The following is a 57,671-nucleotide window of genomic DNA, read 5'->3' as shown; positions in this document are numbered from 1 at the left end:
TGTTTGAGTTCTAAAACCAGACGCACGGTATTTTTATCAAACTGCCCAACCCGCGCAGTCTTTAAATAGGGATCGCCCGACTGAACCTGACTACTGATCCCTTTAAGCACGCTGTTAAGGTGAACACCCTCGATATCAACGACGATTCGATTCGGGTTCGTTAACGCAAACTGCTTATATTTAAGGGGAATTTTCGATTCCAGCGTCACTCGAGTATAGGTCGACGCCGGCCATACCCTTACGGCAATCACCTGTGAAGACGCAGCAAAACCCACTCGGCTTACACTTAAAAACCAAGTAGCAGCGGCACCCTGCAACAAACGACGACGGGTCAGATTATGGTTCGAATTTGTCATGCAATCCCAAAATAAAAAGCCAAATACAGCGGAGAACAGCGCCTCAGCACAAATTTTAGGGCAAAACTTTATCGAATCGCGGCGGGGCTGTCATTAGAAAATGCTTAAAGGAGTTTTACAGATATCGCTATTCGTAGCAGATATGACTTGAATTTACATAAAATTCACACTTGCCTTTATTCGCAATAAAGAATAAAAATACAGTTTTAGCGAATAAAAATTCAGAGGGTCTCATGAAGGAGCGTAGCACCGAACTGGTTCAGGGTTTTCGTCACTCAGTACCCTACATCAATACTCACCGTGGCAAGACATTCGTTGTGATGCTTGGCGGAGAGGCCATTGAGCATGAAAACTTTGCCAATATCGTCAATGATATTGGGTTACTGCACAGCCTTGGCATCCGACTGGTTGTCGTCTACGGTGCACGCCCACAGATTGATAGCAATCTGAATGAACACCACTATGAGCCCGTATACCACAAGCATACGCGCGTCACAGATTCCAGAACCCTTGAATTGGTGAAACAGGCTGCGGGTCAGTTGCAACTAGATATTACAGCGCGCCTATCCATGAGCTTAAATAACACGCCGCTGCAGGGTGCCCATATCAACGTGGTGAGCGGGAACTTTATTATCGCGCAACCACTCGGCGTCGACGACGGAGTGGATTATTGCCACAGCGGGCGCATTCGCCGTATCGATGAAGAGGCCATTCACCGTCAGCTCGACAGCGGCGCCATTGTGTTGATGGGCCCAGTTGCCGTTTCCGTTACCGGTGAAAGTTTTAACCTCACGTCCGAAGAGGTCGCCACTCAGTTAGCGATTAAGCTGAAAGCCGAAAAGCTGATTGGTTTTTGCTCTTCGCAAGGTGTCACAAACGACGATGGCTCGATCGTTTCTGAGCTGCTACCCAACGAAGCGCAGACGCGCATTGAAACACTGGAAGCCTCTGGCGATTACAACTCTGGCACCGTGCGCTTTTTACGTGGCGCCGTAAAAGCCTGCCGAAGCGGCGTGGGACGTAGCCATCTGATTAGCTATCAGGACGATGGCGCTTTGGTGCAAGAGCTGTTCTCCCGCGACGGCATCGGCACGCAGATCGTGATGGAAAGTGCCGAACAAATACGTCGCGCCAACATCAATGATATCGGCGGTATTTTGGAGCTCATTCGCCCGCTAGAGCAGCAAGGTATTTTGGTTCGCCGTTCGCGTGAACAGCTCGAGCGTGAAATCGATCAATTCACTATTATTGAGCGAGATAACCTAACCATTGCCTGTGCAGCGCTCTATCCATTCCCTGAGGAACGCATTGGCGAAATGGCCTGCGTGGCGGTACATCCAGACTATCGCAGCTCTTCTCGCGGCGAAGCCCTGCTCAAACGCGTGGCAGCACAAGCCAGACAAATGGGGCTGGAAAAACTGTTTGTGCTCACCACGCGCAGCATCCATTGGTTCCAAGAGCGTGGTTTTACCCCCGCAGAAGTTGACGTGCTCCCGATGCAAAAACAGGAGCTGTACAACTACCAGCGCCGTTCCAAGATTTTGCTCGCCGACTTATCTTGAGGCTACCTCGCGCTGTCCGCTGGATGCGGACAGCCAGCTAGACGGGCAACATCATCCGTTCCATCAACCCGCTTCGACGCAGGGTTGGCGTGCGGATCGCCGTCTTTAAGATTTGCTCGCGGCTAAACAACGTTAACCGATTTTTCGCACGGGTGATGGCCGTATACAACAGCTCGCGCGTCACGATAGGTGAAAAATCGGCAGGCAGTACCAGCAGAGTATGTTCAAATTCAGAGCCCTGCGATTTGTGCACCGTCATCGCGTAGGCCGTTTCGGTTTGTGGTAAACGGCTAGGCTGGACAGATTTAATCGAACCATCGGGCAGTTGGAAATACACGCGAATGTTATTCTCAGCATCTGCCAACGCAATGCCGATATCGCCGTTAAACAATCCCAACGAGCTATCATTGCGCGTGACCATCACCGGCCGACCGCTGTACCAACGCTGATGAGCCTGCGTAGGCTTGTGAATAAGCCTTGCTTTGGCTAAGGCCAGCTCAATACGATCGTTCAGTCCAGACTGCCCAAATGGCCCTTCACGCAGCGCACACAGCAAACGAAAACGTGAAAAGCTCTCAAGAACTTCAGCCGCATCAGCCTGTTGCCGTACCCGCTGCAGCGTTGAACGATAGCCCTCAACGCAGGTTTGGATAAGCGTGGAATAGTCTTCATCCTGCGTCATCGGTGACCATGAGATATCCGAAAACTGCCCATCAAAACAGCGACGAGCCGCGGAAATATCTCCGCTATTAACCGCAGTAGCTAACTGCCCGATGCCTGAATTAGCATCAAAGCGATAGCTCTTCCTGAGTAAACAGATGCTGTCACGTACGGCAATATCTGGCTGTTCTGCACCCGCAGGAATCGCTGTCTGACACAGCTCAGAAAGTTGTTTAGCTCGCTCAGGACGATAGCCAAACTCACTAAAGCGGCAAAGGTCGCCTAAGACAGCCCCCGCCTCCACCGACGCTAACTGATCGCGATCGCCTAATAGAATCAACCGGGCTCTCTGAGGCAACGCGGCGATAAGTTTAGACATCATCGGCAGATCCACCATCGAGGCCTCATCCACCACCAGCACATCGACATGCAACGGGTTTTCACGGTGGTAACGCAAACGGATACTGTTCGGCTGTGCCCCGAGCAGGCGGTGCAACGTATAAGCTTCCTGAGGAATGACTTCGCGCTCTGTGGGGGTTAATCCTAATACTTCAATGGCTTTACCTAACGACTCCGTCAATCGCGCTGCCGCTTTGCCCGTCGGTGCGGCTAATTGAATACGCAGTTTACTCTGGGGATGCAAACGTACCAGCGCCGTCAACAGGCGCGCGACCGTGGTTGTTTTCCCCGTGCCGGGGCCACCAGAAATAACGGACACTCTACGCGTTGCAGCAACGGCGGCAGCGACCTGCTGCCAGTTAACCTCGGCCTCCTCAGACCTTGCGGGGAAAAGCTGGGACAAAATCGCCTGCAAAGCAGACCTTGATTCATCTTGTACAGCCTCATTGCCCGCAAAGAAAGTGGCGACAACGCCTTCATCCTGCCAAAGACGTTGCAGGTATAAGCGTTGGTTTTGCAACACCAGCGGTGCGGAATAGCTCCCATCGCTGACTTCTGCCTCCGCCAGCAAACATGCCTGCCATGCCGCTTCATCCATGCCACCAAACAGCTGGCTAAGCTCGAGGGCAAAGTCAGGGAATTGCTTGGTCAGCGTGGCAAGGCTGAGTTGGCTTAGCGGCAAACAAACATGACCCGAAGCCGTTTCCAAACTCACCAGCGCCGCCGCCAAAGCTAGATGCGGCTGCCCTTGGTTTGCCATTAAACGTGCAAACTGAACATCCAGAGAACGCAGGTATTTTTGTGCTCCCATGCTTAATAACAGATCAAAAATCAGCATGCTGCGCCCTCCGAGGCCGAACTAAAGAGCTTGTCCATTCCTTCAATAAGCGAACCATCTGGGCGACAATGGAAAACACCCTGCCCCGGTTTATCTGGTGACATCCCGCGTAGGAAGCAGTAAAAAACGCCGCCGAAATGCTGCTCGTATTGGTAATTCGGCAGCCGGTGACGCAAATACCGATGCAGCGCCAGTGAGTAAAGCTGGTACTGAAAATCATAACGATGTTCTGCCATCGCCCCCGCCATGGCCTCTGGCGTATAGGCATTTTCATCGGCACCTAGCCAGTTGGACTTATAATCCAACACGTAATAACGCCCTTGCCAGCAAAAGACTAAGTCAATAAAGCCTTTCAACATACCGCGAACCTGACGGAAATCTAACGGATCGCACTGGGCGGAAAGTGGATCATAACGTTTAATCAGAGCATCCAGCTCAGCGCTTTTTAGCAACTGTTCAATCGGCAGATAAAACTGTAGTTCGGCCTGAATTTGGCTTGGTGGAAGCTGTGCTAAACAGGGCCCGTTTTCAGCTAACGGGGCGCGTAAAATAGCCTCTAGCCAACGATCGAGTACAGGAACCCACCGATCATCTAATCCTTGCAGAGCCACCTGCTCGCTCAGCCATTCAAGATCGCGTGGCTGAGTGAAATCCAATGGTTCTAATAAACTATGTAAAAAAGTCCCCGGCGCTGCACCTTTAGGGAAGGTGTGCGGCGTGAGCTCTGGCGTCGTTTCAACATCAGATTCACCCACCGCATCAATATCAAGTTTAGGAAGCAGGTCGAAAAAAGGCGTGCTGCTGTGCTGCTGTAACCCCGAATAACTGGTGACACGCCAGTCATCTTGCATCCTGCGGGTAAACTGCTTGGCGTGAAGCTCCTGTGCTTCCGGTGCATTAGGCACCCACGGTGACGCATCCTCATTGGAGACAGACGTCACCACAATATCGTCATTTTGTAGGCGCTGGAGGCACTCCTGCAGCATCACGGCATCTCCTGGCTCCCCTTTTTGCAGCAGATATCCGATAGCGCTGTTATGCACATCGGTTTCACCCTGTTTTTTTCGACCACCTAAAAACAGAGGAGCCAACCCGAGGCTACAGTGATAAACAGAACGAGTGAGCGCAACGTAGAGCAGGCGCAAATCTTCTGCCAAGCGCTCTTCTTCCGCCAGCTTAACCGCATCATCGTTATAGTTCAGATCGAGCACCGCTTTGAAATTATCTCTGTCGTGATACAACGGCTGTTTTTGCAACCGGTAACTGCCGATAAATGGCAGCCAAACTATCGGAAACTCGAGCCCCTTCGATTTATGGATGGTCACCACCTGCACTAAATGGCGATCGCTTTCCAAGCGAAGCTGCTGATTTTCCGACTGCACTGCGGGGTTATCAATTTGCTGCGCGAGCCAACGCAGCAATGCCGGTTCGCTATCTAACGTAAGCGACGCTTCCTGCAACAGTTCGCCGATGTGTAGCACATCAGTCAGGCGTCGTTCACCGCCCTCACTGGCCAACAGATTCTCTGCCAGATTTCTGCTCACCATGATTTCACGCAGCATGGGCAATACGCCCTGCTTTTGCCAGCGTTGACGGTAACCATCAAACTCATCAACCAACGCATCCCACAAGCGCTCGTCCTGATTGAAATGGTTAATCTGCTGCGAGTTCAGCCCCATCAAACTGGTTGCCAAAGCGCTACGCAGCAGTCGTTCCTGTTCTGGAGCCAGCACGGCTTGCAGAAGCCACAGCAAATCACGCGCTTCCGGCGTTTCAAACACGTTGTCACGGTTAGATAAATAGACCGAAGGGATCGCCAGCGCGCTTAACGCATCACGAATTAATGCCGCTTCAGCGCGGCTACGCACCAGAATGGTGATATCTGATGCTTCTACAGGTTTCGGCTGGTTTTTATTGGAGTACAGCAACGCTTTGCCCTGCTGCCCCGCCGTCAGCCAATCGCGGATTTGCGCGGCACATTGTGTTGCCAATGACTGCTGATATTCAGCGGTGCCGCAGCCTTCACCGGATTGCAGCCAAATATGCATCGCTTGCTGACGCTGCCCTTCAATTTCAAAACGCAGGGCCTGATTATTCTTGGCCGCTTCAACGGACAAAAATGGAATATCTTCAAACAGAAAAGGAGATTCTATCGTGGAGAAAACCTGATTGACCGCAGCAACCATGCTCGGCGATGAGCGCCAGTTGGTGCCCAGCGTGTAGTGATGTTTTACTTCGCTACGCGCATACATGTAGGTAAAAATGTCTGCACCGCGAAAAGCATAAATCGCCTGTTTAGGATCGCCAATCAGCAGCAGCGCCGAGTCTGATTGTTGGGCGCGCTCTGTCTGGAAATAGATCGCTTGGAAGATGCCATATTGCTGGGGGTCGGTATCTTGGAATTCATCGATCATCGCCACGGGATAACGCTGGCGGATCGCCTGAGCCAGCATCTCACCACCGGGTTGCTGTAGCGCCTGTGAAAGGCGGCTGAGCAAATCATCGAAGCCTAACTGCGCATGTTGGCGCTTTTCCTGCTGAACGCTGGTACGTACTTCACTTAAGGCACGCGATAACAACAAGTCACGCAGAGACAGCGGTTCAACCAATAGCTGATCGATCGCGACAAACACCACATGCCGTGGAGGCGTACCTTTCTTGGTTTTTTCCAGCAGGATGTTCTGGCCAAAACGCTTAAGTTCATCAGGTAATTGATAATCCTGCGTCTCGGCGGCTGACCAGTCTCCAACCGCAGCCAGCCATTTAGGCAAATAACGGCTGCTGTAGCTGCGTTTGTCTACGCCGGAATCCGCGATCAGGCTTTCAATCTCGCCAGCGGCTGCGCGCCACTGGGATTTCACGGTATCAATGCGCTCAATAATTTGCTGGTGCCGCTGAGCCAATGTTTCATCATCAGCAATCACTTGGCGTAATTCAGGCAGTTCCCCATGCAGATAGGGTTGTAAATCACTCAGCAACTGTTCAGGGCCGCTCCACTCTTGGCTCACCGCTGTCGCAATATTCAGCGGCAACGGATAACAGTGGCGACGCCAAAAATCGGCGCAGGCTTGGCGGCGCAGCGGCAGTTCATCCTGAACCAAGGTTTGTTGAAACAGAATGCCTGACTCAAAGGCATTATTGCTGAGCATTCGCTGACAAAAACCGTGGATAGTATAAATAGCGGCTTCGTCCATTTGGCGCTCGGCTGCTAATAGTTGGCTTACCGCATCCGTTTTGTCGTCGATAAGATCGAGCAAATCAGACAACAGCGGATTGGTGCTACTGCCACGCACACAGGCCAGCCGTAAATCGTGGATATTACTCCGAATGCGCCCACGCAGTTCTTCCGTCGCCGCTTCGGTAAAGGTCACAACCAGAATTTCTTCTACGGACAAGGGGCGAGGATAGGCATTTTCGCCCCCCAGCCCCAACAGCAAACGCAGATACAGCGCAGCGATAGTGAATGTTTTACCTGTACCGGCTGAGGCCTCAATCAGGCGCTCACCGATCAGCGGTAGCGCCAAAGCATCTAACGTTTGTGCCTGAGTCATTATGGAGCAACCTTAACGGGCAGAGTTTGCTGCAGCGCAGAGGCGTTTTGGTAAGTAGTCCATCCTTTTGGTGCTGCATAATGCCCATTGGCGTGACCACCGAGCACCTGAGACAACAGCGCCATTCCCTGTGGTTTAATCACCGCCTGATGGTAGAACGTCACAATATTGTCGCGATGTAACGTATCAATTTGTTTGATCAACTTGGCGCGCGTATTGAACTCGAAGTTGCCACGGTCAAAATCATTCGCAAAGCGACCAGCTTCTTCATCCAACGTCTGTGGACGCTGGCGCAGCTGATTAACCAGCGCGAGTTTATACTGATTAAAATCAGCTTCTTTCAGCGCTTTCAAACGTTTATCTGCCTGACCATAAAACTCTAGGTAACGGTTATACAGATAGTCGGGCGCCTGATTATTACTTTGCAGCAAGAAGCCGATCCCCCACTGGTTACCAATGGATGATGGGAAAGCAAAGACCGCATACCCCAACTGCTCTTTGGTACGCAGCTGGTCGTAGAACCATGGCTGAATAATTTGGCTCAGCAGATTACTGTAGGCCATCCCCTGAATTTCATCATATCCGGTTGGGATATAAACGGCGCCTAACGCGGAATCGCTACTGCTACCGGCTCGTTGGATATTGGCAAGCTGCTTATGCTCAATCACTACATCCTTTCCATGCCACCAGAGCGTGCCGCCGCACTTAAGCCGATCGCGAATGTTCTGCGCCAAGGCCTTCACCTGAATGGCGGTCATATTGCCTACCACCAGCAACTCTGGCGTTGCGCCTTCAATTAACTGGCTACGGTAGTTTTTGATATCGCTTAGCGTAATGCCATCCAACAGCGCTCTTCGCTCGCTGCGTTCGGTATAAGGCACGCTTGATAGGGCCTGAATCGGCTGCATGGCCTGTTCAAACGCCTTGGCTTTATCCGCTGAATCAAGCTGTTCGCGATACCATGATTTAGCCTGTTCCAGATGCTCTTCGGTGGCGTCAAATCCGGCGTAGCCTTCCACTAACGTGGTCAACAGCTGCGGTAAACGCTGGGTAAAGCCGTTGGCGTTAATCGTTAAACCGTCATTGTAGGTGGTTGAGAAACTAATCCCGCCAATCGAGGCCTGATAAGCAAGCTGATCAAGTTCAACACCGGCTAGATAATCAGTCAGGGCAAACATCACCTGCTCTTTGGCTCCATCACGGCCGACTTTGTTACGCAGCGAAAGCGTGATATTGGCCTTTGGCTCGTCGGCAAAATAGCGGCTCGGCATATACAACGCTCGCAGCCCTGGCTGATCCAGCACAATCTCAGGTTTTGTCAGACGGGGTTGAACCGGTTTGATAAGTGAAAAATCATCAGGAATATAAGGGTTCAGCGCTGGCAGAGACAAAGATATACGCTGCTCTAAGGTGTTCCATGCGGCAAACTGTTGCGCGGTAATACGATCAACCTGATAAGGCGCGTCAACAAAATATGCTGTTTTGTTATGAGGCTCATTCGGGCTGATAAACCAAATACGGGCATTTTCCGGCGTCATGCTCGCCAAACGCGCATTAATGGCCTGTGGATCATATTTGTCTGCGAGATAAGAAGAATCGAGAACATTTTGCACTGGCACACGCAGCATGTTGTCGACCAACCATTCAATGTAATCCATGTCACGCGTGATAGACGGATAGCGGAAATCAAGATCGAGTACATGAGCAATTTCATCGAAATAGCTTGGCTTAACGCCCTGTTCACGCAACAATTTTAAATAATCATACACCGCGGCGATCACGCGATCGCGCTCGGCTAAGCCTTTATCGGTGAGCGAAACGCTGATGGAGAACACGCCACCATTACGATCGATCATCGGGTCTGCACCCGCACCGATAGACTCCGCCAAACCCTGCTTTTGTAACCAATCAGATAGTGTGTTTTTGCTCCGATTTCCGATTAGGTAAGCAATATAGGTATCGGTTTTACTGCGAAACGCCGCGCTATTATTTTCAATGCGGTACTCAATTTTCAGCATTTTACGCGGCTGCGCAGGGACGTAATGGATGATAATTCCCTGCTGTTCAGGCGTTACCGCCGGAACAGTAATGGGCGGTACGCTAGCATCACGGTTCGGAATACGGCCAAAAGAGGTCACGGCTAGCTTGGCAAGGTTAGGAAGCGGTTGATTACTGTAAATCACGCCAACCATCAGATTGGCGGAATAGTAGCGGTGATAAAACGAGACCAGCTCTTGGTGGAGCTTGCTGTTCGGCTTATCGCTCAGCGTTTCCAGATTACCACCGGAGAAACGAGCGCTTGGATGTTCTGGGTTGAGCGTTTCGGCTGAAACCTGAGCCATACGCATTCCATCGCGTGAACGCGCCATCGTTAGCTCAGCATTAACCGCATTACGTTCGCGGTTGGCATTCACCGGATCAAGCAAAGGTTCAGCAATAGCATCCGCCAAACGGTCAACGGCTGGCGACAAGGCATCATTTTCTACCTCAAGATAAAACGCAGTACGGTAAGACGCCGTACTCGCATTGTGGCTTCCGCCATGCTTTTTCAGAAACTCGGATAAGTTATCCGCCTGTGGATAGCGCTTCGACCCCATCAGAACCATATGTTCAAGATAATGAGCTAAACCCAGCTGTGAATTAGGATCTTCAAGGGAACCCACGGGCAGTGCCAGCGCGGCAAGGGATTTAGGCGCATCTTTGTCTGAAACCAAGATCACCTTCATGCCGTTATCAAGCTTAATGGCCTGATAGAGGCGCGGATCGCTGGCGCTTTTATCAATCTTTTCCGCCAATGCCTGCCAGCCAGCAGGTTCAATTTTTGCTGAACTCGCCGGTATCCACAACAGCGACACGCCCGTCAACAAAAATGCAAATACCGTCAGGATGGATAACTGCCTACGCATGAAAAACCTAACCATCATTTACCCCAAAATACTGTCAGCGACAGATAGTATAATGCTGAAAAATAGAGCGATTGAGATACCGTTTCAGCTTAAAAGTTAATACCACGTTAAGGCAGACTTAGCGTTCACGCAAATTCAACCTTACAAAATCACACCGGTTTGACCACCATCAGGCCAAATTACTCCGCGCTAATGGCAAATAATAGTATTCAGCCAGTTGCTGAATTTCGCGCAGTCTCTTCTCGTCCATGGTACGCATAACGCGTTGAATATAGGGATCGGAGCCTTCTCCTATCACCCGCTGGTCGCCTTGCCATGCCAGCAGTAGCTTCATTTGTGCCTTAGATTGAGTTTGTTCATCCCAGTTAACAGCGCCCGAATCTTTATCGAAACAGTTATTCAGCCACGCCCAACCCGTTTTGGGCAGCAGCAATAGCGGGCTGCTACGGCCTTGGCGATACCCTTCAATCAGGGGCAGCAACGCTTTTTCAGCCTCTTTTTTGCTCAACGCGGCAAAATGCCAGGCCGAGTCTTGACGTCCAAAGCAACGGCTTTCGCCTTCACCGCCGCTAACGCAGTAAAAAAGGTGTTCAATCCAAAGAGCCATGCCGTCTACCGCGCCCAATACCGCAGGCCGCCAGCGCACTAAACCATTATCCTGTACCTGTTGCAGCCAGCCGGTTAGCCGCACACCGTCCAGCACGTCATCAATTTCGATGCTGTGTCCCGAGGTGCGATATTCTCGAACCTTGGCAGCAACTTCTTGCATCTCTTCCTGCTGCTTTTCCCAGTAGATCTCGCCAAAAGCCCCGTACGGTAAGCCTCCCGCCGAGCGAACACGGCGAAATAGCGCGGTGGGATCTTCGCCATCAATGAGTTGGTTTAACAGTTGGCTATTAAGCTGATAGCGGCTGAGGTTATCGAGCGTAAACGGCTCTTCATCCGGCAATTCCGTCTCTTCTAAAATAAAGTTTACCCCGAGGCGCATTTGGAAAAAGGCACGCACGGGATGACGATAAAAGCGCATGAGATCGTCGAGTGTCACCATCGAAATATCTTCTAGCGGCAGCGTCTGAGCAAACGTCTGGTGAGCCTCACCGATGCGCTGCGCCGCAGGTAGCCACTCGGCAGCATAGCTCTGGCTTTCGCTATCATTAACATAGTTTTCAGCGGCAAAAGGCACGCGAGGATGTTCTATTTGTAGATAGCCCATCACTCGCTGGGCGCTGCTATCAACATCAAGTTTTTCATCACCCGGTAAATGATGGCTTTGCGCAATATATTCCATCAACTCGCTGACCAGCACCGAAGGATAACGCGGCGCATTATCCTGAATCGAGCGGCCTATATAGCTGATATACAGGCGTTCCTGCGCGGAAAGCAGCGCTTCAAGAAACAGATAACGGTCATCGTCTCGACGGCTTCGGTCACCGCGCTGCACTTTGTTTGCCATCAGGTCAAAACCAAGCGGTGCAATAGTGCGAGGATAGATGCCATCATTCATGCCAAGCAGACAAACCACTTTGAAAGGGATGGAGCGCATTGGCATTAACGTACAGAAGTTAATCGGTCCCGCCAGAAAACGCTGGCTAATGCGTTCATTGTCCAAGCGTGAAACCAACTCATCACGCAGTATGGAGAGCGGAATGGCCTGTGGATACTCGGCGCTGATGCCGTAGCCAATCACTTTTAGCCACTGTTGCTCAATCAATGCCTGAACGGTTTCTGTTTCGCTATCTTGAACGAAGAATTCATTGAGCATCTCACGGCATAACGGCTGCCACTCTTGTACTCGATATTCACCACTCAGGCGCGTGCGCCACTCGCTGAGCCTCATCAATAAGTCTGCTAGCTGGCCTGCCAGTTCGGCAATCAGGCCGCTCGATTCGTCGTAAGGGAGAACCCCGTTCCAGTCACCGCAGCGGCTATCCATGGCATAGCCCAACAGCATGCGGGTTAAACCAAATTGCCACGTGTGCTGGCCTGTTGCCGGAAGATCGAGCTCACGCACGTTGTCATCATCCAGACCCCAGCGAATACCGGATTCATCCACCCAGTGGCGTAAACGACGTAGCCCTTCCTCGCCAATACCAAAATGCTCGGCTAAGGCTGGAACCTCAAGCAGAGTTAAAACGTGCTCGGAGGTAAACCGGCTATTGGGTAGCTCTAGTAAGGTTAAAAATGCCTGAATTATCGGATGCGCCTGTCGCGCACTGCGGTCAGAAATGGCAAAGGGCAGATAACGCTCGCGCGGAGCATTGCCAAATACGGCTTGGATAAACGGCGTATAGCTGTCGATATCCGCGACCATAACAATCACATCGCGCGGGGTGAGCGAAGGATCTTCGGCAAACAAGTCCAGTAGCCGATCGTGCAACACCTCAACTTCACGCTGGGGGCTATGGCATAGATTAACGCTAATGCTGCGATCGCCCAGATCCAGCAGTCGCTTGCCGTTACTGCTTTCTAAACGATCGGGTCGATCGACAATTTGGGCATGATCTTCCAATTCCAACAGATCGTGCTGGATGCGCTTGAGTAGGTTATCGGGGGCTAAATCAACAAACGCGTGCACTTCCTGTGGTTCACGCTGCGCCAGCAGATACATGTGATCGCGCCCCAGTTTTCCCCATGATGCCAGCAGCGGATTACTTAGCTCCTGCTCACCGTCGGGATTAAATAACTCAGACGCGGTTTGCGGATCGCGGAAGAGTTCGATCTCTTGTTGCCGCTGAATATGATGACGCCGTTTACGGCTCTGTAACTTGGCAAGAAAGGCATAATCCTGAATATCACCCCAGTAATAGCGACACGGATTGGTGAACATCAGATGCACATCAATATGTTTGCCCAGCGCCTGTAGCGCATCGAGATATACCGGCGGCAGCGCCGCAATTCCACAGATAAAGACCCGTTTAGGTAGACCTGCGGGACACTCAGTTGATTGCTCTAGGGTATGAATAAAGCGTTCATATAAATTGGCGCGGTGCCATTCAGGCTGGTTGAGCTGCGCGGTGTACTCTTTAAGCGCAACCCAAAGCGGAGCCTGCCACTGCTGAGCTTCATCCAGCCCGTCAATACGCTCACCGCGCTCCCAAATCTGTAGCCATTCGGGACGATACACCAGATATTGGTCATACAGATCCGCCACACGAGCGGCCAGTTGAAAGTGTTTACGACGGTCTTCATCGTCAGAAAGGTAACGCGCCAGCGGTGCAAAGGCTTCCTGCTCTAGCATTTGTGGCAACAGCCACATCAGCTTCCAGGTCATTGCATCTTTGCTAAAGGCGCTTTCCTTGGGAATACCCGGCATCACCTGAGTAAAGAGATTCCAAATAAAGGTGGCGGGTAAGGGAAATTCAATATTCGCCGCAATACCAAACTGTTTGGCTAACTCCATCTGTAGCCACTGAGCCATACCGGGGCTTTGTACCAAAATCACTTCTTGCTCAAAAGGATTCTGCAAAGGTTGGCCTTCAATAAGCGCCGCGATCAGTTGCTTAAGCAGATCCAATTGATTCGAGTGATAAACAGTAAACATGCTTTCTCCGATAACTCAGTTTTTGGCGGGTAACAAACGTAGCCAACGCTGAAGCAGCTTCAAGTATGCAGGGTATACACACTTTAGCCTGTCACAGGTAAGGAGGAAATCATTAGCGCTCGCTCACTCGGTCAACTGTTCGCAGATTGTTCTTTCAAGCTTTGCTTGGATGTTCAGCGGCGCGGAGATCTTGGCGGTAATTATTTCACATTTCGCCTGTTGCTCAATGTTGACCTCCAACTGCCATGATTTAGGCAGAGACAACCGTGTCGAAATCTCCGCTACGGGAACGCCCATTCGATACAGCGTGATAGCCTGCTCACTGAACTGCCATGCGCGTTGCTGTTGCCACAATCTCATTTGTGCCTGCGTCATCCATTGTTGGTAGTGCAGCATGCCGAGAAAACCAACAGAGACCAAGAGGATACTCACCATGACCTCAATCAGGCCAAAACCAGACTGACTATGCCCTTTCTGTCCTGATGTGGTTAGCATAAATTTTCGCTACCGGCCGGAGGGTAATCAAGCCAGCCCCTAGCTAGTCTTAATATCCTTGGCGTTGCCGGTAAGGCCAACGGCATACCCACCGTATTTTCAATACTCACATAGCTAAATCGCTGTATTTTTAACCCGTGGGTTTTCGTTTTCGCGGCTGAACACAGTATGCCAATTTCTGCACCGATCGCTTTGAAACACACGGTAGCCTGTGCTGAGGTTTGGCAAACATCGGTCAGCGGCGTCGGCCATTTGTCTGATATTATTGCCAGCTCCAGCGCTGACTCCGCCTGTTGGCGAAGCATCTTGAACTGCTGCTGATAGCCTAGGTTCTGAACCTGTAACTCCAGGCGCCCCTGTTGCGCCCCAACAACCAGCAGTGACAAACTTAGCATCAGGAGTATCGAAGGCAATAGCATGCTGCCCGCCTGAGGGTTTTCATGGCTATACGCTAAATTCATTTGCTCATCACTCGGCCATTCTCAGGCAGAATAAAACGCGATTGCTGTTCAGCCATAAACGGGGGCTTTAGTCGCCTTAATCCCAGCAGTACTTCATATCCGCGATATAGCGGGATCACTTTAAACAGCGAAACGTTAAGATCCCTTTCATCGGATACCTTTTCCCAACCGTTTCCCGAGCATTGCTGAATACCGCGCGCCATTTCTAAGGCACCGTTGCGTAGGCGGTAGCCGAATGAGTCCGCGTTAGCTGGCGGGGCGAGTTCGATTCGCCCGTTGCCGTTCAGATCGTAAAACAGAATGAGACACGAGTTGGCGGCTTCTCCCTCCGCAGACGAAATTTTAGGCTCAGGCACCAAGCAACCTCGCGCACAAAAACCGGTGCGGGTGAGATCTTTATCCACACGGTCGAGCAACTGGGTCATATTTTCTTGTATTTGTTGCCAGCGTTGAGTTCGAACGCTGCTTGCTCTCAGCATGACCATAATTTGGCTACTTGATAGCAGGACAATACTCGATAGCAGCAAAGTAACCAGAACGTCTGGCAGCGTCATACCGCTCTGATGATTTAGTTGCATGACGGTATTCCTAACAGTCGTTGAGGCTGCGCGCACAGCCGCAGACGCCCCTGCGCAGACCAAATAATGCTAACCGTTCCAGCCAGATTGCTCAGATCGATATGTCCCGCTAAAGCATTATTACGTACGCCGTAAAACCCTGAGTTTTTAGTCAGTTGAGAGGCGACAGCAATATCCGGTGAGGAAGGTAAATATTTTCGTGACGTATTCTGTATCCCCACGCTACGCTGCTCGGCGTTAACCTCAATTTGCACCGTACTATTCTCAGCAAACGCACGCCGTTGCGCCTGTTGTAAAAAAGTCAGTAACGCCAGCCCCGCCTGCTCAAGCTGAAGCGCCATATGCTGCTGCCTGAATCCATGAAGACCATACAGCGCCATGCTTGAAACCAGCAGCATCACCACCATCATTTCCAGCAGTGTAAATCCACTCATCCGTGACCATTCCATCGTAAGCCCTTAATCTCTGCCTGATAGGAAGATGACTATAAAACCGATTTTAGAAAGGAAAAGCAGAACGAAAAGCTTTAGGAATACTCGCCGCAGTCAATTTGATAGCGCAGTGAAACGTGCATCGGAGTTTGCGATGGACCACGCAAAACCAAGCAGTAATAAGGACGAAAGTTACGGTAAAAAAGGATAAAAAAACGCCAGCACAATGGCTGGCGCTTTCAGAGCAAATAACGCGATATCAAATCGCAACAGGTGCTTTAATCCCTGGATGTGGGTCGTAGCCTTCGATGTCGAAATCTTCGAATTTATAATCGAAAATAGACTCGGGCTTACGCTTAATCACCAGCTTAGGCAACGCACGAGGCTCGCGGCTGAGCTGTAGCTGCGTTTGTTCCATGTGGTTGCTGTACAAGTGGGTATCACCACCGGTCCAGACAAAATCGCCCACTTCCAGATCCAACTGCTGCGCCATCATGTGTACCAGCAAGGCATAGCTGGCAATATTGAACGGTAGGCCAAGGAATACGTCACAAGAACGCTGATACAGCTGGCAGGAGAGTTTGCCGTCTGCCACATAAAACTGGAAGAACGCATGGCAAGGCGCCAACGCCATCTGGTCTAACTCACCCACGTTCCAAGCCGATACGATAATGCGGCGTGAATCTGGATCTTGTTTTAGCTGTTCCATAACTTTGCTGATTTGGTCAATTTGACGGCCATCAGCCGCGCCCCAAGCACGCCACTGTTTGCCATACACCGGGCCCAAATCGCCATTTTCGTCTGCCCACTCGTCCCAGATAGTGACGTTATTCTCGCGCAGGTAAGCCGTATTGGTATCACCATTCAGGAACCACAGCAGCTCATGAATGATGGAACGTAAATGACAACGTTTGGTGGTGACCAGCGGGAAGCCTTCTTGCAGGTTGAAACGCATCTGATGCCCAAAAATGGACACAGTGCCGGTTCCGGTGCGGTCGGCCTTTTGTGTTCCCTCTGCGAGCACTTTTTTCATTAAATCCAGATACTGTTTCATGTCACCTCACGACGTTTATGCTTTTGATACCTGCCGCGGCGTGATCGTCCGCAGCAGGCTATGGAACGTTATTTAAAGAGTTTGCTGTGGCTGAGGGCGACGGTACGCCCAAATCATCATGATCACACCCGCGATAATCATTGGGATAGAAAGGATCTGCCCCATGCTGATCACGCCATCAAACAGACCGAGCTGCGCGTCTGGCTGGCGGAAGAATTCAACGATGATACGGAATGCGCCATAGCCAATCAGGAACAATCCAGACACGCTGCCCATCGGGCGCGGTTTACGGATGAAGAGATTCAGAATGATAAACAGCACCACGCCTTCAAGCAGCAGTTCATACAGCTGAGACGGATGGCGCGGCAGCACGCCATACTGGTTGAGAATCTCTTGCCACTGTGGATTGGTAGCGGCCAAAGGAATATCTTCGCTACGAGAACTTGGGAACAGCATAGCCCACGGTGTATCGGTGCTCACACGGCCCCACAGTTCGCCGTTGATGAAGTTGCCTAAGCGACCAGCGCCCAAGCCGAACGGGATCAGCGGCGCAATAAAGTCTGATACTTGGAAGAAATTACGTTTGGTGCGGTGAGCAAATACCAGCATCACCACGATGACACCAATCAATCCGCCGTGGAACGACATGCCGCCATCCCAAACTTTGAAGAGATAAAGAGGGTTTTCAAGGAACAGCGAGAAATTATAAAACAGCACATAGCCAATACGACCACCGAGGAATACCCCCAAGAAGCCGGCGTACAGCAGGTTTTCAACTTCGTCTTTTGTCCAGCCACTTCCCGGCTTATTAGCACGGCGCACGGCCAACCACATAGCAAAGACAAAGCCCACCAGATACATCAGGCCATACCAATGTAAAGACACCGGCCCAATAGAGAAAATTACTGGGTCAAAACTAGGAAAATGCAGATAGCTCGTCATCTATCACCACGACAATATCGAATATTTATTCCCTATCACTCCCTAAACCAAAAGGCATTGGGATATCAGCGGGAAGGCAAGTTGCGCATGATAGCATAGGAAAGAAATAGAGCGGGCTTGAGGTTGCGGAAAAGTTATGTAAAACCGTTAATCATCTTGCAGCGGAAAACCCGTCATTTCATCAGCAGAGATGACAGGTTTGCCAAAAAATCAGATATAAACATCAATCTGATTTTCATCGGTTGGGCGGTTAACGCCGTCACCGGTTTTACCCACTTTATCCAACTGGCTTTGCTGCGCCTGCTCCGCCTCTTGCTGGCGAATACGTGCGATTTCGGCCTGTAACGCTTTGATTTGGTTTTGAATCAGCTCTTGCTGCTTTTTAATCTCTTCCGGTGAGCCGCCCGAACTCGCTAAATCGCGCAGCTGCTGCTGAAGATCCTGAATTTGTTTCATCAGCTGTTGGACACGGTCAGAACCGCCTCCCGACGTACTCGCCCCAACGGTGCTGCCGCTTCCGCTACCAACGCTTTCGCCGCTGCCGGTTAACGCGGGCGAAACACCCGCAGCGGGAACCGACATAGTGATAGATACATTTGCCATAGTAATTATCCTCTGTAACAACTAACCCAAAGATATTTTTAAAATATCTCTGAGTTATCGGCGTAAGAGGAAAAAACCTGAGTAGAGAATTTTGCCGTACTCGGCAGGAGTTACCAGCCTGTCAGCAACAAGAAGGTTTGCCAGAACAACATCACCACCAGCACCCCGCACAACGGCACGCTAATCAGCAGTCGCCCCGACACCAGCTTGTTGATACCAATGCCAAGCAGCACTGAAATGGGCATCAGAGCCAGAAAAAACGGCCACGTGTAGAGCAGGAAAAAAGGGGTATTCAGACCATAGACGATAAAGGGCAGAACAAAAGCCAACCAATAGAAAGAAAAGCCCAATACCCCGCCGGCAAAGGCGTAGGAAGGCTCTTCTTTCTCCAATGACTTTTTCTTGTCAGCGGGAATGTTGGCGGCGTTTATTAGCATATATCGACCCTGAATAATCATTACATTCACCAAAGGAATAAATGTAATGCAACAATAACTAGGGTTTGATAATAGCGTGATGGCGTAAAACGTCTAACATTTGTGCGACCAAATTTGTTACTAATTGTTCGCCATTTAGGTGAATTTCAGGCTGCTCAGGAGGCTCATAAATCGAGCTAATTCCAGTGAAATTTTTAATCTCACCCGCACGCGCTTTTTTGTATAGCCCTTTGGGATCGCGCAGTTCACACACGGCGAGTGGCGTATCCACAAAGACCTCGATAAAACGCCCTTCCGGTAACAGTTCGCGCACCATTTGGCGTTCATGGCGATGAGGAGAGATAAATGCAGTGAGCACTAACAAACCCGCATCCTGCATTAGTTTAGCGACCTCGCCCACGCGGCGAATATTCTCGATACGATCGTCGTCGCTAAAACCAAGGTCACGCGATAAGCCATGCCGCACATTGTCACCATCCAGTAAGTATGTACTCACCCCAAGCTGATGCAGTGCCTGCTCTAACGCTCCGGCAACCGATGATTTTCCCGAGCCCGAAAGCCCGGTAAACCAAATCACCGCGCCCTGATGTCCATGCAGATTTTCGCGATTCTCGCGACTGACCGCATGTTCATGCCAGACGATATCAGGGTTAGAGGCGTTACTTTCAGTAGCTGGTTGTAATAAATTGATATCAGTCACCGCTATTTTCCACCCAGCAAATCGCGCGCACCCCAGTGTGGGAAGTGGCGACGGACCAAAGCATTAAGCTCAATTTCAAAAGCGCTAAAATCAGCCGTATTGGTTTGTGATGATGTCAGCGCTTCACGGATAAGCCCCGCCCCTACGGTAACGTTGGTGAGCCTATCGATAAAAATAAAGCTGCCGGTGTCGTGGTTTTGCGCATAGCTATCGATAACCAGCGGTTCATCGAAGGTGAGTTCAACCAAGCCAATGCCATTGAGCGGCAAAGATTCTACCGCACGCTGCGTGAGCGTGTTGATATCCACCTGATAGTCAATTCGCTCCACGCGAGCGCGGGTTTTCTTGCCGCCGAGTTTGATATCAAAACTTTGCCCTTGGCTCAGCGGCTGCTCAGACATCCAGACAACATCGACCGTCGCGCCCTGCACGGCAGGAATTGACGCATCAGCGGCCACGATCAGATCGCCACGGCTGATATCAATTTCATCCTCCAGCACTAGCGTGATGGCCTCTCCGGGTACGGCGCTTTGCAGGTCACCATCAAAGGTAACAATCCGAGCAACGCGCGAAGTGACCCCTGACGGTAATACCTTCACCTGCTGCCCCACGCTGAGTACGCCTGCGGACAGCGTTCCCGCATAGCCGCGAAAATCCAGATTCGGACGGTTTACGTACTGCACGGGAAAACGCAGCGGCTGCTTTTCAGCGTCGTGTACCACATCAACGGTTTCCAAAATTTCTAATAAGGTTGGCCCGTGATACCAGCTCATGGCCTCACTTTGTGTCGCCACATTGTCGCCATCAAGCGCGGAAAGCGGCACAAACTTAATCGCTAAATCACCGGGCAGTTGCTCGGCAAAGCTGAGATAGTCCTGCTTGATTTGCTCAAACACATCCTGCTGGTAGTCACGCAGATCCATTTTATTCACCGCCACCACCAGATGGCGAATACCCAGCAGCGTAGCGATAAAGCTGTGGCGACGAGTTTGATCCAAAACGCCCTTGCGCGCGTCGATCAGTAAAATGGCTAAATCGCAGGTTGATGCGCCGGTCGCCATGTTACGGGTGTACTGCTCATGCCCTGGGGTATCGGCAATAATAAATTTGCGCTTTTCCGTCGAAAAGTAGCGGTAGGCAACATCAATGGTAATGCCTTGCTCACGCTCGGCCTGAAGACCGTCAACCAGCAGCGCCAGATCGAGTTTCTCGCCCTGCGTGCCAATGCGCTTGCTGTCGCTGTGCAGCGTCGTTAGCTGATCTTCATAAATTTGGCGCGTATCGTGCAGCAAGCGCCCAATCAGCGTGCTTTTACCATCGTCCACGCTGCCGCAGGTGAGAAAACGCAGCAGGCTTTTATCTTGTTGCAGCTGTAAATAAGCTTCCACCCCGCCTTGCTCAGCAATTTGGTCTGCAATGGAATGGTTAATCATCTGGCTCATGGTTCTCGTCCTCTACGAATTCTTAAAAGTACCCTTGGCGCTTTTTCAGCTCCATCGAGCCAGACTGATCGCGATCGATCATTCTTCCCTGACGCTCGCTGGTGGTGGAAACCAGCATCTCTTCGATGATTTCAGGCAGCGTTTGCGCCTGAGACTCCACCGCGCCGGTGAGCGGCCAGCAGCCTAAAGTACGGAATCGAACCATGCGTTGCTTGATCACTTCCCCCGGCTGGAGATCGATACGATCGTCATCCACCATCATCAGCATGCCGTCACGCTCTAAAACAGGGCGCGGCTTTGCCAGATAAAGCGGAACAATATCGATATTTTCCAAGTAGATATATTGCCAGATATCGAGTTCAGTCCAGTTTGACAGCGGAAAGACGCGGATGCTCTCCCCTTTGTTCACCTGACCGTTATAGTTGTGCCACAGCTCAGGTCGCTGGTTTTTTGGGTCCCAGCGATGGAAGCGGTCGCGGAATGAATAGATTCTCTCTTTGGCACGTGATTTTTCTTCATCACGACGCGCACCGCCAAAGGCGGCATCAAAACCATATTTATTCAGCGCCTGTTTTAAGCCTTCGGTTTTCATGATGTCAGTATGTTTGGCGCTGCCATGAACAAACGGGCTGATGCCCATCGCGACGCCTTCTGGGTTCTTATGCACCAAAAGTTCACATCCGTAGGCTTTGGCGGTGCGATCGCGAAATTCGTACATTTCGCGGAATTTCCAGCCGGTATCAACGTGCAGCAGCGGGAACGGTAGCGTCCCCGGATAGAATGCCTTACGCGCCAAATGCAGCATCACCGAAGAATCTTTGCCGATGGAGTACATCATGACAGGGTTAGAAAACTCGGCAGCGACTTCGCGGATGATGTGAATACTCTCCGCTTCGAGCTGTCGTAAGTGAGTCAGTCTTTGGTTATCCATGGACGATCCTTAAGCCAGAAATTCTCCCGAAGGCCACACTGGCACATCGGATATTTATCCAAGAGGGTTGGAGTTACAGCAAATCAAACGGAGTGAGCGCAGCGGTAACTTCAAAAACGCAGGATAGGGGCACTATAAGGTGTCAGCTTTGCCCAAATGAAATGACGAAAAGGTATTTGAAATAACCGAAAGAAATATGCAGCCAGCTGAGGCGGCGCAAGATTAAGGAAGTAAACATTTCCTTAAATTTTAGGAGCGCTAGAAATTGTGTAATAAGAGCGAAGACTCCATACTAGCCGCACTGATTTATCATCCCAATTATCACGCTGTTGAACACGTTTTTGGTTTTCAGCAGCGCTAAGGACGCTTTACCCATGTTTTCCTGCCGTTCACTTAAACTGGTTTGCGCAGCGCTATGTCTAAGCAGCAGTTTCGCGGTTTCAGCCGCAGGTATTACCCATCAGCCCGTCGGTAAAATAGCCGAACAAGAAGTACGACATATCTCGACCTACTTCCCCGGCCGCATGGCAGGTAGCCCCGCCGAGCTAATGATGGCGGACTATGTTAATCAGCGTTTCCAAAACATGGGCTATCAGAGCGACTTAAGAGATTTCAAAACCCGCTATGTGTATACCTCAAGCGAAGGTAAAAAAGATTGGCATAACGTGAACGCCACGTCAGTGATTGCGGTGAAACCCGGCAGCACCGACAAACAGATCTTAATCGTCGCGCATCTTGATACCTATACCCCAATGAGCGACAGCGATGTGAACCATAATCTTGGCGGATTAACGTTGCAGGGTGTAGATGACAATGCGTCTGGCGTTGGCGTGATGTTGGAGCTTGCCGAGCGTCTGCGCAGCGTAAAAACCAAGGCCACTATTCGCTTCCTTGCGCTCAGCGCCGAGGAGTTGGGGAGTAAAGGGGCTGAAAACTATCTCAGCAGAATGAGCAAAGCCGACAAAGACAATACGCTGTTAGTTATCAATCTCGATTCTTTGATTACCGGCGATAAACTCTACTTCCACAGCGGTGCTAACACGCCGAAATCCATCGCCGAGAAATCCCGCGACCGCGCCCTTAAGCTTGCTAAGCGCTTTGGTATTAGCGCCGCCATTAACAACGGTCATGGCGAACATAGCCCGAAAGGCACCGGTTGTTGCTCAGATCAAATGCCGTTCGATGCGGCCAATATTCCAGTGCTCGCGGTTGAAGCCAGCAATTGGTCTCTGGGCAAAAAAGACGGCTATCAACAAACCAGCAAAAATACGCATTTCCCAGAAGGCACCACGTGGCACCAGCCGCAATATGACAATCTTCAGTACTTAGATAAACACCTGCCCGGGCGTATCAAATCGCGTACCCGAGACAGCGTGAGAATTTTACTGCCTCTGGTGGAAGAGGTGGCTAAGTAGTTTTCAGTGATAACGTCATCTGTATAGAAACCGCAGCCTTTGTGACAAAGCGTTAAGCCATATTGATCTTTAATGAATGGGCATTACATTTATTCCAGATTGATCTGTTTTAGCGCCACTTTGGCATCAATATTTGTTGAGGTTTCTATGTCTGATGAACAATCCGTTGAGCAACGCGTTATCTCTGGCCTTTTCTCTCGCCTTCAACAGGCTGAAGCAGGCAGCGGGCCGAGGGATGCTCAGGCCGAGCGTTTGATTCAGGAATATATCGCCAAACAGCCTGCGGCGCCTTATTACATGGCTCAAGCGATGCTGGTACAAGAAGCGGCGATTAAGCGTTTAAACGATCAGGTGAATGCTCTGCAGCAACAGGTGACTCAGCTACAGAGCCAGCCGAAACAGAACAGCGGCGGCTTTTTAGCGGGCTTGTTCGGCGGTGGCAGCACCAATGCAACCGAGTCACGTCCTGCCGCCGTATCAAACAGCGGAAGCCTGCCCATTCCTGGCGCGGCAAACTATTCCAATAATCAATACGCCAACAATCAATACGCCAATAATCAGTATGCCAACAATGCGAATAGCGGTTATGCGCCTGCGGCCTCTCGTGGCGGCAGCAGCTTTTTAAGCGGCGCATTGCAAACGGCAGCTGGTGTTGCGGGTGGCGTAGTGATCGCGGATATGCTGACCGGCATGTTCCACAATAGCCGGCCGGAAGAGATCGTGAACGTGGTTGAGGAAAATACGATTGCTCAGCCTGATGCGGCACAAGCTGATGCAACTCAATCAGATATCATGCAGCCCGATCTGCAAAATGCGGATTGGCAGGATGATGCGTCAAATCAGAATGGGCAAGACAGCGGGTTCTTCGATTCAGGTTTTGGTAGCGATGACGACGGCTACAATAACAACGACGATGATTCGTTCTTCTAAAACTATCCGCTAGATATCATATCCGCCGCATGGCGCGGCGGATTGTATTCGCTTATTTCCCCTGCTTGCGCAGCAAGAAAATAAAGTACGGCGCGCCAATAAACGTTGCTAGCAAACCGGCAGGGATTTGATAAGGGAACATCACCATCCGTCCGCACCAATCCGCAAACATCATTAGAAAACCACCGATTAGCGCCGCAACCATCAACTGTGGCATCGCTCGTTTAAAACCTAACATTCGCGCCATATGAGGCGCCATCAGGCCAACAAAGCTGAGCGGCCCGGTCATTAACGTCGCGGCAGCGGTTAACGCCGATGCGATCAACAGAATGGCGACGCGCGAAGGCATCAGCGCGACGCCCACCGCTTTCGCCGTTACCGAGCCTAAAGGTAATAGCATGAGCCAACGGCGGCACAGCGGCGTTGCCGCAATCAGTACCACAGCAACGCCCACGGTACGTAACGCCTGCGCGCTGTCTACGCCATAGGTCGAGCCTGCCAACCATGTGAGCAACATGCCGGTACGCGGATCGCCGCTTGCCAACACCATCACCACCAGCGTACTAAACACCGTACTCACCGCAATCCCTGCCAACAACATACGCTGGGCGGAAAATCCGTTGCGGCTCGAGGTAATCATCACCAACAATAACGTCAGCGCAGCGCCGAGGCTCCCCGCCGGAAGTAGCCATACAAACGCATTGCCCGGAACCAACAGCAGCAACACCAATACGCCAAGGGCTGCACCCGACGTAATCCCCAACACTTCAGGGCTCGCCATCGGGTTACCGGTGAGCTTTTGGATCATGGTTCCTGCTACGGCTAGCATCATTCCCGCGGCCAAAGCAGCCACCACACGCGGCCAGCGCCAAGGCATCAGCGCGTCAATCTGAGCGCCGTGCGCCCAGTACCAACCTTCGCTGCCGCGGCCAAACAGCAAAGCCACGGCCAGAGCCAACGCCAGTAGAACCATGCCGATGACCATCCAACGCCACAGATGGTGACGTTCTGGCGTAATGCGGTCGCCTTGGTTCATATCCGGCATATTGCCGTTGGTGCGCAGCTTCGGTAATAACCACAGCAGTACCGGCGCGCCAATGAGCGCAGTGGCTGAGCCGGTTGGAATTTCGTGCCAAACCACGGCGAGCCATTGCACCACCTGATCGGTGAGCCACAGCAGCAAAGCGCCGATAAAAGGCGCCATCAACAAGCGTTGAGATAATCGACGCGCGCCACAAATGCGCGCCAACAGCGGCGAAAATAGGCCGATAAAACCAATCACGCCCACGGCATTCACCATCTGTGCGCTAATTAACACCGCCAGCGCGAGGGTAGCTAAACGAGCACTGCTTAAGCCGAGCCCCAGATTTTTAGCCACCCCGTCGTCTAATCCAAGCAGCGTTAAAGGGCGAATCAGCAAAGCGGAAAGCAGTAATGCCACCAGCAAACGAGGAGCGAGCTCAGTCACGTTATGCCAATCGTGTTGGTTTAGGGCCCCGCTCGCCCACACAAACATGCCCTGTAGGGATTCGTAATTAAACAGCGCCATCAGGGAATTCAGTGCACCGCAGTACAGCCCCATCACCAGCCCCGCCAGAATCAGCGTCACCGGAGACATGCGTTTACCCCACGACAGGCCAAATACAATAAGCGCTACCAGCACGGCGCCCAGCAGAGCCGCCAACTGCATCATCCAACTTTCGGGCGAAACGGCCAATAGCACCGCCGCCGTTACCCCAAACTGAGCACCAGCGGAAACCCCCAGCGTGGCAGGTTCCGCCAACGGGTTTTTTAATACCTGCTGGAACAGTAGCCCCGCAAGGCCAAGCCCAGCACCCACCAACAAAGAAACAACGTCGCGTGGCAGAATGCTGTAATGCATCACGACCTGCTGGATATTATCCATATCTGGCGCGGTCGCGGCCTGCCACCATTGATTAAACGGCAGCTGGTGATGCAGATTGAATAGGGTTAATCCCAGCGCAGGCAATGCCAGCAACAGCGGGATCAACCACAGGCTGAATTTAGCCTGAGATGCTTTTACGTTAGCGTTCATGATTTCGCTCCTAACGCAGACTCCAGCAAATCACAGAAACGCATCGCGGAGAGCGTGGCACCATAGAACCACACGCCCGGCTGGCTGATCACTTTTTGGCCTCGCACAAAAGGCAGCGCCTGCCACAGCGGAGTTTTCTGTACCTGAGCAAACAATGCGTCATTACCGTGGCTGAAGAAAATGGCCTGCGCCTGCGGGGAAACCGTCGCCAGTTGTTCAATGCCAACGATCGCGCTGCCCCAAAAGTTGGTAGCGCCCGTCCACGCATTTTTTAAATCCAGCTCATCCATCACTTCTTGGAACATGCTGCCTTTACCAAAGACCAAAGCATGTCCGGCGTCTAACAATGTAAACAGCAACAGTGGCGTATTGTCCCACGCGCTTAGGCGCTGTTTACTTTGTGCCAACCGCTGTTGGAATAGCGCGAGGTGCGCGCTAGCGCGTTCAGGCACACCCAGTTTTTCCGCCAGATTTTGCAGTGACTTTTTAGCCAGTTTCAGCGGCAGACCTGAGCCATCGTTAAAGGAAAAGCCCATCGCGGGTGCAATGGTTTGCATTTTCGCCACGGAGGGGCCAAATCCATCGGAATAGAGGATCAGCGATGGATCAATCTGTTGCAGCAGCTCCATATTCGGCTCTGTGCGGTTGCCGAGATCGATAACCGTCGGTGCCAATTCAGGCTCTTGCACCCAAAGGCGGTAATTGGCAATTTCGGCCACGGCAAGCGGCGTAATACCGAGCGTCAGCAGAAGCTCAATCGGCAGCCATTCGAGCGCCACAATTCGATTGAGATCGGGATAGGTCGTACTGGTCAGCGCAGAGGCCTGCACCGATAGCGGAAGCAAAAACGGCGACAACGCCAGCGCCGTAATCAGACGACGACGGCCAAAATCAGGAGAGTTGGGATCACGCATTAAATCTGACATCAGTAGACGAAGCTCACCGGCGCACCACCGCTTGGATGCGGCAGCGTCCCCATCGGTATACCGTAAATTTTTTCCAGTACGTCGCCCTGCATAATGTCAGCAGGCGTACCTTGAGCAATCAGTTCACCGCCGCGCAGCGCCATCAAATAATCGCAGTAGCGTGCGGCCATATTGATGTCATGCAAAACCGCAATCACGGTTAAACCACGCTCACGGCTGAGGCGTTGAATGAGGGCCAACACTTCAACCTGATGGGCGATATCTAGAGCCGATGTCGGTTCATCGAGTAATAAACAGCGGCTATTTTGTGCCACCGTCATCGCCAGCCATGCACGCTGACGCTCACCGCCGGATAAGCTGTCAACCAAACGCCCTGCCAACGGTTTAAGATCGACCAAGGCAATAGCCTCTTCCACTCGTTCACGATCTTCGCTGCGAAAGCGCCCTAGCGCACCATGCCAAGGATAGCGACCAATGGCCACCAGCTCACGCACCGTCATTCCCTCAGCCGCGGGCAGCTGTTGAGGAAGATAGGCCACTTCACGGGCAAACGCTTTGCTATCCCATTCAGCCAACGGTTTATCACCCAGCAAAATCTGGCCAACGCTTGCCGCCTGATGGCGACCGAGCATTTTTAGCAGCGTCGATTTACCCGAGCCATTGTGGCCAATCAGGCCACAAACCTGGCCTTCAGGAAAAGTGAGAGAAACGTTTTGCAGCAATGTGCGGCCAGGAACAGTGAAGCTGACCTGTTGCAAAGTGAAAGTTGACGAGGTGGAGATCGCGGTTTTACTCAATTCCGGTATAGCCTTTAGTCTTATGTTCTTTGCAGAAAAGAACGGGCGCGATAACCGCGCCCTTGAGTGTATATCTTACTAGAAACGGAAAGTCGCCGTTGCCACAACCTGACGCTCTGCGCCCCAGAAGCAGCCATAGGTATCGAAGCAGCTAGCTACGTATTCGCGGTCCAGCAGGTTATTCACGTTAACCGCAATGCTGGAGCCCGGCAGGTTGAAGCGCGCCAGATCATATTTGATCACCGCATCCATCACCGCTGCGCTGCCCACTTTGAAGGTGTTAGCCGGATCGCCATAGCTTGAACCAATGAATCGACCGCCGGTACCCAGCGTTAAACCACTTAAAGCACCTTCGTTAAAGGTGTAATCCCCCCACAGGGAAGCCATATGTTTTGGCACCTGCTCTGGGGTATTCCCTTTCAACGTAGAGTCTTTGGTGTACTCTGCTTCGGTGTAGGTGTAAGACGCAGTAACGTTAATGTTGGCATTAACCGCAGCCTTCGCTTCTAACTCAACGCCACGAGAACGAATTTCACCGCCCTGAATAGATGCAAATCCATGTGATGTATCAGGATCTTTCATCAGGTTGTTGGTTTTCGTCAGCTGATAAACGGCCCCCGTCACCACAATCGGCATGTCTTTTGGCACATACTTCACACCAGCCTCATACTGACGGCCTTTAGATGGTGTGAACGTTTTGCCACTGAAATCAGCACCAGAGTTAGGTTCGAAGGACTCGCTGTAGCTGATATATGGACTAATGCCATTATCAAACAGATAGTTTAAACCCGCGCGGCCTGTAAACTGGCTATCGTCACGCTCGGTATAGTTATTGGCTTGATAAGCGCGAGTTGACTGAGTCAGCCAGTCGTAACGGCCACCCAATGTCAGAACAAAGTTATTCCACTCGGCTTGATCCTGCGCGTAGATACCGGTTTGCTTTTGCTTATTCTGCTGATAAGGCGCTGCGCTGCCAAAATCATAATCAGAATAAACAGGGTTATACAGATCGAGCGGTGGAGCGGTGCCAAACGAAGCATTAATATCGTTGCGCATCTGCTGGAAATCTACGCCTGTCAGCAAGGTATGCTGAACGTCTGCGGTCGCAAACTTGCTTTGCAACTGAGTATCTACGGCAAAATTGTGCAGCTTTTCGTTATCAACAACGGTACCACGATTTAGCATATGCCCAGTCGCATCAACGCCAGTGCCATACACGTTTTTCTGTGAGGTCTTAGACTCAACGTAGCGCAAATTTTGGCGAACGGTGAAGGTGTCGTTAAACTCATGGTCGAAGCTATAGCCAACCAACTTATGCGACAGTGAGTAACTATTATTCGGTGCGCCTTCGTTGAAGTCAGTCGGTAGACGAGAACCATTTGGCAATGGTTGTACCGTCCCTTCTTTAGGCAGCCAGCCGTAGTAGCCCGTTTCAGGACTGTCCTGCAGATTTGCTAAGAAAGTAAAGTTGGTTTTGTCATCAGGACGCCATGAGAAAGACGGCGCAATGGCATAACGTTTTTCTTTCGACATTTCCTGCTGAGCATTGTTGGAGCGCGCAACACCGGTCAAACGGTATGAAAACACACCATCGTCATCTAAAGCATCACTGAAATCAAAACCAGTCTGCCAGAGATTATCAGTGCCCATTTTAAACTGTACTTCTTTAAGCGGCTCTGTGGTTGGGCGTTTACTCACCATAGAAATAATACCGCCTGGGCTGCTTTTCCCATATAACACTGACGTTGGCCCACGCATCAGCTCAACACGTTCCAGCATATACGGATCAATAATCACTTCGTTATAGAAGTCACCTTGTAGCTTTAAACCATCAAGGTAGTTGTTTTGGTTTACGGAACCAAAACCACGAATTTTTACCGCGTCATAAGTATTGGACGCACCACGTGTAGAAACAGTAACCCCGGGCGTATAGCCCAACGCTTCTTTAACAGACTGAGGCTGATGGGTATCCATTTCTTCACGCGTCACAACCGAGACAGACTGTGGCGTCTTCTCAATTGGCGTATCGGTTTTCGTTGCCGTTGCGCTGCGCTTAGCGGCGATAGTTGGCGCAGGCCCCCATGCGCTCTCCTGCTGAACACCACCGCCGGCAGTGACAACCAAGGTGTCATCATTTAGATTTTTTTGAGCTGTATCAGCCGCATTGGCGAAAGAGGCCCACATTCCTAAGCTAGCAGCAATAGAAACTGCAACCTTGGTTTGTGAATATTTGAACGATGGTAAAGTCATGTTGGTTTCTCTGGCGAAAGACAAATAATAAAGCAAACGAGAATGATTATTATAAAGATCGCATTTTATGCGTAACCAAATGTAAAGTTCAAGAGAAATTCATCCTTATAGGAGTCAAGGGAACAAAAAATAGCCTTTATTTTGATAAGGGTTAAATCAATAGGTTTTAACTATCTTAGGTGGGGATAAATAAACGAGGTAAATATGAATGAGACGTATTTCTGAGTTATCCGATTGTTATATTTGGTTTGCATAAATGATTTAATTAAAACCATATGAATAATAGATTTAAAAATCTTGCATAAGCACCATATTTTATTTATTCCGATTCATTCACCTCACCGTTGTTTTCATCTCAAGAATCCAAGCTACACCTACCTTGAAGACCTCCCCTGAAGCAAGTCTATGCACTCTGGTTTAAATTAAACGAAACTCCCAATTAAATATTACTTAGATAAATGAAAATTAATATCAAATTAAATAAGACATTCACTAATTGCTTATTAAAAATAATACATTTCAGTAAATCATAACTCACCAATATTGTAATTTATTATATTTATAACCCTCGTCACAAAATGAGTTATTTATTTTATGAACCATATTGTCTTTTAATAACCAGGCACATTATCCTGCTGATGTTTTAAAAGGAATCCTTATTAAACATAGGGAATAAGAATAATACAAAAGCGTCAATTCAAGGAAATGATAATGAAGCGTAAAATTCTAGCGGTGGTGATTCCTTCTTTATTAGTGGCTGGTATGGCAAATGCGGCTGAGGTTTATAATAAAGACGGTAATAAAGTAGATTTATATGGCAAGGTTGATGCCCGTCACGTGTTCTCTGAAGATAACGGCCAAGACGGCGACAACACCTACGTGCGTGTCGGCTTTAAGGGCGAAACCCAGATTACCGATCAGCTGACAGGCTTTGGCCAGTGGGAATATAACGTACAGGCTAACCATACTGAAAGCGGCGCAACTGGTGGAACCAGCGGTAACGCAACCCGTTTAGGCTTTGCTGGCCTGAAGTTCGGTGATTACGGCTCATTTGACTACGGTCGTAACTACGGCGTGGTGTACGACGTAGAAGCGTGGACCGATATGCTGCCAGTATTCGGTGGTGATACCTACACCTACACCGACAACTACATGGTAGGTCGTGCTAACGGCTTAGCGACCTACCGTAACAGCAACTTCTTTGGTTTGGTTGATGGCCTGAACTTTGCGCTGCAATATCAAGGCGCGAATGAGAGCTCTAGCAACAATCAGGAAGGCACCAATAATGGTCGCAGGCTCACAGCTGAAAACGGTGACGGCTTCGGCATGTCAACCACTTACGACATCGGCTATGGCGTTTCCTTCGGCGCAGCGTATAGCAACTCTGACCGTTCAAACGATCAGTCATTAGGCGGTGGAATTGCTAAAGGTGGTAAAGCACAGGCGTGGACTATTGGTACCAAGTATGATGCAAATAACATCTACTTAGCTGCCATGTATGCTGAAACGCTGAACATGACGCCTTGGGGCAACGACAATATTGCCAACAAAACACAAAACTTTGAAGTTGTAGCCCAGTACCAGTTCGATTTCGGCCTGCGCCCATCCATTGCTTACCTGCAATCAAAAGGCAAAGATCTTCAGGGCAATTCTGGACATAACGGAAAATGGGACAATGAAGATTTAGTGAAATATGTTGATATCGGTACTTACTACTACTTCAACAAAAATATGTCTGCCTATGTTGATTATAAAATCAACTTGCTAGACGGTGACAAAGATGGTTTTGCTAAAAACAACAACATCAACACCGACGACGTTGTTGGCGTTGGTTTGGTATACCAGTTCTAATTTAGCTTATTCATTGTTTGAATGAATATTGCGGGTGGCTTCGGCCACCCGTTTTTATTTGTCTATTAAATGATCATCAAGCAAATTTAATACCCAATTCACCACCTTGCTTATTATTCATTATTCATCTAATAAAAAAGACCTCTGACGAGAGGCCTTTTTTGTTCATGCAAGAATATTGTTAGTTACTGCCAAACATATCCTTAATCCAACCAGCTACGCCATCGCTACTTTGCTGCTGCTGTTGCTGCTGCGCGGGCTGTTGTCCTTCAGTTTGTGGTTGCTGAGTCTGAGCAGCCGGTTGCTGCGCTGCGGATGCTGCACATAAACCTTCCGGATTTTCCGTCCATACAGGGATACTACGCGAACCGCCACCGTTACACACAAAGTTGCCAGACTCATCGATATTCATCGTGGTGATCCCTTCCGGTGGCACTAAGTTCAGCGGTAACGGCGTCTGATTTTCCAGATAGCGACGATAAAGCGTCAGCGCGCCGTTTGCGCCGGTTAACTTAGCCGGGCCATTGTTGTCACGCCCAACCCACGCAATCGTCACTTCTTTGCCATCAACACCGGCAAACCAGCTATCACGCAGATCGTTAGTGGTACCCGTTTTCGCCGCCAGATGGTAATTGCCAAATTTAGCCGTCAGAGAACGCGATGTCCCTCGTGCAACAACCTGCTGCATACCATACAGCGTCAGATAGGCTGCCTGCGGCGGCACCACGCTTTGTGCCTGCGGTAAACTTTGATACAGCACGCTTCCATCTTCTGCAATCACGGAACGAACGGCTGACAGCGGCGCACGATTACCACCGCTGGCAATCGTTTGATACTCCTGCGCAACTTCCATTGGCGTGAGGCTAATCGCCCCCAGCAGCATGGAAGGAACCGGATTAATCACATCTTTAGGAATACCTAAACGCTGCAATGTCGCGCTGATTTGATCTAACCCTACCGCCATCCCCAGATTCACCGTCGGTACGTTCAGAGAGTTCGCCAACGCATCCACCAGCATCACCTGACCACGATACTGGCGATCGTAGTTTTTCGGCTGCCAGATGCTGCCGTTTGGCTGTTTCAACGAAAGCGGCTGATCCGCTAACCACGTATTCAGGCGATATTTGTCCGGCTCGCTCAGCGCGGTGAGATAAGTCGGTGGTTTTGCCAAAGAACCCACTGAACGGCGGGCGTCCATCGCACGGTTAAAGCCGGCAAACTGAGGCTGAGCACCGCCAACCATGGCACGAACTTCACCGCTGAAACGGTCTACAATCACCATCGCAGCTTCAAGATCGTTCACATGACGAGCCGCTTTCAGCGCAGGAACGCCATCTTCCACCGCTTTTTCCGCCGCGTCTTGCGATACCGGGTCAAGCGTGGTGAAGATTTTCACCCCAGACAAATCATTGATCTTGTTACCCAGTTTTTGCTGTAGCTCTTGGCGAACCATCTGCATAAACGCAGGCTGAGGTGAAATAACGCCGCCTTTTGGCTGCACGCCGAGCGGACGCGCACTCAGCATATCGTAAAGCTCTTGGTCGATGATCTGTTGGTTTTCCAGCAGTTTTAGCACCAGATTACGACGCTCTAACGCCAGTTTCGGGTTACGCCACGGGTTATACAGCGAAGCACCTTTCACCATCCCCACCAGCAATGCTTGCTGGTCGAGACTAAGCTCATCAACCGGACGCCCAAAGTAGTAGAGGCTCGCTAACGGGAAGCCACGGATCTGATCGCTTCCGCTCTGCCCCAGATACACTTCGTTCAGATACAGTTCCAAGATGCGATCTTTGCTATAGCGATAATCGACGATCAGCGCCATATACGCCTCGTTGATCTTACGCCACAGCGAACGCTCGTTGCTTAAGAACAGGTTTTTAACCAGCTGTTGCGTCAGCGTACTACCGCCCTGTACCGCACGTCCGGCGGTGAGGTTAGCCACCACGGCACGGCCAATCGAGTAGAAACTAATACCATCATGCTGATAAAAATGACGGTCTTCGGTCGCGATCAGCGTATCCACTAACAAATCAGGGAACCCGCTACGCGGTACAAATAAGCGCTGCTCACCGTTGGGGGACTGCAACATGGTGATTAAACGCGGATCCAAACGGAAGAAACCAAACTGGCGCTGGTTATCCATATTTTGAATCTGGCTTAAACGATCGTTGCTGAACACCAAACGTGCATGGATCTGCCCTTCTTTTCCATCCGGAAAATCAAACGGGCGGCGCAGCATATCAATATTGTTACCGTTCACCGAGAATTCACCCGGACGCGTAATACGGCTCACTTGACGGTACTGCATACCTTCCAGCAAATTCACCATCTCTTTTTTGCTGTAGGACATCCCCGGCTCTAGATCGACCATTCGGCCATAGACGGTCGCTGGCAACTGCCAGACCTTCCCGTCGATGCGGCCGCGGATCTGCTGATCCAAATAGAAACCGTAAATCGCCAGCAGCACAAAGACGATCAGCGCAAGCTTGATCAGCAAGCCTAACAGTTTGCGTTTACGCGATTTTTTTACCTTCTTACGCGCCACGTCGTCCTCTCTGTCTTCTTCATCATCATAATCATCATCTTCTTCGTATTCGTCATGATCGTTCGCGGTATCACGAAAATCATCGCGATAATCATCGTCCTCGTCGTCATAACGGCGACGGCGATTAGGTACCGCTTTACGGGATGGTGGATTGCCACCTTTTTTACCTTTACGTCCGATCGGCTCGCGATCGTCATCCCTAGACATTGTTCAGTTCTCCGGCAGTGGCGCCTAATCTGTTCCTCACCGCCTAAAGGGGGAAGAGGAAACCTCCGAAATTGGCACAGCATCATAGCTGCACCGTAGGAATTTCTTACTGATAGCGTTTCGTCCGACGCGTCGGCAGCGCATTTCCCGGATCGTCCGGCCATGCATGTTTTGGATAACGCCCTTTCATCTCTTTTTGCACTTCACGGTATGAGCCCTGCCAAAACGCAGCCAAATCCCGGGTAATTTGCAGCGGGCGATGGGCTGGCGAGAGTAATTCCAACACTAACGCCACTCGCCCTTCGGCAATTTTAGGGCTGTGCTGCTCGCCAAATACTTCCTGCAAGCGCACGGCTAATACCGGTGGTTTATCGCTAAAATACTGTAGCGGTAAACGCGATCCTGTCGGCACAGTGTAATGAGTCGGCAGCGCAGTATCTAGACGTTGTCGCATCGACCAATCCATTAAGGTCAGCAGAGCTTCGGTCAGATTGATATTCTGTAAACCGCGCAGATCGCGCACACCGTCTAGCGCAGGCAATAGCCAGCTTTCTAACGAATCCAGCAGACTATCATCATCTACCGCAGGCCAGTTAACTTCTGGTAACCACTGCGCTGCACACTGTAACCGTAAACGCAGCTGCTTGGCAGAGTCGCTCCAATTCAAAGCGCTAATTCCCTGATTGCGAACCCAATTTAGTAGCGCCTGCGACAATTCCTCAGCCGATGGTTTAGCCAGCGGCTGTGCTTTGATCACTAAGCGCCCTAGCTGCTGGCGTTTCCATGCGCGTAGTGTACCTTTCGCGTCATCCCATTCCACGCTGGTTTGCTCGCTGATCAGGTGCGGCAGGCGCGTCGCCAACAGCTCAATATCACAAGGCAACGCCAGCAAAATACGCGCTTCGCTGTTATTCACGCCCTGCAAAAGATTCGCCACAATCAACCATGGCGTACGTGCCAGCGCATCATCGGCTGCCATTGCCGCACCCAGACCATTCGCCAACAAATAACGCCCATCTTGTCCACGTAGATTGGCAATACGATCGGGAAAGGCATGAGCAAGCCAAAACGCGGCATCGTCAAGCGCTACGCGGCCCTGACCGTTCCCCAAACGCTTAGTCAGCTGATTAGCGCGGCGTTGCCAATGACTCTGCGGGTGATAAAGCGCATTGCGTAGATCAACACCACCGTTGCGCGGTGGCTCTTCGATGATGGCGGCCAGCAGCGCCGCCGTGGCGAGCGCATCCTCACCGGCACTTTGTGCGGCACACAGCATTGCAGCCAAACGCGGATCGCTACCGGCATCGCTCATAGCGCGGCCTGTAGGGGTTAAGCCGCCCTGTTCATTAATGGCGCCTAGCTGAAATAGCAGCCGCTGCGCCGCAGAAATCGCCGCAGACGGCGGCGTATCCAGCCATTTTAACTGAGAGACATCGTGACATCCCCACTGCAAAAGATTCAGCCATAGGCCGCTCAGATCGCTATGGAGAATTTCGGCTTCGCTATATTCTGCGGTACGTTCGGCCTGTTCTGCCGCCATTAAGTGCCAACAGATCCCCGGCTCTAAGCGCCCTGCGCGTCCGGCACGCTGCGTCATGGAAGCCTGACTGGTTCTTTGCGTGACCAGCTTAGTGAGCCCACTTCGCACATCAAATTGGCTGACACGCTCAAGCGTGCTGTCGATGACCAAACGAATGCCGTCGATGGTTAAACTCGTTTCCGCAATATTGGTAGCCAGCACCACTTTGCGCCGCCCCGCCGGTGACGGATCAATTGCCTTCTGCTGTTCAGCCAGCGGCAATGCCCCATAAAGCGGGCAAATATCGGTATTGGCATCCACGCGCTGTTCGAGCAGTTCGGCAGTGCGCTTGATTTCTCCCACGCCGGGCAAAAACAGCAGCAGCGAGCCTAATTCTTGGCGTAACAAATTCAATGCGGCATGCGAGGCGCTTTGATCTAGCCGCTCATGCGCTGACACCGGCATGTAACTGCGCACTACGGGAAAGCTCCGCCCTTCGGAACGGATCACCGGCACATCGGGCAGCAAATGTGTAAGACGCGCGTCGTCTAGCGTGGCAGACATAATCAGCAAACGCAGATCGTCACGCAATCCCTCCTGCACATCCAACAACAGCGCCAACGCTAAATCAGCCTGCAAGCTGCGTTCATGAAATTCATCAAGAATAACTAGCGATACGCCTGATAGCTCGGGATCTTGCTGAAGCATTCGGGTCAAAATACCTTCGGTAACCACTTCCAGCCGCGTTTGCGCGCTGACTTTGGTTTCGGCACGCATGCGGTAACCCACGGTTTGACCCACATTTTCACCCAGCTGTTGCGCTAAGCGATGAGCCACGCTGCGAGCGGCCAACCGGCGAGGCTCAAGCATGATGATTTTACCGTTCAGCCAGCCAGCCTTGAGCAATTGCAACGGCAGCCACGTAGACTTACCCGCACCGGTTGGTGCATTCAGTAGCACCTGAGCTGAAGATTGCAGCGCGGCCAATAATGATTCAAGAACCGCAGCAACAGGGAGTAAAGACACGAGGGCTCCAAACTAATTAGGATTAAATGCTTTAACATCGACTAGACGGCATTGTAGCATTCAGCGGTGAAACTAAGAGAAACCAGAAAGCATGTCTGATACCCGCCGCCTATTTTTTGCCTTACCGATACCGCCCAAAACCCAACGCGCGTTGGTTAAATGGCGTGCAGAACAGTTCTCTGCCGAAGCAGGCCGTCCTGTCGTCGCCGCCAATCTACACATTACGTTGGCATTTTTAGGTGACATCAGCGAACAAAAATCTCAGGCCCTACAAAATATGGCTGCGCGGATCAAACAGCCTGCTTTTAGCCTCGATCTCGACGACGCGGGCCACTGGCCGGGCGCAGGAGTGGTCTGGCTAGGCACTCGCAGAGCACCGCGTGGGCTGCTGCAATTGGCCGAACTTTTACGATCGCAGGCTGCACGTAGCGGTTGTTATCAAAGCCCACTACCGTTTCATCCTCATGTCACGCTGCTACGCGGGGCGACGAAAGCCGTAGCACTCCCGCCATCAGGGTTTCATTGGCCGATTGATTTTGAATATTTCGCGCTCTACTCGTCGGAGTTCCGCCGTGGCCGAACCCGCTACGAGCAAATTGCCGCTTGGCCGCTCATGACGCCGAAAAAACCGGCAGAAAACGCGGAACACTGAATTTTCAGAATAATCTCGACATATATATAGAAAGAAAAAAAACATAGAGAGAACTTATGATTTTTTCCCCCTCGCTAAAATCAGCGCGCTTGCTTCAACGCTACAAACGTTTTTTAGCCGACGTTCGCCTTAATGACGGCACTGAAATGACAATGCACTGTGCCAATACCGGTGCCATGACAGGTTGTGCAACGCCGGGGGATACGGTTTGGTATTCCACCTCTGACAACCCAAAACGAAAATATGCACATTCTTGGGAGCTCACTCAGACTCAGCAAGATCATTGGATCTGTGTAAATACCATGCGTGCCAATACGTTAGTGCAGGAAGCCATCGAGGCTGGGCGCATCAAAGAATTATCTGGTTACACAAAACTGCGCACCGAGGTTCGCTACGGTGAAGAAAATAGCCGTATCGACTTGTTATTACAGGCAGAAAATCAACCTGACTGCTATATTGAGGTTAAGTCTGTGACCCTGCTAGAACAGGATTGTGGTTACTTTCCTGATGCTGTTACGCTACGCGGGCAAAAGCACCTTCGGGAGCTAGCGCTGCAGGTACAAAACGGACAACGCGCAGTACTGTTTTTTGCCGTACTGCATACCGGTATTACGAAGGTTGCGCCAGCACAACATATTGACCCGCAATACGCGGAATTACTGGCGCAAGCCTGTGCGCTTGGCGTAGAAGTTATATGCTATGGTGCGCAGATTAACGCGGAAGGAATGGAGCTAAACATCCCACTGCCGTTTGGGTTGTCCTGAGCCAGCTATTTCGTCTTCTGTTGAAAAAAACGACAAAAAACGCAGAGCAGCTCGCCAAATACGCCGTCCTTCACACCATTGTCAAGCATTATGCAGGAATAATTGCCAACGTTAACGGCATCTGCTATTTATAGCGGCCTGATTTTTCCCCCGTTTGGGGATCGCTAATGCGTGTTATGTAGGAGAAGCAACATGCAAGAAGGGCAAAACCGTAAACCGTCGTCCTTAAGCATTCTCGCCATCGCTGGGGTGGAGCCGTACCAAGAGAAGCCAGGCGAAGAGTACATGAATGAAGCCCAGTTGGCTCATTTCAAACTGATTCTTGAAGCGTGGCGCAACCAGCTCCGTGACGAAGTTGACCGCACTGTGTCCCATATGCAGGACGAGGCGTCGAACTTCCCGGACCCGGTAGACCGTGCGGCACAGGAAGAAGAATTCAGCTTAGAACTGCGCAACCGCGATCGTGAGCGCAAACTGATTAAAAAGATCGAAAAAACTCTGAAGAAAGTCGAAGACGACGATTTCGGCTTCTGTGAGTCTTGCGGTGTTGAGATCGGTATTCGTCGCTTAGAAGCGCGCCCTACGGCCGATCTCTGCATCGACTGTAAAACTCTGGCTGAAATCCGCGAAAAGCAGATGGCTGGTTAATCTGGGATATTAAGATCCTCCAACGCCCTCTACGGGCGTTGATGGTTTCTCTTACCCAGCCTCACCACGGCGTTAATGCAGGAAGCCAACACCGTGGTGAATTCTTCCCGTTCTGCGGCATGACGCCGACGTAACGAAATTCATCAAACCCATGCCATCACATCATTATATTGGCCGCTTTGCCCCCTCTCCATCCGGTGATTTACACTTTGGTTCGCTTATCGCCGCTCTCGGTAGTTATTTACAAGCTCGCTCACAGCAAGGCCGTTGGCTCGTCCGCATCGAAGATATCGATCCGCCGCGCGAAGTTCCCGGCGCCGCGAGCCGTATTTTGCGCACGCTTGAACACTATCAACTGCACTGGGATGGCAGCGTGCTGTATCAATCGCACCGCCATGATGCCCACCGTGCCGCACTCGACTCCCTGCGCCACGAGCACAAAGCCTATTTCTGCACCTGCACCCGCAGTCGTATTCATTCCCTCGGTGGATTTTACGATGGTCACTGCCGCGCTCTGCATTTGGGGCCTGAGCACGCCGCGCTGCGCTTGCAGCAAACCGATCCGGTGTATGGATTTGAAGACGTGCTCCATGGCTGGCTGGCCGCCGATAGCGCCATGGCGGAAGAGGATTTTATTATTCACCGACGCGATGGCCTGTTTGCCTATAATCTGGCCGTCGTGGTGGACGATCATTTTCAAGGCGTTACTGAGATCGTCCGTGGTGCCGATCTTATTGAACCGACGGTGCGTCAGATGACGCTGTACCAGCAGTTAGGTTGGCTGGCACCACGTTATCTGCATCTACCTTTGGCGCTAAATCACGATGGGAATAAGCTGTCGAAACAGAATCACGCCGAGCCGATTCCGATGAGCGATCCTCGCCCCGTGATCGTTTCTGCACTTGGCTTTTTGGGGCAGTCGGCACCAAAGAGTTGGGAAGATTTAAGTACCGAAGCGCTGCTAGAATATGCAGTAGCCCACTGGGACGTGCAGCAAATACCCAAAAACTCACGATTAATGCCGTGAATTTATCAGCGGCATTCTCAAAATGCCCTGCTTAGGCTATGATGACCCGCTATTTTTTCTGCATATACTCATCAGACCTTAAGTTGCTGGCATTAGCTAGGGCTTGAATGATTCAGAGCATACGACTAACAAGACACTATCGAGGTGCACCATTTTTACCCGAGTCGCCAACTTTTGCCGTAAGGTTTTAAGCCGAGAGGCGGAGAGCGCACAAGCGGAGGAGTCACGTTCAATGACGGTGATCCCGCGCGATCAACATAACATTTCGCGCCAACAAATCAGTGAGAACGCCCTCAAGGTTCTCTATCGCCTGAACAAATCAGGATACGAAGCGTATCTGGTTGGTGGCGGCGTGCGCGATCTGCTGCTCGGTAAACAGCCTAAAGATTTTGACATCACCACCAGCGCGACGCCGGAACAAGTACGCAAACTGTTCCGTAATTGTCGTCTCGTTGGCCGCCGCTTCCGCCTGGCCCATGTGATGTTCGGCCCTGAAATTATCGAAGTTGCCACCTTCCGTGGCCACCATGAACACGCCGGTGATGGCAAAAATATCTCCCAGCAGGCCCAGAACGGCATGCTGCTGCGCGACAACGTCTATGGCAACATCGAAGAAGATGCCCAGCGTCGCGATTTCACCATCAACAGCCTGTATTACAGTATTTCAGATTTCACGGTGCGTGATTACACCGGTGGCCTGCGTGATTTGCAGGAAGGCCGTATTCGCCTGATTGGCGATCCTGAAACTCGCTACCGTGAAGATCCTGTACGCATGCTGCGTGCGGTACGTTTTGCTGCCAAACTGGACATGAGCATCTGTCCACAAACCGGCGAACCGATCCCACGTTTAGCGTCGCTGCTACATGAGATCCCATCGGCACGTCTGTTTGAAGAGTCGTTGAAACTGCTGCAATCCGGCTATGGCTTCGCCACTTACACGCTGCTGTGTGAATACCAGTTGTTCCAACCGCTATTCCCAGTCATTGCGCGCCATTTCACGCCAAACGGCGATAGCCCGATGGAACGCATCATTAATCAGGTGCTGAAAAACACCGATCATCGTTTGCAAAACGATATGCGCGTGAATCCGGCATTCCTCTTTGCGGCTATGCTGTGGTATCCACTGATTGAGCTGGCGCAGAAAATCAATGACGAGAGCGGTCTGACCTACTACGACGCTTTTGCATTAGCGATGAACGATATATTGGATGAACAATGCCGCACGCTGGCTATTCCAAAACGTATTACCGCATTAGTGCGTGATATTTGGTCATTGCAACTGCGTTTATCTCGCCGTCAGGGCAAACGTGCTCACAAACTGATGGAACAACCGAAGTTCCGTGCAGCCTTTGATCTGCTGGCGCTGCGTGCGCAGGCGGAGAATAACCATGAGCTACAGCGTTTGACGCAGTGGTGGGACGAGTTCCAGAAAGCGCCTCTAACACGTCAGAAGAGCATGGCGAATGAGTTGGGAGATGATGGTGTTCGTCGCCGTCCGCGTCGCCCACGTCGTCGTGCACCGCGTCGTGAAGGCAGCAGCGAATGACACGCGTCTATATAGCCTTAGGCAGCAACTTGGCTAATCCACTGCATCAGGTTCAGTCAGCGCTTAACGCGCTGGCCGAACTGCCGCAGACGAAGCTGATTGCAACCTCATCGCTATATCGCACACCACCGCTCGGGCCTCAGGATCAGCCTGATTACCTGAATGCGGTAGTGGCATTAGACACGGACTTACCGGCTGAAAATCTGCTAGACCATACGCAAAAAATCGAGCTGGAGCACGGCCGCGTTCGTAAAGATGAACGCTGGGGGCCGCGTACCTTAGATCTCGATATCTTGCTGTTCGGCGATGAAATAATAAATACCGACCGCTTAACCGTACCGCATTACGACATGAAAAATCGGCAATTCATGTTATATCCACTGGCTGAGATTGCCCCCGAATTGCATTTTCCCACCGGCGAAAGCCTGCAATCTGTCATCGCACAGCTCGGCGCTGAACCACTCACGCGGTGGTAGTGGCCATAGTTATATCAATGAAATAGCTATAAATAATTACTACCAGACATATATCCTTTCCTAGCTAATTTACCTAATTCCCTTTCTATTTCCATAAGTTACTGATATTTTCGCCCTAATACCTTTCCCGTGCGGTATGCCGATAAAGCGCTATCCCTAGGGCATAACATCTCTTAGAATGCGCTTTTGTTTCACTCTGAATGAAGCCGTCAGGGGACACCATGAAGCCGACCAGCATCACCCATCTGTTACAGTTAAAACAACAAAAAACAAAATTCGCCACCATCACCGCTTACGATGCCAGCTTTGCTAAGCTGTTTGAAGATCAGGGCATCCGCGTCATGTTAGTCGGGGATTCTCTCGGAATGACGCTGCAAGGGCATAATTCTACGCTGCCTGTCACCATTGAAGATATCGCCTACCATACGCGCGCCGTGCGTCATGGCGCACCACACTGCCTTTTGCTCGCCGATTTGCCTTTCATGACCTATGCCACAGCGGAACAAGCCTGCATGAATTCAGCCACGCTGATGCGAGCCGGTGCCAATATGGTCAAACTGGAAGGCGGTAGCTGGCTAGCTGAAACGGTGAAAATGCTGACCGAGCGCGCAGTGCCGGTTTGTGCGCACCTTGGCTTAACGCCGCAATCTGTAAATATTTTTGGCGGCTATAAAGTTCAGGGCCGTGATAAAGACGGTGCCGATAAGCTGCTCGAAGATGCGCTGGCATTGGAATCAGCCGGTGCTCAACTGCTGGTTTTAGAGTGTGTGCCTGCGGCACTGGCAAAAACCATCACCGAAGCGCTACGCATTCCGGTTATCGGTATTGGTGCAGGTAAAGACACCGACGGCCAGATTTTAGTCATGCACGACGCCTTGGGGATCACCGGTGGACATACCCCTAAGTTTGCCAAGAACTTCTTAGCAGGCCAAAGCGATATTCGTGCTGCCATTCGTCTATACATTGAAGAGGTTGAACAGGGTTTGTATCCGGCAGCGGAACATACTTTCAACTAATCTGTAAGCCTGCATCTAGCCTCTCGTTAAAGGGAGGTTAGCGTGGCTCATAAGTTTGGAGAACCACTGTGTTAATCATTGAAACAATCCCTTTGCTACGCCGTGAAATTCGCCGTTGGCGCCACGAAGGCAAGCGTGTTGCACTAGTACCCACCATGGGAAATCTGCACGAAGGTCATCTCACGCTGGTTGAAGAAGCAAAAGCACGAGCTGATATCGTTGTCGTCAGCGTATTTGTGAATCCGATGCAGTTTGATCGCCCTGACGACCTCGCTCGCTATCCGCGTACATTGCAGGAAGATTGTGAAAAATTAACGCGCCTAGGCGTGGATTTGGTCTTCGCTCCGTCTGAAAAAGAAATCTATCCGAAAGGCTTAGAACAGCAGACCTATGTCGATGTACCGTCACTCTCTACCATGCTGGAAGGCGCAAGCCGTCCGGGACATTTTCGCGGTGTCTCCACCATCGTGAGCAAACTGTTCAATCTCATCCAGCCAGATATTGCCTGTTTCGGTGAGAAAGATTTCCAGCAGTTGGCGCTGATCCGCAAAATGGTTGCCGACCTCAGTTTTGATATTGATATCGTGGGCGTGCCTATCGTTCGCGGTCAGGATGGGCTGGCGCTGAGCTCACGTAATGGCTACCTCACGCCTGACGAACGTCGCCTAGCCCCTCGCCTGTATAACATCATGAGTCATTTAGCGACTCAGTTGGAAAACGGCGAACGCAACATCGACGAGCTGTTAGAACAAACTGCAGGACGCTTGCGGGAAGCCGGTTTGCAACCTGACGAACTGTTCGTTCGCGACGCTGACACTCTGCTAGACGTAAATGTGGATACACAAACCGCGGTGATTTTAGTTTCTGCATGGTTAGGTAAAGCGCGTCTGATTGATAACATGCGCGTGCCGTTCAACGCCGAAAGCTAATTGTTTTGCATACAGTGGTAAACTTTTTTATTAAAATATAGTAGACCACTTAATCGGTAATAAAGAGAATTGCCGTCTCTGGTTTCAGAGATGGCTGCCATCAATAGATGTTAATGAAGGTATTGTTATGGTACGCACTATGTTGCAAGGCAAACTGCACCGCGTCAAAGTGACTCAGGCAGATTTGCACTACGAAGGTTCCTGCGCTATCGATCAGGATTTTTTAGACGCAGCGGGGATCCTGCAATATGAAGCCATCGATATCTACAACGTAGATAACGGTCAGCGCTTCTCGACCTACGCGATTGCCGCCGAACGCGGTTCAAAAATTATTTCCGTCAACGGCGCTGCGGCTCGCTGTGCATGCGTTGGCGATACCATGATCATCTGTTCTTACGTACAGATGTCTGATGAACAGGCTCGCTCACACAACCCTAAAGTTGCCTATTTTGAAGGTGATAATGTGATGAAGCGCTTGGCAAAAGCCGTTCCCGTGCAGGTGGCGTAATTCTTTATTTCCCCCGGCTCTCATTGACCCCACCCTAACCCTCCCCTTCACAGGGGAGAGAACCGTTCGGTGATGTTTATATGAATCTCGAGCGGCGACTCCCTCTGCCAAGGGGGAGGTTGGGAGGGGGTTTTTCACAACAGCAAAATTTTATTTCACCGCCGCCGCAGGCACCTTAACCACTCCAGCATCCGGCTTTTCTGGCACCGGCTGTGGCTTGTTAGCAATCAATGACGCCATGCTTTGCACCGAATCCGTACGCAGCACATATAAACGCTTCAGCGCGAACGGGTTATCCCCCATTCGAACCCTTCCTTTGACCGTCGTCACCGCCAGATGAAATCCTGCATCACGCGCCGCATCCATCGCCTTTTGGTTATAGCCACCGAAGGGATACGACAAGTATTGAACATGCGGATTAAACTGCGAAAGCGCCCTTCTCGAATGTTGGAAATCAAACAAAATATTATGATAAGAACGGCTGAATAAAATTGGCTGTTTGTTCGCACTCACGCGATGCAAAAAGTGTGTATGCGACTGAATATCAAATACATCCTGCATTTCACGCAGTTCTGAAATGCTGGTGAACTGTAACCCGTTAGGGTTCCAAGCCTGCGGATGGCGTTTGATGCGAGAAGAGATAATAAACGCCGTAGCGCGTTGCCCATTCTGTTTGAGCACCGGATACGCATAGCGATAGACCGATTTGAGTCCATCATCAAACGTCAGCACCACCGCCTTGGCAGGTAAATTCATGGTGCCGTTTAAGTAGCCTTCCAACTGATACATAGAGAGCGTGGTATAACCCGCCTGTTTCAAATAGGCCATTTGGTTGCTAAATGCCACGTCGGAGGTCGTGGTCGACGTATGACGAAAACGCTTATTCTCTTCATTTTTCAAGATATGATGATACGTCAGCACCGCAATGCCGTTATCCAACTCCGCGTCCAGCTCACTCACATAGCCAAGGCGATCGCCTAAGTTGATTTCATACCATGTCTGATTAAGACGATCCTTTTGTTTGTTCAGGATCGGGTAACGCAGGTTTTCCTCCAGCGTAGCGACTGGCGTACTTTGATTATCAGCTTGGCTATACACGGTCACCGGGCGGCTAGTAACAAGATTTTGAAAACTTTTCTTGCGCAGATCGCCCAAATTATCACGCGGCGCTTCAGGATTCTTGCGCTCGCTCAGGTCTTCTCGCGCAATAAAGCCAGTGCCGTTGCCAAAGCGAAATTCGTAATACTCCGCGTCGGCTTGAAAGACGTTCAGCACCTGTCCCTGCTTAATTTGCCCCACGGGGATCACATGCTCTCCCACCAGCGAATAGATTTCACTATCACGCTCAGCTTGCATGTATTGATATTGCTGCCAGCTCTCAGGCAATAGGTCTGCAAAAGCCGTTTGCGGAATAAAAATAATGTAAAGAGAAAACAGCAATCCGGCTGTTATTGATTGAAATAGCTTCATTTTTTATATTTAGAAAAGTCAGGTGCCATCAGGCAAAGAAATCATTCAGGAACAACAGAATAGCATGGGTGATGGGTTTGATGCATGGTTAAAAAATAGCACCGGTAATCGAGAGCTATGGATATAACCTATGATGAATTAAGGCAATATTCCGCCCGCCTCTCCACATTGGTTTTTTCATATAACTCTGGTGCAGGCGTACGGGTAGGGTTCGTCAGGACGCGAACCCTACACCCGAGTCCTTTTTACTGAGTCGCTTGGCCGAACGGTCTCAGAGCGTACATCCTGTGCGCCATCGACCTGCCGCCAGCATCCATGCTGGTGGCTCTATAACGAAGACGATCAGAAAAAGAAATCCCAAAGCCTCGGCTGTTTTTTAGCTTAAGTCTTGGGGAAAAAGAGCAAACAAGACCTTAACGTTTTTGATCAAAGCTTCCCCTCGCTGCCACAAATTCGAATCTTTTCCTCGACCACTTCGCGCATGGCCTGTTTACCCGGCGTGATATATTTGCGCGGATCGTTCGCATCAGGGTGCTCGGTGAAGTAGCTTTTTACCGCATCCGCAAAAGCGATTTTCAGATCGGTAGCCACGTTCACTTTGCAGATCCCAAGCCCTATCGCTTCACGCACCATATGCTCTGGAATACCCGACGCGCCGTGCAGCACCAGCGGTATATCAACGGCCTTGCGCACTTCGGCCAAGCGGGCAAAATCCAAATGCGGTTCACCGTGGTACAAACCGTGCGCTGAGCCAATTGCCACGGCAAGGGAATCAATGCCAGTGCGCTGAACAAACTCACGTGCGGCGGCAGGATCGGTAAAGAAGCTGTCTGCGCTGTCAACGTTCAGGTCATCTTCTTGCCCGCCTAACCGCCCCAGTTCCGCCTCCACGCTCACGTCATAACGCTGACATAGGCGCACCACTTCAGCCACCGTGCGAATATTCTCTTCAAACGCAAAGTGCGAACCATCAATCATGACCGACCGCACGCCGGCGGTCACTTTGGCGCGAATATCATCCAGTTTCTCGTGGTGATCCAAATGCAGCGCCAACGGCAAATCATGCAGGTGGGCGGCTTCCTGGCATATAGACACCAGATAATCGGTGCCTGCGTAGGTAAATGTGCCTGGGGTACCGGCCAAAATCACCGGCGATCTCAGCGCGGCGGCGGTTTCCACCACCACTTGAACCGTTTCTAAATTATGAACGTTGAATGCGGGTACCGCGTAACCTTCGCGCTGAGCCTTTTTGAGCATTTCCCGGTTTGAAATCAGGTACATAAAATGGGCTCCTTAAATACCGTCTAAGCTGACAGAATCATTTTGTTGTTGATTGCACTTTTGTTCTTCGTGCCACAGGCTGGTCACACCGCGTCGCCCGCACTCCAGCGCCATATCGCGAAACGACTGCGGGTTCATCCCTTCTCGCTCTAGCATCATCTCTGCCGCAAGCTGCATATTGGTGCCGGTAATCACTTGATAATCTGCATGTTGTTTAGCAATTATCGCGGCCTGCCGAAACGGCGAGCCACCCAATAAATCACTCAGGATCACCACGCCTTCTCCGCTGTCACAGGCCGCACAGGCTTGCTCTAACATCACCATCAGTTCAGCGGTACTCACGCCTTCAGGGAAATCCACCGCACAGCACTGAGACTGCTCACCAACCACCTGTTCCACGCCCTGCAACAGGCCGCTGGCAAAGCGGCCATGCCCGGTAATCACTAGACCTAACATCGCGCCTCCTTAAAGGAATCCAATAAACTTGCCTACCACGCCAAACAGCACCGTTAAACCGATCAGTTTCACCGGTGAAAAACCACGTTTCATTAGCCAGAACACCAGCAGCGTGAAGCACAGCGGCAGAAGATTGGGCATCAGCTTATCTAGCACGTCTTTCTGCAGCGCGACGCTGGCTTTACCGGCATGCATAACCAACGGCGTGGAGAGATGAACGTACGACGCCACCAGCGCCCCGATCACCGTCATCCCAACAATCGATGCCGCATGAGATATTTTTTTGGTGTGGGTTTTTAGCAGCGCCAACGCGCTGGTGCCCGCATGGTAGCCGTAGTGAGCCAGCCCGAAACGCAGACCAAAATGCACAACGTTGAACATCAGGAGGAAAACAATCGGCCCAAACAGGCTGCCCTGAAGCGCTAACGAAGCACCGATACCGGCGCAGATCGGCAGCAACGTAAGCCAAAACAGCGCGTCGCCAATGCCGCCCAACGGCCCCATCAGCGCCACTTTGACTGCACGGATGGTAGACACCTTTTCTTTGCTGCCTTCCATTGCCAGCACCAGGCCGGACAGGAATGTCACATCGAACGGATGCACATTGATAAACTCCATGTGCATCTTCATTGAGTTCGCCAGATCCTGAGGATTCTTATGGATCTTGCGTAGGCCGGGAATGAGGGTATACAGCCAGCCGCCCGCCTGCATACGCTCATAGTTGAACGACGCTTGTAACAGCAGAGAACGCCACGCCATGCGATTTAGGTCTTGCTTGGTTAAGGCTTCCGCTGGCGTGCTGTCAATATAGTCGTCTTGCTCAACCTGACTGGTCGCCAAGGCCTGTGCCATACGCTGCTCGGCTTTAGCCGCCATTACAGCTTCGTTGTCATTAAATCCCATCTTCCATCTCCTGAGCATGAGTCGAAGAAGAAGGCGCGTTAGTATCGCCATCCTGTTCGTTGCGGGAACGGTTAAAGAAGTCGATCAACGCGATGGCGAATGCGCCCAAAGCAACGGCGATAATCGGCATATTGAGAAAGGTCACGGAAATAAAACCGAGGATGAAATAAGCCACATAGGTCTTTTTCATCATGATTTTCATCAGCAGTGAGAAACCGATGGCAGGCATCATTCCGCCCGCAACGGCCAGACCATCCAGCAGCCACGTTGGCGCTTTCTGCACCATCGCACTGGCGGCGTCGGCACCGAAGTAAACCGGCAAGAAGGCCACAATGAAGTAGAAGCAGAACAGGATCGCAATGCCGAGATAGTTCACGCGCTCAATGCCGCGCCAGTTGAGCTCCTGCACCATTTTGTCGCACTTGTGCATCATCGGCGAAAACGCCGTGAACAGCAGCGTGATACAGCCCTGCACCGCGATAGCAAAAGGCACCGCAATGCCTATCGCCACTTTGGGGTCGGCATGGGTCAGAATGGCAAACGCGGTACCAATCACCCCGCCAATCACCACGTTTGGCGGCTGAGCCCCCGCCAGCGGCACCATTCCCATCCAAACCAGCTCTAATGAACCACCGACCAGCAGACCGGTTTGCACATCGCCTAAAATCAGCCCAACCAGCGGGCCAATCACCACCGGACGATGGAAATGGGTGAGACCATCAAACAGGTCTACCCCCGCCAGTCCGGCTAATAAGCCAATCAATAACGCATCTGTAAACATGGTTTACTCCCGTTATGCTAAGAGTTTGGCAATGGATTCACCGGACTCATCCGGCACCCGCCGAACTTCACAGGTGATACCTAGTTTCTCCAATTCGCGAAACGCCGCCGTATCGCTGTCATTCACGGATACGGTTTTGTGTATCTGCCGCTTTCCCTCGGCAAAGTGCATATTGCCAACGTTGACGAAATTGATTGGCACTCCGCCTTTCACCAACGTGAGAACGTCCTGTGGGGTTTTGCATACGATGAAAATTTTCTGCCGATCGGCCGCTTTATGAATCACGTCGATAGTTTTTTCCAGCGTGAAATAGCGGGTTTGAACGCCTTCCGCCACCACCATATCCATCAGGTTTTGCTGTACCGGATCGGCCGCTGCGGCGTCATTGGCAACCAATACCAAATTAGCCCCTAGCGTATTTGTCCACGTCACACCTACCTGCCCGTGAACTAATCGGTTATCTATGCGGGTCATTAAAATATTCGGGGTCGACATGCTCCACTCCTGACTTGTTATTTTGCTAAATGAGTGTTGATGGAACGAACTGCGGTAAACGGATAGATTTCCACCCCTTTCACCACGCGGTTGACTTCCCCTGTCGGGCACGGGTTATCTGGCGTCATGCCCAGTGCCAAAGACGTTTCAAACGCCAACATCTGTAAATACATCAGATAAGGAAATAGCAGCCAGATATCATCTAGATCGCTATCGAGTACGGTATGAAAATCTCCCGGCGTAGCGCTGAGCGCCACGATCTGTTTAGCCAGATCGTCATGGCGCAGTTCACGCAGTAAATCAGCGTCGTAGCGGTGGCAATAAGCCTCGGAAGACATCATCAGCAGCACCAGCGTATCGCCGTCCACCATGAATTTCGGTCCATGGCGCACGCCCATTGGCGAGTCATAGCGCGTGGCAATCCGCCCGGCGGTGAGTTCGAGCATCTTCAGCGCGGCTTCCTCGGCGATACCGGTAAAACAACGTCCGCCTAAGACCATCGCGCGCTTAAACCCGCTGTTCGCCAGCACTTTGACCTGCTGTTGCCAATGGTGTTGTTCACGACTACACAACGCGGTCATCTGTTGTAGTGCCGGTGCGCTCTGCGCCAGCGTTAACGGCCCTAGCAGCAGAACGGTAGCCAGCGTCATGCAGCTAAAGCTGGAGGTCATGGCAAAACTTTGATCGTGCGAACCCTGCGGCATAATCAGCGAGCAGACGTTACGTCGCCCTTCTGCGTAGCGCGCCAGCTCACCATCGGGATTACAGGTCAGCATTAAATGGTGGCAATGCGGCAATATCTGATCGGCTAAGCGCACGGCCGCGACGCTTTCAGGGCTATTCCCCGAACGCCCATAGGACACCAGCAGCGTAGGCCGCTCTGGATCGAGATATTGCAGCGGCGAAGGCACAATATCGGTCGTGCCATAGGCCACCACGTCTAAACTGCATTGCTCGCGCAGCCAAGGAGCCAGCGCTCGCCCAACAAACGCAGAGGAACCTGCGCCGCACAACACGATTTGTAGCGTTGGATCGGCTAATAGCGGCTGCAAGAACGGTTTCCAATGTCCCTGACTGTCGCTCAACTCCTGATGTAGCTGTCGCCACAGGCGTGGCTGTTGATCGATTTCACGCGCGGTATGCAGCGCATGGTGCTCATGTAGCCATGCTTCAGAATAGGAAAACAGCTCACTCATGCTAAGGCTCCTTGCGCCTGAGATTGGATAGTTTCAGCTTTGGGTTCACAGGCTTCGGCGTAGCTCAAAAGCACCCGCTGTATTTTGTCTAGAACCCATTGCTGTGGATCTTTACCCAGCGTTCCGGCGTTCAGCGCCTGTGCCTGCTCAGGGAGATACTGGCTGAGCAGCGCCATCGGAACCGGATGGCTACGCAGATTACTCATCAGTAAATCAACGGCTTGCTGTACCTGAGGATGAGGCCAGTAATAGCGCACGCGGTCGCTGAGGCTGTATTGGCGATCGATAAATTGTTGGTGTGGCGAACCGTGGTAATAGCGATTCCACTGCTGCGGCTGTTCGCGCATCACCTGTTCCAGCGTGTCGCGTAGATGTGCCGCTTTAAGCTCACCGTTCCATTCACGATCGATACGATCGAGAGCAAATAAGGCTTCACGTAGCGCAAAAGTTAAGGCGGGTCCCACTTTTAAGATCGCAAAGTGATCGCGTACCAGCTCGCGATAGGCGTGCGGCGTTTGATAGTCGGTGGAATGAGCTTCATAAACCATATGCGGCTGGCTTTCGATAAACTGACTCAGCGCCTGCGCTTTATTCGGCTGGTAATGCACCACGCTGTGGTGGTCAAACTCAACGCCCGGCTGTACCACCAGCGCAATCACTCTTTCCCATACGCTGTCCAGCCCGGCCTTACGCCATGCTTTTTGATGGATATCTAACGTGGTCGCCGCGGCCTGCGGCGTGGTGACCTGCATGCCTTCCATGTCTTCTTGAGCCCCGCCGGGAACTGGAACTTCGGTGCCAATCACATACACCGGACGTTCACCGCCCGCCTGCTGCCACGCGCTCTCTGCCACCGCACACAAACGGGCCGCCCGCGCGGCAACTTCCGTATCTCCCAGAGGAACAGGATCGCCGAGGCATGACATGGAACAATCAAGATGGATCTTGCGAAAACCGGCGCTCACGTAATCATGGATCAGCGTTTCAGCGAGCTGCATGGCTTCATCAGCGCTGCGATCCTGCCAAGCGTTGGGCCCAAGATGATCGCCTCCTAACCACACCCGATCGCGTGGCAATCCAATGCGATCGGCCTGTGCCCAAACCGCATCACGGAACTGCGCGGGAGTCATCCCGGTATAGCCGCCAAACTGATTGACCTGATTTGAGGTCGCTTCAATCAATACCGCGCTGTGGCGGGCTTTAGCCAGCAGTAAGGCACTTTCGAGTACCCACGAATGCGCGGAACAGACCGAATAGATCCCCACCGCCTCGCCCGATTTGTGGCGACGGATAAGCTGTAACAAAGGCTGCATGATGTCTCCATGCAGGCATTATTTAATCGATCAAGGATATCGATCAGTCGTCGGCAATAATCACTTCTACGCCGAGTTCCGTTAATGCCCGCTTGTAGTTGTCGGGGATCCGGCTATCAGTGATCAGCCGGTGGATCTGACCGGCCTCACGGATCATGCAGAAGCTTTTGCGACCAAATTTACTGGAGTCCACCACCGCGATAATTTCGTGCGCCACCTCGCACATCACGCGATTGAGGTGAGCTTCGCCGGTATGTGGCGTGGTTATCCCTGCTTCCAGGTCAAACCCATCGACGCCAAGAAATAAGGTATCAAAGCGATGTTGACGCAATTGCTGTTCTGCAGCCGGACCATAGAGCGAATAGGAGTTCTGACGAACGCTTCCGCCCAGCACCATCACTTCAATCCGTTCAAACCCCGCCAGTTCATAGGCGATGTTCAACGCGTTGGTCATGACCACCAGATCGCGCCGCCCTTTAAGGTGTGGCGTAATCTGCGTCGTGGTTGATCCAGAATCTAAAATCAGCGTGTCGCCGTCTTTCACGTACTCTGCCGCTTTGGCTGCGATACGCGATTTAACGTCGCGGTTCATACGCCCTTTATCTTGCAAAGGTCGATCAAACGCGAATTGCTGATTAAGCATGGCGCCGCCATAAGAGCGCAGCGCACAGCCTTTTTGTTCCAGATAACGCAGGTCATTACGGATGGTGACGCTCGATACCCCAAACCGCGCGCTGAGAGGTTCAACGCGTACGCTGCCCTCGTGACACAACAGGTCAATAATCTGTTCGCGGCGTTTTACGGTATCTAACGTCATATCCATGACTCCTTGGAGTGTGATGTTTGAGTAAAGAAGCTTTCGCTCTCTTTCGAATGCATTACAGCAAAGGCTGTGAAGTGAAATTGTGATCGCGGTTACAGCCTACTTTTTGGGCAAAATAGGCCAAAAAACCTTTCGATGTAAAATACAATGAAAGCCAGGCAACGAAACAACGAAGAGGAAATTTTGTGAGTTGAAGGGCTATCTAGCGCTTCTGACAGAGAAAAACAGACGTTGAAAAACGAAAGCAGGTTCTTTTGCCGCGAAGGATTAAGATTTTATTTAGTGAAGTGATGGAGGTCACATATTTTGAATTTGACCGATATTTTGAAGCGCACCGCCGACGTTTTTCGGAAACATTGTGTAGCTGGGCGACCTGAGACATGAAAGGCAGAATCGGCTATTCGTCCATATTGGGAATAGCCATATATAAAAAGCCGGTGCGAGTATTATATAAAATCCCTTATCGGTTCCGCCCACCAAATATAACCTAATTAAATAACTTTTAATTTACAATAAAACCCATGAATGAAATAAAATTAATAACCAAAGAACCTTATAAATAGATATTTAACTAATTTACCCAACCACAGAAATATAATCTTTTAATTCATAGATTAAACACTCTATTTTTCTATCGGAGGCATCATTATCGTTCATCAATGACGAGCGCGTTCACAACAATTAGTGATCTCTGTTTACTAAAACTTGAGTACCTACGCAAAACCCCACCTATTTTAATCCTCTACTCTCATTACGTTGGTATTACCCGTTACCTTTAAAAAATACCTTTCATACCCGATAACCCACTTTTTAGTGCCGGAGTGTTATATGGATATAGTCAATTCAACACAAGAAAAACCAAAAGAAAAACGATACCCAACAGATAAAGTTTCATGGACTACCGCAATATCTTACGGACTGGGAAGTTTTGGCGCCAATGTGATGTATGCATTTATCGCTATTTATCTCATGCTTTATTACACCGATAGCTTTGGTATAAAAGCAGCGGCCGTCGGTTTATTATTTTTAATTGCCCGCTTAGTCGATGGCGCAACAGATATTGCACTCGGAATTTTAGTTGATAACACCCATACCAAAATGGGGAAATTTAGGCCGTGGATTTTGATTGGCAGTATTTTAGTTTCACTGACCACCGTTGCCTGTTTTATCAGTCCCGATTTTTCAGAGGCAGGGAAACTGGTTTATGCTTACTCAACCTATATTTTATGGAGCATCTGCTTTGCCATTATTGATATCCCTTACTGGTCGCTCTCGGCTGCAATAACACAAGATCCCACAGAAAGAACCAAGGTGATTACTATCCCTAGAACCATTGCCACATTTGGTTTTCTGTCTGTCAGTGCAAGCACGCTATGGCTGGTGAAATATATGGGGAGTTGGTGGGCTGTCGCCATAATATATAGCCTGATATTTTTAGTGTGTATGTTGATTACTTTTTTCGGCGTAAAAGAAAAACACTCCGTGCCACGCAAAGAACGCCAAAGCTTCAAAGGATTTTGGATATTATTAAAACGACATAGACCGCTGCGTTTATTGTTGACCGGTATGTTTTTATTAGAAATGATTGGCGTTATCCGTGGCACATTCCAACTTTATTTTTTCATCTACAATCTCAACGCAGAAATGGCGCTTGGCGTATTTCTTACGGTATCAATGATTGCACAGGTCGGCGGTGCCGTCGTATCTCCTTTTATATCAGCCAAAATTGGCAAGAAAAATACCGCGATATATAGCAGCGCCGTTATGGCTCTAGCCTGCATGCTGCTATTTTTCTTTCAAGGAAACATCACCCTTATATTCATCATCGGTGCAGTAGCCCCATTCTGTGGCGGCGTTGGACAAATTGCACTTTATTCCATGGTGGCAGACTGTGTGGAATACGGTGAATGGGCCAGCGGCAACCGTTCTGAAGGTATGGTTTTTTCACTTAATATTTTTAAAACCAAACTTTCTGGCGCTATTGGTGGTGCCATTGGTGGATTCATGCTGTCGTGGGCGGGTTATATTCCTCATACCGTGCAAGCGACCAATACGGCTATGTGGATTGGCCTGCTGTTTACCCTTATTCCCGGCGCGTTGACGCTCATTAGTTTAATACCTTTATCAAGCTATGAGATTACCGAACGCAGATTCTACGAAATCCTCGACGATATTCAGCAACGCAATATTAGCCAAAATTCAGGGGCAAATTCATGATTATCTGGAATGCCGAACAGCAAACTTTTCACCTGTGTAATCAGCACATCAGCTATGTATTAGGCATTGAGCATCAGCGTTATTTGGTGCATTGCTATTGGGGCAAACGCGTGGCTGCGTTTAATCAATACCATGATTATCCCAAACTGGATCGCTCATCGTTCTCCCCCACGCCAGCGGCATGGCCAGACAGAACGTTTTCTTTAGATACCGTTCTGCAGGAATATCCGGGGCACGGCGCAGGGGATTACCGAGAGCCCGCCTTTGAAGTGCGCTACGCGGATGGAACACAGGTAAGCAATCTGCATTATGTGTCACATCACATTGTTCAGGGCAAGCCACGACTGGAAGGGCTGCCTAGCACGTGGGTAGAAACGGATGATGAAGCACAAACCCTGACGATTACGCTGGCCGATCCGGTGACGCATTTACAGGTAGAGTTAAGCTATACCCTGTTTCGCGATCATCCCGTCATCACCCGCTCCGCTCGCCTCATTAACCGAGGCAAACAGCCACTGCGCTTGCTGCGCGCGCTGAGCTGCGCGGTTGATTTCCCCGATAGTCACTATCAACAGATCCAGTTTCCTGGCGCTTGGGCACGAGAGCGGCAGCTTCATCGCCAGCCGCTAAATCCAGGCATTGTGGTGCTCGATAGCAAACGTGGAGCCAGCAGCACACATCAGCAACCGTTTATTGGCCTCGTGCGTCCAGAAACCACTGAAATGCAGGGAGAGGTCTGGGCCCTACATCTTGTGTACAGCGGCAACTTTACCGCTCGCACCGAGGTCGATGCCTATCAGCAAACGCGACTGCTCTTAGGTATTAATCCTCACGGATTTGGCTGGCAGCTACGGCCAAACGAATCATTCCAAACGCCAGAAGCCGTTATGGTATGGAGCGATACTGGGCTGAATGGCCTTTCTCAGGCGCTGCACCAGCTCTATCGCAATAATCTGGTACGCGGACAACATCGCCATCAACCTCGCCCGATTCTGGCGAATAATTGGGAATCAACCTATCTTGACTTTAACGAAGAAAAGCTCTTAACGTTTGCACGCAATGCTAAACAGCTCGGCGTGGAGCTTTTAATGCTCGATGACGGCTGGTTTGGCGAACGCAATGACGACACCCGTTCTCTGGGTGACTGGTTTGTGAATCAGAAGAAATTTCCACAGGGCCTGCGCCCGCTGATTGATAAAGTCCATCAGCAGGGGATGAAGTTTGGTCTGTGGTTTGAACCGGAAATGATCTCACGCCGCAGCCAGCTCTTCACTCAGCATCCCGACTGGGTGATATGCGCAGGGGAACAACCGCTGTCAGAAGGGCGCAATCAATACATTTTGGATCTTGGCCGCGCAGAAGTACGCGACAATATTCTGTCGCAAATGAGCATATTTCTCGAAAAACACCCCATTGATTACATTAAGTGGGATATGAACCGCAATATGAGCGAAGTGGGCTCATGTGTGATGCCTGCCGAGCAGCAACAAGAGACAGCACATCGCTATATCCTTGGCCTCTATTCCCTACTCGATGCACTCGTCACGCGTTTTCCACATATTCTATTCGAATGCTGTGCTGGCGGGGGCGGGCGTTTCGATCCCGGGATGCTTTATTACATGCCACAGGCATGGGTCAGTGATAACACCGATGCGGCCTCCAGAGTGTATATCCAGCACGCTACCAGCCTGCTTTATCCACCCATTATGCAGTGCGCACACGTCTCCGAAGTGCCAAACCACCAAATGGGTCGCTCTG

At 51.0% G+C, this 57,671-nt stretch carries 46 protein-coding genes (1 of these 46 running past the window's edge); 15 read left to right on the top strand and 31 right to left on the bottom strand.

The features are described 5' to 3' along the window. Positions 1–356 carry the beginning of an N-acetylmuramoyl-L-alanine amidase AmiC gene (amiC, locus tag BN1044_RS16930; RefSeq protein WP_072309674.1) on the bottom strand. Its footprint begins 895 nt before the window's first position, so 356 of the gene's 1,251 nt are visible here — the first part of the coding sequence; its start codon is at positions 354–356; its stop codon lies beyond the left edge, outside the window. Positions 357–589: 233 nt separating this feature from the next. On the opposite strand from amiC, the gene argA reads away from it, so the two are divergent. Continuing rightward, a complete protein-coding gene (gene argA / locus BN1044_RS16925; RefSeq protein WP_043495288.1) occupies positions 590–1,918 on the top strand; it encodes an amino-acid N-acetyltransferase in 1,329 nt (442 codons plus the stop codon). A 37-nt stretch (positions 1,919–1,955) separates the two neighbouring features. Here the strand turns inward: argA and recD are convergent, their stop codons facing one another. The 15 genes from recD to cysD all read right to left on the bottom strand — a co-directional run bounded on the left by recD (position 1,956) and on the right by cysD (position 21,887). Next, complete coding sequence (gene recD / locus BN1044_RS16920) at positions 1,956–3,815, bottom strand: exodeoxyribonuclease V subunit alpha (protein WP_175421620.1); 1,860 nt, start codon at positions 3,813–3,815, stop codon at positions 1,956–1,958. Continuing rightward, positions 3,809–7,366, bottom strand: a complete 3,558-nt coding sequence (gene recB / locus BN1044_RS16915) for an exodeoxyribonuclease V subunit beta (RefSeq protein WP_072309673.1) — start codon at positions 7,364–7,366, stop codon at positions 3,809–3,811. The genes recD and recB overlap by 7 nt, the downstream gene beginning before the upstream one ends. Then, a complete protein-coding gene (ptrA, locus tag BN1044_RS16910) occupies positions 7,366–10,272 on the bottom strand; it encodes a pitrilysin (protein ID WP_072309726.1) in 2,907 nt (968 codons plus the stop codon). The genes recB and ptrA overlap by 1 nt, the downstream gene beginning before the upstream one ends. A gap of 169 nt (positions 10,273–10,441) precedes the next feature. After that, positions 10,442–13,813, bottom strand: a complete 3,372-nt coding sequence (gene recC, locus BN1044_RS16905) for an exodeoxyribonuclease V subunit gamma (RefSeq protein WP_072309672.1) — start codon at positions 13,811–13,813, stop codon at positions 10,442–10,444. Positions 13,814–13,936: 123 nt separating this feature from the next. Next, complete coding sequence (locus BN1044_RS16900; RefSeq protein WP_072309671.1) at positions 13,937–14,308, bottom strand: prepilin-type N-terminal cleavage/methylation domain-containing protein; 372 nt, start codon at positions 14,306–14,308, stop codon at positions 13,937–13,939. Next, entirely contained in the window at positions 14,302–14,769 is a 468-nt protein-coding gene (locus BN1044_RS16895) for a DUF2509 family protein (protein WP_072309670.1), read from the bottom strand. Before BN1044_RS16895 ends, BN1044_RS16900 begins: the two co-directional genes overlap by 7 nt. Continuing rightward, the gene (locus BN1044_RS16890; RefSeq protein WP_072309669.1) at positions 14,766–15,347 is read right to left on the bottom strand and encodes a prepilin peptidase-dependent protein; all 582 of its coding nucleotides are present in this window, start codon (positions 15,345–15,347) and stop codon (positions 14,766–14,768) included. The genes BN1044_RS16895 and BN1044_RS16890 overlap by 4 nt, the downstream gene beginning before the upstream one ends. Continuing rightward, positions 15,338–15,781, bottom strand: coding sequence for a prepilin-type N-terminal cleavage/methylation domain-containing protein (locus tag BN1044_RS16885; RefSeq protein WP_247650269.1), 444 nt, complete (start codon positions 15,779–15,781; stop codon positions 15,338–15,340). The genes BN1044_RS16890 and BN1044_RS16885 overlap by 10 nt, the downstream gene beginning before the upstream one ends. A gap of 256 nt (positions 15,782–16,037) precedes the next feature. After that, the gene (gene thyA, locus BN1044_RS16880; protein ID WP_043495300.1) at positions 16,038–16,832 is read right to left on the bottom strand and encodes a thymidylate synthase; all 795 of its coding nucleotides are present in this window, start codon (positions 16,830–16,832) and stop codon (positions 16,038–16,040) included. A 72-nt stretch (positions 16,833–16,904) separates the two neighbouring features. Beyond that, positions 16,905–17,774 carry a prolipoprotein diacylglyceryl transferase gene (lgt, locus tag BN1044_RS16875; protein WP_072309667.1) on the bottom strand — a complete coding sequence of 290 codons (870 nt, stop codon included), beginning with the start codon at positions 17,772–17,774 and terminating at the stop codon, positions 16,905–16,907. Positions 17,775–17,984: 210 nt separating this feature from the next. Next, positions 17,985–18,377 (bottom strand): FlxA-like family protein, encoded by a 393-nt coding sequence (locus BN1044_RS16870; protein WP_081329609.1) that lies wholly within the window; start codon positions 18,375–18,377, stop codon positions 17,985–17,987. A 110-nt stretch (positions 18,378–18,487) separates the two neighbouring features. Beyond that, a complete protein-coding gene (locus BN1044_RS16865; protein WP_043495303.1) occupies positions 18,488–18,814 on the bottom strand; it encodes a DUF3561 family protein in 327 nt (108 codons plus the stop codon). A gap of 58 nt (positions 18,815–18,872) precedes the next feature. Next, positions 18,873–19,514: an adenylyl-sulfate kinase gene (gene cysC / locus BN1044_RS16860; protein ID WP_072309666.1), complete on the bottom strand. Its 642-nt coding sequence runs from the start codon at positions 19,512–19,514 to the stop codon at positions 18,873–18,875. A 2-nt stretch (positions 19,515–19,516) separates the two neighbouring features. Next, positions 19,517–20,956 (bottom strand): sulfate adenylyltransferase subunit CysN, encoded by a 1,440-nt coding sequence (gene cysN / locus BN1044_RS16855; RefSeq protein WP_072309665.1) that lies wholly within the window; start codon positions 20,954–20,956, stop codon positions 19,517–19,519. Between the two features lie 22 nt (positions 20,957–20,978). Then, positions 20,979–21,887: a sulfate adenylyltransferase subunit CysD gene (gene cysD, locus BN1044_RS16850; protein WP_025800261.1), complete on the bottom strand. Its 909-nt coding sequence runs from the start codon at positions 21,885–21,887 to the stop codon at positions 20,979–20,981. A 374-nt stretch (positions 21,888–22,261) separates the two neighbouring features. On the opposite strand from cysD, the gene BN1044_RS16845 reads away from it, so the two are divergent. Both BN1044_RS16845 and BN1044_RS16840 read left to right on the top strand, forming a co-directional pair. Next, entirely contained in the window at positions 22,262–23,302 is a 1,041-nt protein-coding gene (locus BN1044_RS16845) for an aminopeptidase (RefSeq protein WP_072309664.1), read from the top strand. Positions 23,303–23,449: 147 nt separating this feature from the next. Then, positions 23,450–24,232 carry a DUF2076 domain-containing protein gene (locus tag BN1044_RS16840; RefSeq protein ID WP_072309663.1) on the top strand — a complete coding sequence of 261 codons (783 nt, stop codon included), beginning with the start codon at positions 23,450–23,452 and terminating at the stop codon, positions 24,230–24,232. A 52-nt stretch (positions 24,233–24,284) separates the two neighbouring features. Here BN1044_RS16840 and fhuB read toward each other — a convergent pair whose 3' ends face one another. The 4 genes from fhuB to fhuA all read right to left on the bottom strand — a co-directional run bounded on the left by fhuB (position 24,285) and on the right by fhuA (position 30,261). After that, the gene (gene fhuB / locus BN1044_RS16835; RefSeq protein ID WP_072309662.1) at positions 24,285–26,288 is read right to left on the bottom strand and encodes a Fe(3+)-hydroxamate ABC transporter permease FhuB; all 2,004 of its coding nucleotides are present in this window, start codon (positions 26,286–26,288) and stop codon (positions 24,285–24,287) included. Beyond that, positions 26,285–27,214: a Fe(3+)-hydroxamate ABC transporter substrate-binding protein FhuD gene (gene fhuD, locus BN1044_RS16830; RefSeq protein WP_247650270.1), complete on the bottom strand. Its 930-nt coding sequence runs from the start codon at positions 27,212–27,214 to the stop codon at positions 26,285–26,287. The genes fhuB and fhuD overlap by 4 nt, the downstream gene beginning before the upstream one ends. Then, positions 27,214–28,011, bottom strand: coding sequence for a Fe3+-hydroxamate ABC transporter ATP-binding protein FhuC (gene fhuC, locus BN1044_RS16825; RefSeq protein ID WP_168780221.1), 798 nt, complete (start codon positions 28,009–28,011; stop codon positions 27,214–27,216). Before fhuC ends, fhuD begins: the two co-directional genes overlap by 1 nt. 78 nt (positions 28,012–28,089) lie before the next feature. Further along, positions 28,090–30,261 (bottom strand): ferrichrome porin FhuA, encoded by a 2,172-nt coding sequence (gene fhuA / locus BN1044_RS16820; protein ID WP_072309660.1) that lies wholly within the window; start codon positions 30,259–30,261, stop codon positions 28,090–28,092. Positions 30,262–30,969: 708 nt separating this feature from the next. On the opposite strand from fhuA, the gene ompC reads away from it, so the two are divergent. Next, positions 30,970–32,112: a porin OmpC gene (gene ompC, locus BN1044_RS16815; protein WP_302622580.1), complete on the top strand. Its 1,143-nt coding sequence runs from the start codon at positions 30,970–30,972 to the stop codon at positions 32,110–32,112. A 181-nt stretch (positions 32,113–32,293) separates the two neighbouring features. On the opposite strand, the gene mrcB is transcribed toward ompC, so the two are convergent. Continuing rightward, positions 32,294–34,867: a bifunctional glycosyl transferase/transpeptidase gene (gene mrcB / locus BN1044_RS16810; RefSeq protein WP_072309658.1), complete on the bottom strand. Its 2,574-nt coding sequence runs from the start codon at positions 34,865–34,867 to the stop codon at positions 32,294–32,296. Positions 34,868–34,973: 106 nt separating this feature from the next. Continuing rightward, the gene (hrpB, locus tag BN1044_RS16805) at positions 34,974–37,412 is read right to left on the bottom strand and encodes an ATP-dependent helicase HrpB (protein WP_072309657.1); all 2,439 of its coding nucleotides are present in this window, start codon (positions 37,410–37,412) and stop codon (positions 34,974–34,976) included. Positions 37,413–37,503: 91 nt separating this feature from the next. Between hrpB and thpR the strand changes: the two genes are divergently transcribed. From thpR to panD, 9 genes are all read left to right on the top strand, one after another. After that, a complete protein-coding gene (gene thpR, locus BN1044_RS16800) occupies positions 37,504–38,064 on the top strand; it encodes an RNA 2',3'-cyclic phosphodiesterase (RefSeq protein ID WP_072309656.1) in 561 nt (186 codons plus the stop codon). 56 nt (positions 38,065–38,120) lie between these two features. Further along, positions 38,121–38,828 (top strand): DNA/RNA nuclease SfsA, encoded by a 708-nt coding sequence (sfsA, locus tag BN1044_RS16795; RefSeq protein ID WP_072309655.1) that lies wholly within the window; start codon positions 38,121–38,123, stop codon positions 38,826–38,828. Positions 38,829–39,020: 192 nt separating this feature from the next. Beyond that, entirely contained in the window at positions 39,021–39,476 is a 456-nt protein-coding gene (gene dksA / locus BN1044_RS16790; RefSeq protein ID WP_046458922.1) for an RNA polymerase-binding protein DksA, read from the top strand. Between the two features lie 151 nt (positions 39,477–39,627). Next, positions 39,628–40,503: a tRNA glutamyl-Q(34) synthetase GluQRS gene (gluQRS, locus tag BN1044_RS16785; RefSeq protein WP_072309654.1), complete on the top strand. Its 876-nt coding sequence runs from the start codon at positions 39,628–39,630 to the stop codon at positions 40,501–40,503. A 151-nt stretch (positions 40,504–40,654) separates the two neighbouring features. Next, a complete protein-coding gene (gene pcnB, locus BN1044_RS16780) occupies positions 40,655–42,049 on the top strand; it encodes a polynucleotide adenylyltransferase PcnB (protein ID WP_217492954.1) in 1,395 nt (464 codons plus the stop codon). Then, the gene (gene folK / locus BN1044_RS16775; protein ID WP_072309652.1) at positions 42,046–42,525 is read left to right on the top strand and encodes a 2-amino-4-hydroxy-6-hydroxymethyldihydropteridine diphosphokinase; all 480 of its coding nucleotides are present in this window, start codon (positions 42,046–42,048) and stop codon (positions 42,523–42,525) included. The genes pcnB and folK overlap by 4 nt, the downstream gene beginning before the upstream one ends. Before the next feature lie 221 nt (positions 42,526–42,746). Further along, positions 42,747–43,541, top strand: a complete 795-nt coding sequence (gene panB, locus BN1044_RS16770) for a 3-methyl-2-oxobutanoate hydroxymethyltransferase (protein WP_072309651.1) — start codon at positions 42,747–42,749, stop codon at positions 43,539–43,541. 68 nt (positions 43,542–43,609) lie between these two features. Continuing rightward, complete coding sequence (gene panC, locus BN1044_RS16765; protein ID WP_072309650.1) at positions 43,610–44,470, top strand: pantoate--beta-alanine ligase; 861 nt, start codon at positions 43,610–43,612, stop codon at positions 44,468–44,470. Between the two features lie 127 nt (positions 44,471–44,597). Continuing rightward, the gene (gene panD / locus BN1044_RS16760; protein WP_008814566.1) at positions 44,598–44,978 is read left to right on the top strand and encodes an aspartate 1-decarboxylase; all 381 of its coding nucleotides are present in this window, start codon (positions 44,598–44,600) and stop codon (positions 44,976–44,978) included. Positions 44,979–45,128: 150 nt separating this feature from the next. Here panD and BN1044_RS16755 read toward each other — a convergent pair whose 3' ends face one another. From BN1044_RS16755 to agaR, 9 genes are all read right to left on the bottom strand, one after another. Then, a complete protein-coding gene (locus tag BN1044_RS16755; protein ID WP_072309649.1) occupies positions 45,129–46,448 on the bottom strand; it encodes a polysaccharide deacetylase family protein in 1,320 nt (439 codons plus the stop codon). Between the two features lie 426 nt (positions 46,449–46,874). Beyond that, on the bottom strand, positions 46,875–47,729 hold the full coding sequence (locus BN1044_RS16750; RefSeq protein ID WP_025800280.1) for a tagatose bisphosphate family class II aldolase: 855 nt from the start codon (positions 47,727–47,729) through the stop codon (positions 46,875–46,877). Positions 47,730–47,741: 12 nt separating this feature from the next. After that, positions 47,742–48,185 carry a PTS galactosamine/N-acetylgalactosamine transporter subunit IIA gene (gene agaF, locus BN1044_RS16745; RefSeq protein WP_072309648.1) on the bottom strand — a complete coding sequence of 148 codons (444 nt, stop codon included), beginning with the start codon at positions 48,183–48,185 and terminating at the stop codon, positions 47,742–47,744. Between the two features lie 9 nt (positions 48,186–48,194). Next, positions 48,195–49,088: a PTS system mannose/fructose/sorbose family transporter subunit IID gene (locus BN1044_RS16740; RefSeq protein WP_025800282.1), complete on the bottom strand. Its 894-nt coding sequence runs from the start codon at positions 49,086–49,088 to the stop codon at positions 48,195–48,197. Further along, positions 49,078–49,869 (bottom strand): PTS N-acetylgalactosamine transporter subunit IIC, encoded by a 792-nt coding sequence (agaW, locus tag BN1044_RS16735; RefSeq protein ID WP_025800283.1) that lies wholly within the window; start codon positions 49,867–49,869, stop codon positions 49,078–49,080. The genes BN1044_RS16740 and agaW overlap by 11 nt, the downstream gene beginning before the upstream one ends. Positions 49,870–49,881: 12 nt before the next feature. Then, positions 49,882–50,364 (bottom strand): PTS N-acetylgalactosamine transporter subunit IIB, encoded by a 483-nt coding sequence (gene agaV, locus BN1044_RS16730; RefSeq protein ID WP_072309647.1) that lies wholly within the window; start codon positions 50,362–50,364, stop codon positions 49,882–49,884. 17 nt (positions 50,365–50,381) lie between these two features. Next, the gene (locus BN1044_RS16725; RefSeq protein ID WP_072309646.1) at positions 50,382–51,560 is read right to left on the bottom strand and encodes an SIS domain-containing protein; all 1,179 of its coding nucleotides are present in this window, start codon (positions 51,558–51,560) and stop codon (positions 50,382–50,384) included. Beyond that, a complete protein-coding gene (locus BN1044_RS16720; protein ID WP_072309645.1) occupies positions 51,557–52,873 on the bottom strand; it encodes a D-tagatose-bisphosphate aldolase, class II, non-catalytic subunit in 1,317 nt (438 codons plus the stop codon). Before BN1044_RS16720 ends, BN1044_RS16725 begins: the two co-directional genes overlap by 4 nt. 43 nt (positions 52,874–52,916) lie before the next feature. After that, complete coding sequence (agaR, locus tag BN1044_RS16715; protein WP_043495353.1) at positions 52,917–53,690, bottom strand: transcriptional repressor AgaR; 774 nt, start codon at positions 53,688–53,690, stop codon at positions 52,917–52,919. A gap of 762 nt (positions 53,691–54,452) precedes the next feature. Here agaR and BN1044_RS16710 point away from each other — a divergent pair. Both BN1044_RS16710 and BN1044_RS16705 read left to right on the top strand, forming a co-directional pair. Further along, complete coding sequence (locus BN1044_RS16710) at positions 54,453–55,913, top strand: MFS transporter (protein ID WP_247650271.1); 1,461 nt, start codon at positions 54,453–54,455, stop codon at positions 55,911–55,913. Further along, positions 55,910–57,671 (top strand): alpha-galactosidase (locus BN1044_RS16705; protein ID WP_072309643.1); only part of this gene is annotated, 1,762 nt, incomplete at its 3' end. The genes BN1044_RS16710 and BN1044_RS16705, both read left to right, overlap by 4 nt.

The sequence above is a fragment of the Hafnia alvei genome (assembly GCF_900095695.1).
GTDB classification, from domain to species: Bacteria; Pseudomonadota; Gammaproteobacteria; order Enterobacterales; family Enterobacteriaceae; genus Hafnia; species Hafnia alvei_B.
The sequence above is the reverse complement of the archived record's forward strand: the minus strand, read 5'-3'. Positions and strand labels throughout refer to the sequence as shown.

Bases quoted from the DNA above. Each gene is read 5' to 3' on its own strand.
- BN1044_RS16750 (WP_025800280.1), bottom strand. From the start codon at position 47,729: ATGTACCTGATTTCAAACCGGGAAATGCTCAAAAAGGCTCAGCGCGAA.
- BN1044_RS16890 (WP_072309669.1), bottom strand. From the start codon at position 15,347: ATGCAACTAAATCATCAGAGCGGTATGACGCTGCCAGACGTTCTGGTT.
- lgt (WP_072309667.1), bottom strand. From the start codon at position 17,774: ATGACGAGCTATCTGCATTTTCCTAGTTTTGACCCAGTAATTTTCTCT.
- BN1044_RS16725 (WP_072309646.1), bottom strand. From the start codon at position 51,560: ATGAGTGAGCTGTTTTCCTATTCTGAAGCATGGCTACATGAGCACCAT.
- cysN (WP_072309665.1), bottom strand. From the start codon at position 20,956: ATGAGCCAGATGATTAACCATTCCATTGCAGACCAAATTGCTGAGCAA.
- folK (WP_072309652.1), top strand. From the start codon at position 42,046: ATGACACGCGTCTATATAGCCTTAGGCAGCAACTTGGCTAATCCACTG.
- BN1044_RS16900 (WP_072309671.1), bottom strand. From the start codon at position 14,308: ATGCTAACCACATCAGGACAGAAAGGGCATAGTCAGTCTGGTTTTGGC.
- dksA (WP_046458922.1), top strand. From the start codon at position 39,021: ATGCAAGAAGGGCAAAACCGTAAACCGTCGTCCTTAAGCATTCTCGCC.
- panB (WP_072309651.1), top strand. From the start codon at position 42,747: ATGAAGCCGACCAGCATCACCCATCTGTTACAGTTAAAACAACAAAAA.
- agaR (WP_043495353.1), bottom strand. From the start codon at position 53,690: ATGACGTTAGATACCGTAAAACGCCGCGAACAGATTATTGACCTGTTG.
- BN1044_RS16720 (WP_072309645.1), bottom strand. From the start codon at position 52,873: ATGCAGCCTTTGTTACAGCTTATCCGTCGCCACAAATCGGGCGAGGCG.
- BN1044_RS16845 (WP_072309664.1), top strand. From the start codon at position 22,262: ATGTTTTCCTGCCGTTCACTTAAACTGGTTTGCGCAGCGCTATGTCTA.
- cysD (WP_025800261.1), bottom strand. From the start codon at position 21,887: ATGGATAACCAAAGACTGACTCACTTACGACAGCTCGAAGCGGAGAGT.
- panD (WP_008814566.1), top strand. From the start codon at position 44,598: ATGGTACGCACTATGTTGCAAGGCAAACTGCACCGCGTCAAAGTGACT.
- agaF (WP_072309648.1), bottom strand. From the start codon at position 48,185: ATGTTAGGTCTAGTGATTACCGGGCATGGCCGCTTTGCCAGCGGCCTG.
- fhuA (WP_072309660.1), bottom strand. From the start codon at position 30,261: ATGACTTTACCATCGTTCAAATATTCACAAACCAAGGTTGCAGTTTCT.
- BN1044_RS16755 (WP_072309649.1), bottom strand. From the start codon at position 46,448: ATGAAGCTATTTCAATCAATAACAGCCGGATTGCTGTTTTCTCTTTAC.
- fhuB (WP_072309662.1), bottom strand. From the start codon at position 26,288: ATGAACGCTAACGTAAAAGCATCTCAGGCTAAATTCAGCCTGTGGTTG.
- BN1044_RS16865 (WP_043495303.1), bottom strand. From the start codon at position 18,814: ATGCTAATAAACGCCGCCAACATTCCCGCTGACAAGAAAAAGTCATTG.
- thyA (WP_043495300.1), bottom strand. From the start codon at position 16,832: ATGAAACAGTATCTGGATTTAATGAAAAAAGTGCTCGCAGAGGGAACA.
- thpR (WP_072309656.1), top strand. From the start codon at position 37,504: ATGTCTGATACCCGCCGCCTATTTTTTGCCTTACCGATACCGCCCAAA.
- BN1044_RS16895 (WP_072309670.1), bottom strand. From the start codon at position 14,769: ATGAATTTAGCGTATAGCCATGAAAACCCTCAGGCGGGCAGCATGCTA.
- BN1044_RS16870 (WP_081329609.1), bottom strand. From the start codon at position 18,377: ATGGCAAATGTATCTATCACTATGTCGGTTCCCGCTGCGGGTGTTTCG.
- mrcB (WP_072309658.1), bottom strand. From the start codon at position 34,867: ATGTCTAGGGATGACGATCGCGAGCCGATCGGACGTAAAGGTAAAAAA.
- BN1044_RS16740 (WP_025800282.1), bottom strand. From the start codon at position 49,088: ATGGGATTTAATGACAACGAAGCTGTAATGGCGGCTAAAGCCGAGCAG.
- argA (WP_043495288.1), top strand. From the start codon at position 590: ATGAAGGAGCGTAGCACCGAACTGGTTCAGGGTTTTCGTCACTCAGTA.
- recD (WP_175421620.1), bottom strand. From the start codon at position 3,815: ATGCTGATTTTTGATCTGTTATTAAGCATGGGAGCACAAAAATACCTG.
- gluQRS (WP_072309654.1), top strand. From the start codon at position 39,628: ATGCCATCACATCATTATATTGGCCGCTTTGCCCCCTCTCCATCCGGT.
- recB (WP_072309673.1), bottom strand. From the start codon at position 7,366: ATGACTCAGGCACAAACGTTAGATGCTTTGGCGCTACCGCTGATCGGT.
- ptrA (WP_072309726.1), bottom strand. From the start codon at position 10,272: ATGCGTAGGCAGTTATCCATCCTGACGGTATTTGCATTTTTGTTGACG.
- BN1044_RS16885 (WP_247650269.1), bottom strand. From the start codon at position 15,781: ATGAGTGGATTTACACTGCTGGAAATGATGGTGGTGATGCTGCTGGTT.
- recC (WP_072309672.1), bottom strand. From the start codon at position 13,813: ATGTTTACTGTTTATCACTCGAATCAATTGGATCTGCTTAAGCAACTG.
- agaV (WP_072309647.1), bottom strand. From the start codon at position 50,364: ATGTCGACCCCGAATATTTTAATGACCCGCATAGATAACCGATTAGTT.
- agaW (WP_025800283.1), bottom strand. From the start codon at position 49,869: ATGTTTACAGATGCGTTATTGATTGGCTTATTAGCCGGACTGGCGGGG.
- fhuD (WP_247650270.1), bottom strand. From the start codon at position 27,214: ATGTCAGATTTAATGCGTGATCCCAACTCTCCTGATTTTGGCCGTCGT.
- sfsA (WP_072309655.1), top strand. From the start codon at position 38,121: ATGATTTTTTCCCCCTCGCTAAAATCAGCGCGCTTGCTTCAACGCTAC.
- BN1044_RS16840 (WP_072309663.1), top strand. From the start codon at position 23,450: ATGTCTGATGAACAATCCGTTGAGCAACGCGTTATCTCTGGCCTTTTC.